Raw genomic sequence first — 55990 nt, forward strand, 5'->3', positions numbered from 1 at the left:
GCACGACGGCGTACCAAGCCTTTCATAACTTTACCACCACCTTTATTCCATTGGGGAAACTGATCTGCTGCACCCATAAAATCACCGGCATTTAATTTTTTCAACAAAGTTGAATCCTTAAATGCCCCCTCGCCAATGTTGTAAGTCAAACTGACTAGCGCATCAAACTGATTTTGAGTAATCGTTACCTTTACAACTTGATTCACGGTAGCTTCAAAGCGTCTCAAATCATGTTGAAAAAAGGACATTGCTTGCGCTTTGGTACAGCTATCACCTCTTTTCACTTTAATGCCGTTTGGATAAATCGTAGTGCCAAATCCAATGGTCCAAACTCCCACACCATCGTCATAAGCTGTAAGTACCAGATCTTCAAAACTGGTGATTAAGTTGATACCTACTTGACTGGTTTTCATCCCACTAGATTGGTATTCATCCAGAATTTCACTAAATCGATTAACTTGGCTTTGTGTGAGCTTGCCACCTAATAGTTCACGGGCAATGTCAAAGAATGCTTTGCGGTTCATGTTACTTTCCTTTTGAAAATAAAAAAGCGCCGAAAGGCGCTATGGGAAATGAGATTAAAAAAAGCCCCTAAAGGCTTTTTTCATACTGATTAAGTATTTACATTTTTCTAGTTTGCTTAAGGTTCTCTAAAGCAACCTTGACATCATTGTTTTCATTGTTTGACTTGAAAACATACATTAAGAATTCTTCAAGTATTACAATTTGTTGTTCAACAAAAAATTGTAATACTTTTTTAATCAAATCGGGATTGTTAGCTCTTCTTAATCGGGTAAGCCACCATGTGAAGCTATTACTATATAAAGAGTCTGCGTCACTTAAGTAATGCTTCATAATGGCAGGAGTGTAAAATAAATATGCCTGAGGAGCTAAATAACTGAAACCTGTAAAGTGCATATTTAGATATAAAGATGGTATTTCTAAAGGGTTGCTAAATCTATTAGCCATCTTCCTTTTTTCTTTAATTGCTTGAATTGCCTCTTCCTTATCCGCTGCAAGCCAAGCACATGTTTCAAAAAAACCAAGTTCCTGACTCGCCCATTCCTCTGCCGTTAAATTAGAGTCTGGATGTTGTTTATCAAAATACCAATAACTTGTATCCGCATAGTCTTCTTCGGCAAGCGTATAATTATCACCTAAAGTAACATCCTTAAACTCTTGCTCAATTAGCTGTAATAAATTTTCATTTTTCATTCTATTGTCCAAGTACACCTAAAAATGTATTGCATTCAGCAGCAGTAGCTTTAGCTTTTATTGCCTCATCCAAATGCTCTGGATCTTGAGGAGACCAACAAGCATTCTCTTTATCACGTGCTGCTCCAAGCTCTGAATATGCTTTATATCTTGTTAATAATTGGCTGGAATTCATTGCAACTGAACACTTATTCAAGCCAAAAACTATTTCTTTTGCAAGAACAACTCGGCTTCTTATGGGTGACCAAGACTCTCTAGAACAAATCCAACAACTTCCATTATTGGTTATCCCGCTAGGGCAGTTATTTTTATAATTATTATCTAAATCCTGAACAACCGGCTCAGCTTGTTCAACATCATTAAGAATATTTTGTGCAGCAATATTTGTCGCTACTTGTGCATCTAAACTACCTGAATCAGCGTTTGTAATGACTTGTTCTGCCACGGTTTCTAGAGGGAGTGACTTTTCTTCACTTGGCAATATTTTTTCTTTGATCACAGCATAGTCGCCAACAAGTTCTCTAGTTTTTGTTCTAAAACTAATTGCCGTGCATGTAAATCTTCTGAAATCTGCCCATGCCCAATTTGTTAATACACAATTGTAATCACTCCAGTTTGAATTACCTATTTTTGCATCATTATTAAGTTTATTTTCTAAACACTTCGTAAAGTTTCCATCCAGAACTCCAATACATGCTCCGCTAAAATAGTTATATACAACTTGTGCTGACGATTTATATTTAATACGGCTGTTCTCTGGATCCATTACCCAATCAATTGCCCCAAGCAACTGATCTACCGCAACACTTAAAGCAATACCAGCCAAACCACCCTTTAATACATTAGCGACTTGCTTTGCATTAGGCGTAATTAAAGCTGCAGAAACAGTAGAACCTCTTGAAGCCTCGATTAATGTTGAAGCCCCAACAGTTGTAGAGTTAGTAACTGTCCAACCAGCTAATGGTGCAATTGCTCCCATAGTCTGCGGTGGAGCTGCAAATCGATAATTCGTAGCTGTTAGTACTGCTTCTTGAGTATTTTGTGATGTACTTACTTGTGTATTAGTTTGAGTTGTATCGCTTTGGTTATTATCACCACACCCCGCCAGCCCTAACAACATTGCTAATAAAAATAGTTTTTTCATTTATTCCCCCTTATTTTCAAATAGTTTATTTTACTTTTTAGTTAAAAACCATGAGAAATTATAGTTAAAAGCCGTCCTAAGACGGCTGTTTATAGATTGTGTATTTAACTATCCTTATCTTTCTTCTTTTCCTGTTCTGAACTACCGAAGTAGAAACCGCAAGCCGTGGTCATTGCTCCAGCAATAAAACCTAAGGCCGTGTTGATCAAGTTGCTGTTTTCACGTGGCATATCGACAAAAAATAATGCGATTACCAGAACAAACATTAAAGCAACCAAGGCAAAGGCCAGATAAGCCCGAGTTTGTTCACTTGTCATCAAATTCCCCTTTTAATCGTTCTTTAGTTTGCTCATATTGCTTCTTACGCAACTGGTGGATTTCATCGGCACGCTGGTTCTCTTTACGTTTGTAATAGAGATTTAAAATGAATGTTGCCACGGCCACTACAACACCAAGTACCGCCATCCAATCAATTGAAGCCCACCAAGACACCACGCTCACCCCTGCACTTGTGTATGTTGTATAACTAAATTTGGTTGCTGTTGCTGCTGCATTTGCTGCAGCCTCAACAGCCCCCTGCTTTTCTGTCATGTCGTTCTCCAGAATTTTGACAATAAAAAAGCACCCATATGGGTGCTCTGAGTAAATTAGACTGTTAAAGCGTTTGTAAAATCCGCCCTCCATTTATCAATTGAATTGTTTGTGGTTCTATACCAATTATTGCCGGGCCTCCAGGTCCTGGTTGACCTTCAAGTGTTCCGTGATATCTCCAGTTCCATTCACCACTATTGGATGATTTGGTACCACGTTGCCCCCAACCTCCGCCATTGCCTGACAACGGGGAGCCTTCATCTTTCGTTTGCTTGCGATAACCTTGACCAGGAATTTCAGCCTGTGCATCCGAGACTTTATCGGTCTGATAGTTATTATTGAAATAACCTCTGAACTGTGGAACTTCACTTGAAATTGGAACTTTAGTCAGTGCCATCCCAAATGGTGCTCCACCACCTCCAGGCACACCTTGAATCGCATAGTTATACCTTGTACTAACACCGCTTGGTGTAGCACCACCACCTGAACCGCCACGAGCCAGCGCTCCATTATCAATGATAAGATTTAGCTTGCCATGGCGATTCAATAATCCTGGTGCACCTTGACCACCATCACGGCGCGTTTTAGTAAAAGCATTCTCGTAATCACTCTCACCAAAATAAGCCGCATGGGCAATACCTCCTTCACCTCCACGCCCCACGACCGCACCTTTAATCGTTAGATTCACAATCAAATCAGAAGGAAACTCCCCCGTATCAATAGCTGGGATTTCAGGCAACCCGTTCACAACATATTTAGTTGAAGGTCGATCCATCCAATGCCTGTAAATTAGCTCTGTTAATGGCCGATACGCACTTGAACTACACACCAGTACGCCAGATTCGACTACAAAGTTAATGACTCCAGTCGTTGGTAAATCACCTCTTTGCATTTGATATAACCGAGCTAAATTGAGATCTAGCTGGTCATAACGAATATAAATTGGTGTATCGTCAACTGGTGTATCAGTGTAGTCCTTGTCATTGAGGTAATAGCGCTCATCATAATTAATCGCTGTAAGCGTATTGGTCATTTGATCAACTGGTTCCTTCTTGGCCACCAAATAAGGCAAAGATCCTTTGGTATCATCATTGACTACGATATAAGTGGTATTCACAAAATCATCAGGACTGAGCTTTAGCGGACTATTCGGCAATCGCCCTAAAATCACTTTGTATTTTAAGTTAGTCGCAGTCACAGGAATTAGATCAACGCTTCCATCACTCATCTGCAGATAGATCACGTAGCTTTTACCTGCAATAAAATCGACTTCATGACTCAAGGTCAGGATTAAACCCTCTTGCTGTACCACATCACCACTCTGGTGAATGCCATTGCGATAATCAGCCACGGCAATACGATCTCGTAAAACCAACAACTCAGATTCAGAAGCAGCGTCAAAGGTGATGGATTTACGCTGGAAGCGCATCTTGTTCCAAAGCCGGTACGCATTGAAATGAGCTTGCCACTTGTTACGTACACCAACCGATTTGACCTCTTTAGGCTTTTTTATACTCTTGTCTGGTAAATAGATATTGATACGGCTGTCATCAGCTGGATCTGTGTATTCATAGATCAAGCCATCATAGTCATCCATCACGCCAAAACTCAGATCCTTTTGATACGTGTCGGGATAAATATTTCTAAAGTTAAATAACAGGACCGAGTTATCTGTTGGCTTCTCGAAATACAACTTGAGTTTGTTGTTTTGACGATACGCCGTACAACATACCGCATCACAAAGATTGGTTACCAACTCTTCAAATGATATGTTTGTATCATCAATAGTAGTACAGAACTCAGCTGCCAACGGTGTACCAAAATAATCCACTACCTCATAGTAAGTGCGATAGATATTTTCAAGATCGATCTCATCTACTGTGCGTCGACCAATCTTGTCATCCAGCGCCATCGCCACTAAAGCATCGGCAAAACTTGATGTCGGATACAACTCTATGGTCATTGCGCCATCTTTATATGTTGGCAACATACGCTGCAGATCAAAATTGATCTTCCGTGTCTTAACAGATAAAGCGCCTGTGGTTGCATATGTTCTGGCACGAAAAATCGTTTCTGATTCATAACGAGTACTCTGCAGAGGAAACGCACCGTATAACGCTTGCCATTTCACTTCATCTACGACATTCGGCGCTGAAATCGCTCCAGTTACACGGCGAGCACGAACACTACAACGACCCTGAAAAGTGGTCATATCTAGCGTGACACCCACTGTCTGACGCGATTTTGAAGAGCCTTTCATTGTGATCCGCTGCAGCATTGGGTTGCCCTGCGCTTCACCCGCTTCATTGACGGGTGTTACCTCTACTTCAAGGGTAATATTCACAACACCTTGAATATTACCGTTATAGACTGCATACAAGCCATTCGATGCTACAAAGTTACATAACACACGACTACGTTCAACATTATCCAGGATAAACGGACCAATCCACTTTTCTCCGTTTGAAATGATCTTTGGTGAGAGTGCATCAGTTTTCTGATTGCTCAGTTCTTTTAGCTTTAACCAATTTGGATTAACTGCAGCTGGATTCGATAGCGCCATGCGATCATCCGCAACCGACAAAACGCTATAGGTACCATTTAAGTCATAGCTTTGGCCATTAAGAGAAAAAGATGCATTACTAATCTGGATATGGTCATTACTGACAAACTTGGCTGTAAAATCCGTTAAGTCTGAGGTGGCTCTTAACAACTCATTTGGATAACCAAAGTGCAGATAATTATTGCCTTCCATTGACTGAGTATCTGCAGAACGAAGAATCTGACCATTCACCGAGTTTTGTTGCTGAACTGATAGCGGCGGAGTTGTAATTTCACTCCCTAAAGAGAAGTAAGGTTCACCCGCGACAATGTCGACATCTGGGCGATATACTTCAATTGATGCACCAGCAATATCAACAATGTTAGTTTCACCGTCATACGCGCCATTGATGTGATAGTGGCCACGGCCAATACACCCCACAATATGCTCAACCTCAACATTGTTCTCGTACACCTTGTAAGGCACAGCAATCAAGTCTGGCGTATCCCAAGCTTTACCCAAAACATCAGCCACACGACCATTTACCCGCATTTTGTTCTCACGGTTGGAAAGCTCGTTATTTGCAGATGAGGACTGGTTGTTATTCTGGGTAGTCTGGGCAATTGACGGCGTTGGCATCAATAAAGCCACAGCAACGCCAATCACCAAAGAAACCACCGCAGCAACAATGGCTGCAACTCCTTTTGGATTCTCAATCACAATGAATGTGCCAGGAAGAAAATCAAGTTGCTTCAGATCATGTTGATTTTTAGGTGTAACTTCGTTGGCCACCGAAATTTCAGCATGCTCCATATCACTCGGATTGTGAAAGATACGGACGTACTCAGGCATGTAATCATATTTAGTGGTGAGCCATTGGCCAATTGTGGCCGCGTGCTCAATCATGTTCTTTTCAGATAAAGGATCTTGTTTATAAATAATCTTAATCATAGTAACTGACCCGATTAAACCCCATTGCCATAACGACTGGTTCAGATAAATAAGAGACGCCACTTTCCATCAGGTGTAAAACCTTACCCCCACGAAAAAGCCCCACATGCGGGGGCTTGTTTCTTTGTCTTGGATGGAAGGCGACAATGCAACCTTCCTTGGGCATGGGCAGCGGATTTAATAGCTTTATTCTGGATGGCTTAAACTCAATGCTGCCCTTAGGCTGCATGAAAAGTTCTAAAGCTTCACGGCGATCTATTTCATAGAGATCCATAGCAGCCTCGTGGACAAAGTGGACACAGTTATAGCGTTCCTGATCATATTGCCGATCGAGTAAATGATCATGACCTTTCATAAAGCCCCCTTAAGACCAGTGAAGCGATCCAGTGAAAAGATGTCGCCAGTCTTGGCCGTATTCAATCGCGGTGATTCAGCCTTGAATGTCACTGCTTTATGGTCCATGGCCACGCCCGAAAGTTGCAGGCCAAGCAAGTAATACATGGGTAAGTTGAGATTGTCCGAGCTATATAGACGATAATTTACTGTTGGCTTAATGTCAGGATACTGCCCCTCCATCACCCGTTCAAACTCATCAGGAAGTATGTCACCAAGCCCTGAAATTGAAACAGTTAAAGACTGATCCAGATCACCCAACATGCCAGAACGTTGAATCTTGGCTGGCAGATATTCATAGAACAACTGACTGCCATCAGATTGATGGCGCACATAAACGCCTTGATCATCATTACGCACAACACGATAAGTATTGATGAATGAAGGGTGTGTCAGCTCTATACACTCCAGCTGATAGATATCGACCGTACGATTGAGAAAGAACTTTGCATATTCCTGATCCATTACACCACCCAATCCCTAATAAGTGCTTGATCTGCTGCCAAGTCTTTCTGGTTTTGAACAACTTCAAGCTGAGCATTAACACGAAACAGATTGCCGTTGACCTCATTGTTCTTGAGTGAATTGGGGATAAAGTTGCATAGGTATTGCTGACGTGTACCCTGATCGATCACCAGATCCACATAGAATGATGCAGGCATGCTTTGATAAACCCGCCAGAATGCCATCATCTTATTGAAATCGACTTTGCTGAGGCTCCAGTTCACATCGACAATATGGCTATTGCGTTTAACATCGATGTAGTAGCGGCCTTTACCACCATCAAACTGTTGGCGCTTCACATCATCACCTGGTGTCACGCCATAGCCATTGGTTTGGGGATTCAGTTTTAACTTGTACATTACTTTCCTCCAGGCAATAAAAAAACCGACTTACTTAAAGTCGGCTTCGTTTTAAAAAATAGATTATGTTCATTTTAGCAAATAAGACTTAAAAGGTTTTACATTATAGATACTTATTAAAATATCTGATTGTTAACGCAACGAATTAGGGTTTTCGACTCTATTAATTGAACTAATTTTTTTATCAATTGCATTCTCAATAACTACATTTAAATACCTTACACAATTTACTTTAAGCTCCTTATCATCAGATGACGTATACATATTTCCCTGAAGGACATCAGAACATATATCTATAAAGTCTTGATCTACTAAGGTATTAATTGTTAAATCTTTTATGGCAGTGACCACTGTGGAGAACTTCTCATCAGAAAGTTCTGGACGATCATTTTTAGCCTTGGTATCAAAAGTAACCTTTCCTGAGACAGATAAACCTTTTATAGAGTTAATACGTTCTTCAATCTCAATCAACTCAATTGATTTCTGTTCTTTAGAAGACTTTAATTGATTTATTGTATTCTGATCTTTACTTTCTCCTTTGGTATTTTCATCAAGAATCTTTTGATCCAAATTTTTTATTTCATCATTTAATGTTTTTCGTTTCATTTGTAGTTCAATTAACAAACTATCTGTTTGGGCTGAACTTTGAGAAACTAAAGCAACTGTTGGCACATTGAAAGGAATGGTTAATTGTTCAATTGTATAAAGTGTTACGATATTTTTTTGATATCTTTTTAAAAGACTTTCATAACTTTTTGTTGAAATTGCATTTGATAAATATGCCTCACATAAACGATAGCTATAATCACGAAGTAATTGAATACTTGGAGTTCTCATTCCAACAAATGCTGCACTATCTTGCATCGCAGCAGATAGCTCTCCACTCGCTTTAGCTGCTGACCCACCTTTTGCCGCAAATTCTGCTGCATAAGCAGCCATTACATCTGGACTTGGCTCAGCACACGCGACCTTATTTTTAATTTCAGAATACTCCCCCTCTTTAGTTTGAGCATAAATCGCTCTCTCACCAACCAAAATTGCTCTTTGCCTAGCATCTATGAGTTGGCTTTTATTACTATTAAGATTAAAACTTCGGTGAATACTGTTGAAATTTGCACACCCAGAAAATAAAGCAACCCCAAACAGTATTGGTATAAATCTGATCATAATGATTTCTCTTTTTTAATAATTGTTCTTTTAATAAACAGTCATCTACAAGTTAAGTCAATCAAAAGACGATAAATGCCACCCCGAAAGGTGGCTTTATCTAATTAACGATTACGTCGTGCAGTCGTATTCTTAGAAAGCGATCGACTGATTGGTGAACTTGGATTATCTATCTGTTCACTAACAATCCTTGGTACCGCGCGTGGAAGATTGTTCTCCAGCTCATCTTTGACAATAAGCCGGACAGTATTTTCATCCAGTTGCTCTGCTTCGACTGCTACGCCTTTCACTTGGTTCACCACCTCAATCTTAAAATTGATCGAATGTGCACTTGGTTGTACTGATGCAATCGTCTCAACCTGAGGGCGTGCAGATCTTCCCAAAGTAAAGTCATATACATCCTCAAGATTTGAACGATCCTGAACCAGTCCATTAGGCGAGAAATACACTTTGCCATCGTGGACCAAATCTGAACCTGTAGAGATCTTTGAAGTATCCTCTATCTTGTTAGGTTTATAGAGAATCTGATTATCTTTATTCCTTTGGGCATCCATAAACACCTGTGAGCTCATCATCGCACGGCGCATAACATCAGATGAGGCATTGTTTTTGAGAAATGCTTCAGGGTTTGCACTCTTACGCATACTCTCAACTAAATTAACACCACCCCAACGTTTAATATCTGCCTGCGACCAAACTACTTCGCCTTTGTGAACAGATCCGGCAAGCTCGTATTTACCACCTTTACCCGTATAACCACCATCAGCAAAGCCCTGGTCTTTAATTGCTCGTATGTTGGCAATAATGCTGGCACCTTGTGCAATTGCTCCAGCTATTAAAGGAATGTTGTAAGGGAAACCAGCTTTAGAAGCTGCCGCAATGTTTTGCTGAATGGCAATACCGGCGGCGGCAATTGCATAAGCCTTATCAGCAGCAAACATGATCTTGTAAGCTTTAGATTGCTCACCGAACATAGAGCCAAACATTGAAGTAAGTGAGCCCATCATTTGTCCACCAAGTGCGATTTGAGTGTTCAAACGATCTTGCTGATACTTGTCCTCAATATCTTTGGCATTTTGAGCATACTCTGCAGCAATAATATTTCGCTGATCTTGTGCGGCCTGTAGGATTGCCGTTTTCTGATCTTCAAACTCTTGCTGACTAATTAATTGCTGTTCCATTTGTACTTTGATCGCATCCAAACCTCCTTGCTCGTTATAGTCAACCGCTGCAGACTTGCTATCAAAGAGATCCTGGGCAGTACCAAGACGGCTAAAACGATCTTGATCCTGTCTATAGAAATCTCCATAACCATTCATATCCGCCTGAATGCCACCCCAGTTCTGAACAGCGCCAACAATCTTATTACGCATCTCATTTTCCTGTGCGGCTTTAGAGAACGTAATCATTTTTTGGCGCTCATCAACACTGAGCTTGGTGTTCTTCTGGATCTCTTCACGTTCAAGTCGATAGCGTTCTTGCATAGCTTCAGTTTCTGACATCAACACTAATTTAGCCTGAAACAAGCGTTGCTCTTGAGCGAGCTTTAACAGGCCCAATTCTTGTTGCTGTTGTTGATTAAGTAACTCAACAGCTTTTTGTTGATCAGCTTTACTTAACTCAATGTCATGTGCAGCATTAAACTTTCTACGATCGAAGTTATCTTTTAATAGTTTCTCCTCAGTTTTTTCGAAATCCTTGTAATCATCAAGTTTGGTACGTAAAGCCTGTTGCGCGATCGCAATATCATTATCAGCACGACGTTGGAGTTCAGCTTTAATTTCCGCAGAGCGTTCTGGAGTGAAGCCTGCCTTATCAACATCCTCCAACCGGACTGTTAAGTTGTTCTTGATTCGCTGCACTTCGCCAGCAACTTCATTTTCAAGAGCTCTCTGTGAATCAAGTTGGCGCTCAATCTGCGATTGAATATCAACACCGGCTTTATCACTTCCCTTACTTGCACCTCCTTTCACTTTGCCTTGCATGCTTGGTGATTGATGTAGAAGTTTTAGAACCACACCATCCTCAAATGTCACAGTACTGTAATACCCACCGCCTTTAGGATCATACGCAGTTTGAACATCCTTCACGGCCACATTGGTTGTGATTGGGGTTCCCACTGGCATTGCAAAATCAATTCCCTTATGAAAAGAAGAAGCCCCTTTGGTAGGGGCTTTTCGTGGTCCATAATCTGAACTGACTCTATATGCTGATAAGGGCTTATCTGCAGCTTTTAATCGAGCTAAGTGTTCATTACTGACTCGTTGCCCTGACATGGAACCGCCGTAACGGACATCAAGATGTGCACCAGTGCCAATACCTGAATTACCAGAAATACCGACTAAGCGTTTAGTTAGTTTCTCTTGCTTTTCAAGTTCTTTCGTCCTTTCCTTATCTTTATCAATTAACTTATCAATTGCATTTTCTTGATTGAGAATTTGATCAATCAATTTCTCTTGTTGAATAGTTACACCTTCAAAACCTTTCTCCTGGTTCTTACGATAAGTTTGTAATAACAGTTCAGCCTTTTGTTCTGTTGCACCAAATTTTTCAATTAAAGATTTTTTAAACTCATTGTCCCATAAGCGGTCAGTAAGCATTTTGTTTACATCCTTTAATTTTTCGGCAAATTTAGCAATATCTTTTGCCGCATCAATAGCTCCTTTACCTGCATCATTAAAACCTAGTTTTGCATTTGCTCCAGCCGATTTAGCTAAATTCAACTGTTCATTTGCCTTTACTACAGCCTCTTTCTGGTCATCGACTTTTTTCTTGCTATCCACCAATTGATTGATCTGTTCGCTACTAATAAAGTCAAGTTGATTTAAACGATCAAACGCTTGCTCAACTTCAATTGTGCCCGATTTAAGCTCAGCCCAGATTCGATATGCCTCCTTATTTTCTCTATTACTATCTAAAACTTTTTCAGTTAATTCTTCAAAATCATTTTTAACCTTCTGAAGCCTCAATGATTGAACATTTAACTCTTTAGATAATTCCGATTCGGCCGCACGTAATTGAGCACCACTTAAATTATTTAATTCTTCAGCGGCCATTCCAGCGTAATTGGTTTGGTCTTTTAGCATTTCATTTGCTTTGTCACCATTGTTACGCATCAGAAGGTAAGTTGCTGCAACACCTGCAACAGTAAGCCCCAAACCCACTGGTCCGCCTAATACCCCCAATAAAGCCCTTCCTGCTCCTATTGATGCAGCACCTGCTGCTGCCGTGCGCGTCTGAGCTGCAGCCAAAGCGGTTTCCGTTGCTGTTAATTCAGCATTAATAACTGCTTGTTGGCGGCGTAACAATCCCAAGCGGATTTCCGAGTTGATTGCTCCTTGAGTTGAAATTTGACTTTTTTTACGCTGGAGCTCCAGTTTCAACTCTTCAATTAATTGAACTCTGATTGCTTGTAAACTTGCTAACTTAGTCTGAGCATTTACAACTTCCTGTGCTGCAGCTGCTCGTTCAGCTTGAATAGCGGCATACTGCACGGTAATTTGCGTTGCTAAAGTTTTGGTTTTAACTCCCATTGCAACGACCGATTTATACATAACTGGGATAAGAGTACCTAACCAGTAAGCACCCCCAACCATTGCAACATTGGTTAAGGTTTCCAGATTAAAAGCTAAGTACTGAATAGACTTAGCTATTGCTTGAGCTGCACCACTACCTTTCCCCGCTTCACCAACAAACTTAGTAATTTCATTGTTAAGTTGAGCAATCGTTTGACCGATGGATGTATCCGTTTTTGCATAAAGTTGATCAACACTGTCTCCAGCCTTCAGCAAAGCCTGCGTAATAACTTCGCCTGTTAATTTTCCATCCAACATCATTTCACGCAATTCGCCACGTGTTACGTGCAAGCCCTTTGCCATAGCATTTAAAAGCCCACCTGCGCCATCGACCAGACTATTATATTCTTGAGCCCTGAGAATATTCCCATCGATTGACTGGCCGTATTGGAACAAAGCCCCTGCGGCTGCCTGAGCTGTAGACCCACTCATAGCCACGGCTTTGGTGGTAATTTCTGTTAATCTTGCTAATTGCTCTTGATTCAAATTTAACGTTTTACTGTTGGCTACATACTTAGAGTACACATCATTAACAGATTCCCACTGAGCACCAACCCTTTGTGCGATATCAAATGTATCCTTCATCGCACCATTTAGTTGCACTTGAGTGTCAGTAACCACTTTGAGTTTATTGTATAGGTTGGTATATGCATCCATTTTAGAAACCGCAGCCCCAACGGTTACCAATCCAGCCATGTAACCTGCCAACTGTCGTGTTGCTACGCTAAGTCTATCTGTAGAACGAGTTGCGAACTCTCCATTTCTTTCAATATTATTTAGCTCATCACTTAAATTGCGGGCATTTCTTGCTGCGTTTCTTGAGTCAATCACAATGACTAAACGGGATTCTTGGGTCATCTTACTTTCCTTTATGCAATAAAAAACCCGCATAAGCGGGCTTCTATATTTTAGAACATTCAAAGTACATATTTTATTTACACATTTTTGACCAAACTTCGTTAAATGTTGCCTGATCTACTTGGGAGCTCTCACCTTCAATAATGGTTAACTCTGGAGTTCCTATAAACCGGACATATCCTGAATAAACACCAAATCCATTTTTTGAGTTAACTTCTCCACACAGTCCTTTCATATTTTGAAATTTTGCTGAATCTGGATCTTTTAGAATTTTTTTAACTGATTCCTGAGCTACCATTTCTCTATTAATATTTAATTCTTTTTCAGTTGGTTCTTTTTTCCCACAACCCGACAATCCAATTAATAAGCCAAACATACCGAATAATATAATCTTTTTCATAAAACTACCCTCTTAAATCAGAGCATAATTTAACAAATGGATTAAATTAAGTCATTAAAAAACCACCCTAAGGTGGCATTTGCTTATCTAACACTTATTTTGGATTTAGAAAGTAAAAATAAAAAATAAGCGATGCTAGCAAGATGCTGGCCACGGTTAGATAAAACCCCACTGTATTAAAGCTCTTTAAAAACTTATATATTTCCATAATTCACGCACTTTAAATACACCATAAAGTTATAGCAGTTACTTCAACAACTTAATTAACAAAGGAGGTCAAATTATTATCACATAACTCACCCACTTTTACTTTTAGCCTTAGACTTTTTATGAACCTCATCTAAAAACAAATCATCCAAAGCAAAAATGCAATCGTTAAAGATATGTGGACCAACAGGCAAATCATTATGCTCAGCATAAACATTAATGGCCTGCTGATCTATAGATAACGGCGTACCCTGTTCATATCGTCTGGATCTGCAAATCGTGCCAAATGCCAGCAAGATAGACTCAGCGGCATAAGATGATTCGGGTGGCTCAGGAATATGACCACCTAAGAATTTGATTTGCTCAATTTCGTGCGACGTTTTCGATGCGTAGGTTTTTTGGTACTTGTAGAGTTCAATGACTTTCCCAAGATATCAGCCTTATCTTTATCCGCATCCTCTTGGATCTTCTGAGCCTCAGTTTTGATGAACAACCAGATCGAAATACCAATATCACCGAGATTAAACAATTTAGATGCGTTCTCTGCAGTGTAAGGTTGATCAGTCTCAACTGTTTTTCCTTCGACGACTTCTGCAAACACTACACCTTTCCAGTCCTCAATCAGATGCGCTGCACAGGCATCCATCAATAATTCATGGTAAAGCTTGTCACCTGGATTAATGTCCATCACATCATAGCCTTTCGATGAAATCTGATTACCTGCTCGCTCGATCGCGACCTGAAACGGTTTATATGCAATCCCACGAATCTTGAATTCGGCTACTACGTTATCTGTAGCATCTCTAAACTCGCACCATTTAGACACAACCGAACTTTTCACAATACCGACTTTTAACGCCATAACGACCTCTAAAATTTAAGCAATAAAAAAGCCCATGGCATCCCATAGGCTTTGTTAATCAATATGTTTATTACACCAATGCACGCACAATGGTCGGACTGGTTCGCACCTGGGTAAAGTTGATATCAACAGTGATGATGTCATCACCACCGCCGTCTGGGTGATTGGCTTCCATTACTTCAAGCTGCGGGAAATTCAACGAGTATTTACTGCCTTTGCTATCAGTAATATCAAACGTCAGCGTAAACACATCACGGGATTTGATCGCATCGATCCAAGCCGCAGATGTAGCAGAGAACATGAATGAAGCATTCGCCTCAATATCCATCATCTTCTCTAAATAAAACTCAGGTGTATATTTACCTGAGCCAATACAGCGAATGGCTTCTAAATTGTTGTTGAATGACAATGTGAGTGACTGCAGACAAGCTTTTCCTTGAATTGACTGACCATTAATCAGCAGCTTATCAACATTTGGCATACTGACCACTGGACGGCTTGACGCTGCAACAGGATTCACTACAGGATTAACTTGTTGACGAGTAAATGAACTACCAACTAGACCAAAGTTACCTGTGATCTTTCCTGTAGTTTGAATCGTAATTTCACCTGTATTAACTTGCACACCACGATAGATAAAGACTTGGCCAATATCTTCAAAGACTTTTACCAAGGTCAGCGATTTACGTACACCACCACCAAAACTGATTGCATTTGCAGCCCAGTTATTGAATGCCAAGACACTCAAGAATAAATCAAAAGTACCGATCGACAATTCAAACTCTAACTGGCCAGTAACTTCTGCCTCAGTTACTGCCGCACCCTGACGAAAGCGTGAATCCACCACTTCATTACTTTGTTCTGTTGAAACGTTTTCAGATAACCCATCTGAAACACGGCGGACGGTATACCAAATTGGATTTGCTGGAGTTGTTCCCAACACTGCTTCTTCACAAGCATATAAACGGATTTTTGCGCCTGAACTCATTTATAGTTCTCCCAAATTTAGGCATTAAAAAACCCGCTGATTAAGCGGGCTATTAAAAAGTTCATTAAATTGGCTCGTCTGTGACTTCAGATTGTTCGTCTGTGACTTCTGGTGGTTCAACACCTGCCATTGCTGCAGCTACTGCCTCAGTTAAGTTTGTAAGCTGGAAATCAACAGGCGGTTCAATTGGTGTCTCTAGTTCAGGCGCTGCTTCTTCATGTAGACGAATATCAATCCAACGCCCTACGGGAATATCTAGCGGATTTTCTAGATCTGCTACAACTGCAGCAAGATCGAAATCAAACTTGCGCTTGTAAGTTTTAACTGAGATATCGCCGTTTCCTAATGTTTCATATACAACTGCGACAATCGTATTCCCATTTGCATCCTTAGGTACTTCGATATACCAACCTTCCTGGGCAAAGCCTAATGATCCTTTAATCAGATAATCACCAACACCATGTTTCTCAAACTTAATCGGCTGCTTTTTAGCATCCATATTGAGATCAATATAATCACTAAATAGCTTAGCAACTGGAGAAGCTGCTTTAAGGAAACCTGAACCATCAACAGTCGTGTTATGTTCACCCCGTAAAGCATACCAAGGCGAATAACTGCCATTGTAGCCTCGGCGTCTAAACCCAAAATAGTTGGAAGATGTGCCGATACAAATGTGAGCTGCATGCTCTACTGTGCTTGCCACGTTTAAACCAATGACATATTGAGCAAAAGTACCAGGATAATCTCCAGCTGCACCGGCATTAGCTGATGTACTTTGCAAGCCTAAAAAACTACCTCTATTATCAAAACTTGCTAACGGTGCGGACGTTAACATGAAGTTCGTGGCAAAACCGTTATTCACTAAGCGCTGATATTCTATTGAACTTGCGTCAACTAGACGACGCCACGCGGACCAAGTTGCTAAATCCGAAGTAGATCGATACCAAATTCGACCACTCGTTGCTGAAATATACACTTGGCTTCGATAACTATTTGAACCCGAAATACTTGTAACGAGTAAAGAGCCGACAACACCAGTTTCAGGAAAATTTAAAGCCACCGTTGCACTAGCAAAAGTATCGTTACCATAGAAACCCACGGCGGTTATGTTGTTTAAGTCTGCACCACCTACATCCGTATTGCGTAATGGTTTTCCAAATCCAAAATCTCCAACACGTAATACGCGACCAACAGTGTCATCAGATACTGATGTTGTTAGCGTTCCACCCGCGGCAGTGCCAGCACCTTGTACCTGAGACAAATTGGGATTTAAATTTGGGATGCCAGAAGCAAAAGGCAATATGAATTGCCGCTTACCTTGAGCAGCATTGTAGGGATATGGACGATGATCCCAATTAAATTTAAAAACTAGATTGGCCATTATGCTGTCACTCCATCAATTACCTGAAACGTTAAAGTCTCAGAATGTTGAGTTACACCACCAACCACAGCCTTAATATCCATTTGACATAAACCCAATGGCCATGCCGAAGTGCTTGCACCTGATTTAATGTTTAACCAGCCCTTTTGATTTGCTTGGTTTAATGCAACGCAGGTTAAAGCCGCAACAGCACTCCCATCAACAAGGGCTTTCACCTGCGATGTAAATGCAAAACCTGTTAAATCAATTGCACGGCGTACATCATCAGGCGGAAATTGCAAAGCCTCATCAGTATCAACAAGCTGTAGATTAAGGTTGAAGGTGTCACCGCGCTTAAAAACAAAATTGCTCATAAGTGATTCCTATAGTCATAAAAAAACCACCGAAGAGGTGGCAGATAAAATATTTAGGCAATAAAAAACCGCCTTTCGGCGGTGTAGATTGTAATGACGCTCATTTAGACTTCTTTTGCTCATTTTTAGCTTCCAAACATTCCTCCTCCACTTGGCGTGGAAAATTCACCATAGCAAGCATGCTATTTTCATCTTTTTCGTTTACTTCTGGAAAATCATAGACCTTATCTACCGCATCACTCACGTCATCTCTATAATCGTCACCTAAAAAACTTGTAAATACTAATTTTATTGCATCTTTACTAACATCAGCCCACTTGGCGTTAAAAGTAGAAAAAGTAACTTTACCAATGTTCTCACAATATATTCCATTAGATATTTGGGTAGGCGTAGGTGCAGTTTCTGCAATAGCAAACGCATTGCTCGATAAACATAATAATAGTGCAATAAATAGGCTTTTACTTTTCATGATTTTTAATTAACTCTAAATTGTACTGATATATTGTACTGGATAAAATCGCTATCCTTGCCTGCATTGATGGCTTGCCCCTGCAGACATTCCAAATGCTCAATATTGAAATACTCGAAATGGGCCAGTAATGCATCGCTGAGCTCAGTGATAGTTTTCTCTCCAGTATGAAGTCGGTCAAAGCATTGGATGATGATATTGCCGGTTCGCCGTGTACAAGGTTGATCAGCAATACCTGAGATAAAGCTTGATCCACCCGCTATCGTTAAACGACACCACAAGCCTGTTTTAGGCACGTTAAAGTTAGGGGCATTCGGATATTGGATTCGTTCTTGATCAATACCAGTGAAGCCCTGCATGCGTGCAATGATGGCTTGTCTCGTCTGTTCTAATGTCATTGCCATGTTAGCCACCGTACTTATGTTTGATTGTATTTATTGTTGTTGAGACCATACCCAATGGTGCCTGATCTGACCATCCATTCTCCAAGCGCTCAATATAAGGCAAATTATTTTGAATGTAGATCAGTGAGCCAAGCTTGGCATTCTGTGCAAAGAAAACAAATGATCTATTGATTGTGCCTTGCCCTGTTTTATCTGTAGCACTTTCATCATAGGTCTTAATTGGTGTCTTAGAAGCAATCCAATTACCTCGTGCTGCACCTGTATCAACTGGTGTAGCAGTGATGACACCTTGAACTAAATCTAGTCCAATATCTTTCATTAATTTTTCGGCATCCGACTTGACTTGGATTGAAAAACTAGTTGGTCTCGTTCCTTTCCAAGTCATTTGATCACACCTATAAAATCACCGACAAGTGAATTGAATTTATGACAGACTCTTAACTTTGCTTTTTAAGCCGGTTAAATCGATAATATACTCTGATGCTAAATCTAGATTATCATATACACCACTAAACAAATTCTCTTGAAAAGAATCTATTTTTTGTACATATTCTCCAGTTTGAATATTCTTTTCCAATCCTAATATTAAATTACGTTCAGATCCAGCTGCATCTTTCAATTTCCTATATACACTTTTAGATTTTGAATAAAAATCATCACCAGAAATACTTTTATACTCAGCTTGCCCATAAAAACTGACTATTCTTCTGTAAAACTCCTCTTCAGAAGCTCTTAATTTTTCTCGATTTTCAATCAAATTAAGATACTCTTGATTATCCAACTGTTTTTTTTGAACAAAACGTTCAATTTTCGAGATAATTGCATAATATTCAACAGCACTTTCATAAATTTTTTGAGAATCTATCTCAATTTTTGATTGGTAGTGCTGCCCCTTCCAATCACTAAATAATACAAATGCTGCGACAGGCGCTAGGAATGTAGCAACAAGTGTTAAAGTATCTTTAAAAAGCTCGTATCCTTTTTGAGGATCAAAACTAGAAATTGATGATTTGTTTACAAGCAAATATAAACCTATTGTCATATATAAAGCTGCAAAAAAAACAAAAAATGCAATTAAAGCCCTAATTTTATTTTTCAATTCAATGTTTGCCATATATCCCCCTAATTTGAAAGGATATTAGATCAAGTAATCAAACCATTCTCAACTGACAAATCCAAATACTTTGACTCGGGTCTTGTGAAACATGAATCACCTTGAATTTACCCTGTGGTGTTACCCATTCATCATTGATCAGCGGTATCATGGTTACTTCATTCTGCAGAACAACAGCCTTTTTATCGGTGGCCAAGACTCCAAGCGTTTGGATCTCATACTGACTATATGAGCCAAACAAGACACCACTGCCAGAATAATTCTCTTTAATCGCCGTATGAGTTTCAGTCAAAGGATTCCAATCAGTTTTTATGATCCGCTCACACGAAAACGATTGAACGGCATCAGCCAGATCTTCATTAAATGCCTCAGCAATATCCGCCTGCAGCTCGTCACGTAGTGTCATTAGATCTTCCTTGTAAAGAATACTGAAGAACGTTTAGTGAATGGCTTAATCAGATCCAGAATGTATTGCTCAGTGGCATTGATCTTTACTGATCCATCCTGATATTCCTTTTCTGACTCCACCGTATCTGCCTTTACACGCTTACGTTTTAAGGATTGTTCCTGCCCTTGGTAGAGCTCACCCTTCATAATGCCCTTAATGATCTCGTATGAAGCTGACTTTAACGCCTTAGGCACCAGTGTCACATCTTCATAAGATTTCACATTACGGGCAATCAGATAGGCTTCTGCCTTTTGCAAATAATCAGCCTTATCACTGGCAGATAAAGCATCAAAGCCTACAACATGATCAATTGCTTCTTGTTCAGTGATAAAGCTCATGGATTATTCCTTAGGCTCTAAAGGGATAAGTGCAAGTAAGTCGTCTTTACGGGTAACGCCGTCAAATGAAATACCTTTTTCGGTCAATACCGCTTTGATTTCATCAACCTTGAGAGATGAATAATCAACAGGATTTGATTTATCTTCGTTCTGAAGCTGATTGACACCTTCAGGCTTTTGATCACCCGTACCAGATTCTAGTTCAGCAATACGTGCTTTCATTGCTTCAGTATCATTTTTGAATGCAATAAATTCACCTTTCACACCTGCCAACTGCTCTTCAAGTTCATTCACTTTTTCTTGTGTCATTTGTCGTTCCCGTGCTCGGTTAAATGATGAAAGTCCCATTTCTGGATCTCCAAAAAAATTAAGGCGGGATTACCCGCCTTTTCGTTATTTGATCTTGTGCTTGAATGCCACGATACGGATTTGCTTAGGATCGTATACGCGCTCCCAGTTTGTGCCCAACGCAAGACCAGCATTATTTGGTGCAATACCTGTAGCACCTGCCCATTTGATTCCACGTGGATGCAATACAAAGTGACGGCGGTTAATCAGAATGTCGGTACCCGCCAAGCTATCACGATCTGTTTCCACTCCAACTGGTGCACCTACGTCTTGAAAGCCAATTGCACCTTGGCCAAACAGGAATGATGTAAATACATCACCATCAACAGGCATACCATCATCAACAATGACACGGCGATCCATAAAAGTTTTATAGAGCAACACACCATCTGCATCACGAACCGTTTCAATCAAACCTTGCTTAGACAGTGCTGCCATTGTTGCCGAGTGCATAGAAATCGCCGTCAGCTTGTCGACAGCATCGCCAAGTTTGTATGACGCATCAACAAATGAAGATCCATCGATCACCGCTGCTGCACCAGCTCCTGCCGAGATGTCATGAACGTTATCTGCCATGCTTGCAGCACCAAATACGCCCTTAAGTGTATTTACCGTGAAGCCTTGGAACTCTCGCGCCCAGTAATCTGCTACAAGATCACCAACAGCACCTAATGGATCATCACCAGACAATGCTTTAGCTAGATCATTGGCACCCCATGCCTTACCACGTGCATGAAGGATTGCAATATCTTGGCCTGCGGTAATGTTGTTTACAGTGAGTGCCTTGGTATCTGTAAGTACTTCGGACTCACCGCTTAAATCATTCCAGAATGGAATATTTACCGTGGTACCGCCGTTTGTTCCAAAAGCAATTTCGACATCAGGCTCACCCACAATACCGGATTGCCATAATGCAGATTTCTCTGCAGTCTTATTTAAAACGTATGGGGTGAATAATTCTGGAACGATTACATCAGCAATTTTTGTTTCAGACATTTGGCCTTCTCCTTAAAGATTAATACCGTGTTTTGCAGCAAGTTCTTTAGCCAGCTGCGGATTTTCATTTCGTAATTGCGCAAGTTTGGTGAGATTCACTGAACCATCTGCTTTGAGGATGTCGACCTGACCTTTGGTATTGGTACTACCTGGTGCACCAGTCCCGTTTGCTTTTGGCCAGAAGTAAGGCTTTTGCTCGCGCAGGGATTCAACCCATTCTTTTGGTGATAATGGCGTCTTGCCATCTTTACCAATGACCACTTCACCTAACTCATCAACAGCTACCGCTTTGCCGTCCTCATCTAAAGCGAATTTAGATTGAGCAAGGAATGCAATGTCTGCAGTCGCTTCTGGTAGTGCTTCAAGCTCGACAGCAGCCTGGACAATCTGACCCTGTACCACTGATTGCTTAAACTTATTCGCATAAGCTTCCGCGTTATTTGCTCGCGTAGTTTCAGCATTCAGCAACTTGGCATGTTCTTCACGCATCTTCTCGGTGCGCTTCTGAATCACTTCATTTACTTTGCCTTCAGCAATAAGTTTGGCTTCTTCGTCCTGATCAATTTGGGCAAACACCTTTTTCACAATTTCAGGATCAATGCCCTCAAATTGTTTCTGTAAACGTTGCAGTTCCTGTTTTGCAGTCTTAGCGGCATCACGCTCGCTCTGTAAAGCAGACTTCAAACCTTTAGGATCTTCATAGCCGTCTAGGTCAAGGCGGAACTTTCCGTTCTCCTCAACATATAAAGCACGGTGCTCTTCTTTGATTTGGTCTAGTGAATCCACAATGAATGGCAATGACATGTTCAAACCTCTCGATTGATTTAGCTAAGCCTTATCTCAAGGCGTAAAAAAAGCGCCTTAAAGGCGCTTTGGGTGATTAAAATTATTTGATTTTGAAGGAGGGATTATTAGTAAAATGATTTGAAATTTTTTGCTTATCAATTCTTACTAAGGTTTTAGGCGGAGCAGATTCAACGTCTAGTTTAAACCCTTTTTTCAATTTATCTTCCAAAATATCTATCAATAAATCTGTAACAACAATTTTATCTTGATCACAAAGAATATTATTGGTTCCGTCAGCAAGGTGAATTTTATGAATGTTTGATTTAACAAATTTTTTCAAATTAATTGAAATTGGCTTATCGTTGACAATCTCAGAATATAAAACAATCCATTTCGTTGCATCTTCTTTATGAACTCGTACTTCAAGCTCTAATGTTTCTTTTTTACTATTTTTTTCCGCTCTAATTTTTAGAGATTCAATATTCATATTTAATTTAACCTTTTATTAATTTTGACTTAAGATAATATCATGATTTTAAATATATTTTGATCTAATTAAATAAATTTAAAATCTTTTAATATTTGCTCATCTAAGTTTTTTAAATATTCCAAGGAATACAAACGCCCCTCAGGATCAAAGAACTTGTCAAAATCAAATTTACCTTCCTTATAGAGCTTAAAGCGCTTGGGCCCTAACCACTCTTTCTGAAAGAAATCATCTGTTTTCTTAAAGAACTCTTTAAAGGTGGTGTTCGCATCGATCTGGCCAATGAGCTGATCACGCTCATCGTTTGGTATGTCCTTAACTCGTCGTTCATCCATCACAAATGGACGTTGACCAACCAACAAACCATCTTTATCGACGGGTACTAAAATACTCCGACAATTAGGATGCAACGGCGGTACGCGCTTTGCAGGATCGTGGATCTCCCAAACAGTTCCATCCAATGATGCACAGAGTTTTGAAGTTCTCCCGTCCAGTGTTGCAACCAACCTGACATATTCAAACCCCAACTGATTGAAGCTATTTAAATATGCTTGATTTGCGACATGGCTGCGTACTGTCCTCACCGTGCGCTCGATGTCAGCCTTACTGGTATTTAGGATGCCGTCCTCATAATTCTGGCGTTTGGTACCACGAATGCGTTGGATAATTTCCTGATTAGTCTTTCCGCTGCTGATGCCGTCCCGAATTGTATATTCAACTTTCTGCCGAGCACTTGTAGCAATTTTGGAAAGTAAGTCATCAACCAAAGCACCGCCTACTAACGGTGTTTTCTTCGCTGAAGAGTAAAGCTTATTTCCATTAGGCTTCCTGGTCTTGCCGCCGTACAGCTTAGCAGTGTAATTTGCTTCATATACCGCCAAAGCTGTAGCAGAAACGGCGAAAACCTCAGGAATGGAAGTACTTAAACTGGCGAACCACTGTGAAATGAGATCTCGAATCTCTTTAAGGTTGGTTGTGGTATATAGCCCACCAGCCAAAGCAATCTTTTCTGCATCATTTAACTCATCTAGCAAATCCCGAAGCTTTGAAAGCATTTGGTCTGATTCAGAGTTAAATAATCTGGTTAATTCATTCACCGATTGAGATGAGACCCGATACAAATAAGCCTGGTGCTGAGTGAGCACCTCAATCAGATTCTTAATTTCATCTGAAACCATTTAACACCTCTACAATGGCAGACTATCCCGCTCTGCTTCCACACGTATCAATTCATCTTGATATTCATGTGATGGCAATTTACCTGTAGCGATATATTCCCAATATGTTCTAAATGAGTTTTTACCTTGTAATGCACCTTCATAAAGTTGCTTGGCCAGATTGATATCGTATTGCTGAACAATAAACTCAGGCTTCACGGTAAAAGAATATTTAGATGGATCTAACTTGAGCCACTGAGCCGCATACTTAATAGCTTGTTCAATGGCCTCGGCAGCACACATCACAATGCTGTGTAAGCTGGCATGCTGATCATCCTGACGTGCACGGCGGGCTTCGCCTGATTCCTGAGTATTGGTATCAATGACCTTGGCGCCAGCTTCCAGTGCAGCATTCTTTTGGGCATCCATTTCCTTTTTGGTCATATCAATCCCATCACCTGAGATTTCCAAGTAACCACAGGTTGATTCCTTAGGTAAATCCCATACGGCCATTACACCTGTGACACTGATATCTGAATTATCATCCAAGCCACTGATCCATGGTTGAGGGTGCGCCGTATGGTGCAAAGACTGAAAATAATCTGCACTCAACTGGTAATACTTCAATGCCGCTTTGGCCATCGTCAGCAATGGTACCGAACCCACATGTGGTGAATTGTCCGTGGTACCGCAGAAGACAAACGGCGTAAAAGAAAGTTGGTTACCACCCAGATCAGGGGTTTTATCTTCTGGTATTGAACCATCGAATAAACGTACAGTTAAAGCGCCGTCTTTCATAGATAAAACACGGTGCACGGTTTTAGTATCATGGCCAAATTCATCAGCACTGTTATCAAACTGCTCCTCGAGCACCAACAGCTTAAGATCCTTACGCCCTCCGATGCTATTTTCTTTCCAGTTGATAATCGAAAGCGCATCATACATAGCGAAATAAGGTACGCCGTCTGCATCCACGTCTACCAATAAACCACAGCGACCGCATTCGAGCAGTTCAAGGCAAATACGGATAAATAACTGCTTAAGCCCAAACCCATCATTGGTCGCGTTATTAATCAAACCAACCAGCAAAGAGCTTTCAATAACAATGTCTGGCTCAAGCTTTGATACCAAGCCGATCATGGTTCGTAATGAATCTTGAACCCATAGCGGATATTGAGCACGGTTCACATAAGCCTTATAGATCTCACCTGCAGTATCACCTTGCTTCTCTGCTTCGATCATGCCAGCGGATTTAGGTAAATAACGAACAGCAGCTTGTTTAATCTCTTCTTCACCAGCAACAGCATCTCGCATCAGCTGCCAGCTTTTTTGTGCAGCAATATACTGCGGATGTTTATCAGTAACTGCCATAAAAACACCGTAAAAAAAGCACCTGTAAAAGGTGCGTTGGTTAAGACATACCTCGGATCCTTCGCATTCCCACTGACTTTTTGTCGATCGGGAATAAATACGCGATTGGATAAGTACCTGCATCATTCATATGGTCAAAACCTGACTTCTTATCAGGCTGGCCATAATCATCATAGATCTGACGTTCCAGGCACTTCGCAAAGTGCGGACACTTGGTTACGTTTACGAATAATCGACGCTCCGACAAGGTATTGCAGAGCATGCCATTCATTGAGTTAATACGATCCTTCACAGCAGGGTTTCTGCTGTTGACGTGAACCTTAAAGCCAGCCTTTCTAAGTAGCGCCAGATCTGTTTCACTGGCGTTGCTAGACTTGCGGTTTTCACCTGAAGCATCAGGATAAATACCAATCTCATGATCAGGATAACGTTCCTGAATTGCCTCAATCATTGCAGGGGTATCAAACAGATTCACAAACTCATCTACAGCATGCATCTGCTCTCCACGGCGAACATAAACCACTGCTGCCATCTTGGTGACGTTAAAGTCCATGCCTATATGTAAAACGTCATTCGGCTGAACTATCTCATTTGATGCGCTTAGCGTTCGATTAAAGCAATAGAAAATAACGCCCTGGTAACTCTCAAAACTTGCCTCGTATTCCTGGCTGAAGGTTTTAGGATCCATCTTGCGTTTTGCAACAATGATCTCTGACTCAGGAATATTCCCACCCTGTAAGGATGTATAAGAGAAGCTTCTACAATCAGGCTCATGCCCAGGCTGGCCATCCATGAAAGTGTCATAGCAATGGTTAAAGCCTTTCGGTGTCCCGATCCTTAATACATGTCCACCGACACGCTGTTCGCCGTTTACCACATACTTACAGGTTGAAAGCATTGGGCGAAGTACTTCTTCCCAAGCTGCCCATTTACAGTCGGCCCATTCATCAATAATCAAAAAGAATAAGCCAGATCCGCGTAGGTCATCATAATTATCAAGACCGACAACTCGGATAACGTGGCCACTTCTTAAAGTAATTGAACATTCAGTTTCATTTGGCTTGCCTGCACGCCATGATGCTGGGATGGCTTGTTTTAACCGTTTCCAGAAAACCCGCTTAGCTTGTTTAAATGTGGGTGCTGCATACCAGATTTCATCCTCAACGGATACTTTCCATTGAGCCGCTAGTCTTGCTGCTCTACGCATCTCGGCTTTGGCCAAAAAGGTTTTACCAAAACGGCGACCACAAACTGCGTCCCGAAAACGTGCTTCTTTCTGCCAGCCCCATAAATAGATATTGGCCTGTTTCGGAGTTAATTGAACTGAACCCTCAGGAGGATTAAAGAATTGGCTCATTCGGTATCTCCTCATCAGGATTCAAAACAATTTTGTAATCCTCATCAGGTGGTCGATGCTCCGGTGGATTCACTTCACGCTGCAGCTTTTGCAGTTCTAGCTTTTTAATCTCAAGCTCTACATCGGCTTTGGTCTGGCCTGCCTCATCACCGCTGCCTTTAGTAGGCTGCCCACCTTTCTTGTCATAAAACCCCTTCATGATCTTTTGCATCTGTTCAACAATCTGGAGTGTAAATTTGACGTTGTTCTTTTTAGACCAGAGCAGATCATTCAGGATCTTCAACTGAACGATGTCATTTGCTCCACTGATTTTACTCAGTGGCTGTTCGAGATACTCTTTCCGTGTTGCTTCAAAAACATCCCTGAATTCCTTCCTTAAATCCCGACCAGCAACCTTATTGGGGTCATAGGCTTCAACTTGCTGCGGTGACACATCGATGTTGAATTTTTCCTTGATGTCCTTAACAACTTCGGTGGGTGTCATGAATTGCGCAAGTGACCGAACTATATAGAGTTGCTCGGCTTTTTTTAGCTTTGCCATAATTCAAAATCCATCAAGGCCCATCAAGGAAACAGGCCAAAAAAATGAGCCTTATGGCTCAAGTAATAGCGCATGTCCCGCAGCACTTAGTAATGCTTAGATCAGATACAAACGGCGGTTGCTTCGCGACCTCAACAAGACGCTTAACGTTCTCGCTTGCCCCATGTCGTTTGACTACGCCTATAAACTCTTCAACGTCATGCCCCGCTAAATAGTGCTTAGGTAAACCAGTATTGTCGCTATAGACAATCTCACCGTCTTCATCTCGCTCAACTCCTATGTGATACAGCTCATGCTCAATCAAAGCACAAAAGTTTCGATCAGTGGTTTGCTCACAAAAGCTTGCATCTATAGTAATTAAATAGATCGGTACAAATCCAAACCAGTCTCGCATCTGTTGCTCTTGCCTTGCTTTGCGCCATCCACCAACGTTAAACATGACTTTTTCACATTGACCTAAAACCATTTGCTTTTTAACGGTACAAGCCTGTGATGCCCATGCAAATGCTAGAAATTCTTCATTGTCATGTAGCAACTCGGCTATGTGGTCATGATCAGGGTTATAAAGCTCAGCTTCAGCAGTGAGATAATTGGCTATTACCCATTCTTTTAAATCTGGTGCTGGTGCCAGCCGAATTGCTTCTTCTTCCTCAGCTTGATCCAAGAGTTCAGTCGGCGGAAATGGTCGAATCTGATTCATTTTTTAGTCTCTCAAGCTCACCTTTAATCCAGTGAATGACATAGCCCGATAATATTGAATCAGGATGAAAACGCTCAATCTTATATCCCAATTCTTCAGCTTGATAATACCGATCCATACTCCAAGCCTTATTTGCTAGCTTTCCACCGCGACCGCCTGACCATGGCCCGCCTTCTATTTCAATCAGAAAACGTAATTTCACGATGTGGAAATCGAACCGCCAATGCTTTGTGTGGATAGGTTGGAATTTACTTTCAAAGCCAATGGCATGATCTGTCAGTTCTTCTTTTAGGGTTTCATAGGCTTCTAAATAGTTTTGTTTAGCTTTCGGCAACGGCGTGTTGCGTGGCTTTGATTTATGCTCGTGCTTTTTCGTGAGTTGAAAATATTGATCAACTTTCATATTTCACCCAATAAAAAAGCCCCTTTAGTAGGGGCTTTAGAAAGCAAGTAAATCAAATGAATTAAGGAAGACCTAATTCGGAATGAAAATATTGTAATGTACAAAACTTAAAACGATTATCTGTTGTGCTAGTTCCCTTACCAACGCATTCGATGTAACTTGACACATACTCTTCAAATTCAGATGTAATCTTCTCTTTATGCACCTGAATTTTGTCAAACTCTTTCTGATTTCTAAGTCTAAATGTGGTTGTATCAATATCTTCTTGTTTTACGACCAAGGCTTTGGAATAATCCAAACCATTCCAAAAAAGTTGCTTCCCTTTTTTGATAGGAATTGTTTTAAACCCATTACTATGATTCAAATTACTGCGTAAAGGGATAGCATAAGTTATCCCCCCCACGGTTAATGAGATAATTCCATACCCTCTATTTTTTTCCAATACCTGAGCACGATCTTTAGCTATTTCGTTATAAGCATCTTGTTTTAATGATCTGATATCCATACTTTACCTTTGCGCACAAAAAAACCCCTAACGGGGCTTTCTTGTGTAGAATAATCCAAGGAGGTTAATACTATTTAATGTGGGGATGCCTCTACCGCCACTCATCCATTGAGGTTGATGCTATTTAACAAGGGGATACCTCTACCGCCTTTCATCTACAAAATAATAATAACCCATATCAAAATTGCTTGCAAGTAATTTTGATAAAAACCATGTGACATCTGATTGTTTCAATTGTCTCCCCCTCTTCTCTGTTAAGAAAGGTATGAATATTTATGAGCCAAATGTTTATTGGCAATTGCTATTGTCTCGGCATAAGGGAGCTCAGCACAAAGCCAAAATCGATATGTATTACCTTCAACAATATAGGATAGACGGTTATACGATATAGGATTGGCGGTTATACGATGATTGCTTGGTAGCATCAATTTCGCTTGCTTCAAAATAGGTCCCTTCTCGGTCAGTCACAACCACACCGTCCAGATCACCACCAATACAAATATTCATCATAATTATCCGTTAAATTATGAATAACAGCTTAACACATAAAGTAAAAAGCCCTACCGAAGGAGGTATTTGAATAGAAATTACACTAATTTGGCACTAAGGCTTTTCTATCGCGTATTTGATAAATGAGTACACCAATTTGTAAAGCTACGAATAATCCAATATTTCTAAATAAATCAAATATAAAGTCTGAGCTTCCAAATGTTAAATCTGTCAAAAACATGAAAAATACCAATGTAGCATGCAGAATTAAGCTCTTTCTCCATTTAATATCAGAAGCTGTCGCAGTGTTTAAATAGCCTATTGTTACAGCACCAACAATCATAACTATTACGCCCAAAATCAAACCAAGTACTTCATATTGATTTGTAGTGAAGTAAAAAATGGATTTTACAATTCCTGCTAAAATGAAAAAACCAAAAAATGATCCAATTGAATTTCTTATATAGTAGTAATTGTTATCCATACACACCCTAATAATATTGCAACATTAAAAAACCATATTTAAATTTCATTTTTATATTTAAGCCTAAGCTTTATTTTAACTTTTTGTAAGCAGAAAAAAGCCCACCTTTCGATGAGCTTGTTTTTTTAACCTCTAGCCTCTCGGCCAGATTCATCTTCAGGAACCCTATAGCGCCAATAACGATCAGGCTTAACCCAAACTACGTTGTGCTCAGTTTGTTTTTTGAAGCCGCTATTTACATTCAGTTTTAAAACAAGATTACCTTCCGCATTTTCCTTAAGATATTGCGTTTGATCATTTTTAATCAGGTAATCAACTACATCTTCTTGATATAAACAACCATCTTTCTCAAGATTGGTAAGCATCCATTGAATTACATCTTCAATTGACAATCTATTCCCCTTGTTTCTTAACTAAGATTAAACTCACTTCTTGAAACTTCCCAGATTCTAGTTTTTTTCCAGCAAACCATTGGCATTCATATATTCCTGAAAATTGCGACTCACCATTTAAAGGTGTTGTTCTAATCCTTTTTAAAATAGTCATGTCAGGGCCTCCAGCATTCAATTTAACAATATCGCCAAGGTTATATTTTGCTACTCTTAACTCGCTCATAATATTCTCATAAATTATTATAGAAATTATTATTTTGGTACAAGTTATTAATTTTCAATCCATCTTTAAAAAAAATTTAAAGCCCCGCCAATAACATATATGTCAGCGGGGCTTCATATGCCGTAATCCCTTCAGCAAATATTCATGTCAAAAATCGTCCTTGGTTCGGGGGGCACTACCCGTTAAATTAATGTTTTCATCTTCATTCTCCTGACTGATCGCTTATGCATGTCAAAAGTACCTATGATAAATTTTTAGGTAATAAAAAACCTCCCTAAGGAGGTCTAGATTAGATTACAATTTAGAAATCAACCTAACTTCTAAGCCATTTCTAGAAAAAAATTGCTCATTTCTTCTTTTATAGACAACATCATAAAGTATTACCGAATTTATATAAATTGTACCAACTAATTGAGTATCGCTTTTTCTTTCCAACTTCCTCTCAACTTCCATAACAGCTGGATGTAATTGTTGACTGTCATCTTTTATTAAAACTGATTCATACCAAAATTTTTGGTAGATCACATTATTGATTATTTTCATTTGAAACTCTCTTATTACCTGAAAGCATCAAACTAACATTAATGGTTAAACTAAATCTCACTATCTGTTGACAGCACAAATTACAAGATCAGAAAAAAGCCCACCTTCAGGTGAGCTTTTTTCTTTTATTTAGGTAATGTTACAGACTCTTCAATCTTCACAATAGGTGGAGTCTCTATATCAGGTGGCGTAGGTCTCGAAGGAGGCTGATTTGAATGGTTATTTGTCATTTCTTAATTACCTTATCCTTATCTAGACTTCTCTCAATCACAACTACTGGAGGAGTTGGTATGTCTGGCGGTGTCGGTCTATTGTAATATATTGAAGTCATTATCATTCATCATATTGAATCAATTATGATCAATATTACAGTTAAAATAAACATAATTCCACAAAACTTTATTTCACTAAATGCTCTTTTTAGATAATCAACTTTAATTAGGCAACCCGCCTCGTATAAGTCTATTACTTCAACAATTTTTTTAGACAAATTGTAATACACATGAGAAATTTCATGCTCAACAAATAATTTTACAGTCTCAATACCTGTATCTAATTTTGCTACCGACTCCACTCTCAAAGCCTGAAACAAAAATCTTGCAATACTGCACAAAGAAAAAAAAGTTAAGACTATTAATACAACAATGAAGCAATACAATCCTCCTTTTGAAGAGTTATCAAAAAGATATTGCTTAGAGAAAATGCTTAGAGCAGCAATAATCAGAGAAATGAAAGTTAAATATTTAGACGCTTTATTCTCCAAGCCAGCATAACGAGCCTTAATTAAGTCAAGTTGCTTAGTTTGATATTCAAATAATGCTTTATAACTATCTTTATCTAATTCATTGTTATTTGACATAATAACATTCACCCTCAAGGGATAAAACAAAAGCTCGCAAACGCGAGCTTTTCATATTGGCGTTAAATAAAAATTCGCCAACGTAACACAAATATGCCATAACTTGTGTACACAATCAAGTACCTGCCCTATCTTTCACAATTATCTAGATTTAAATTATAAAATATTACTGTAATTTCTTTGGTTAAATAATCTAGAAATTGAAACTTTGCAGTTGGTTCAGGGGTCTCAACCAACCAAAAAGTATATTTTTCATCATCCAATGAATATTCAATCGTTTGATTGAAGAAGGATACACAACCAGCAAGCATCTTTAGATCATTCAACTGAATTACACATTCAAATAAAAAATTTGCCTTTTCTAAAGGCTGATTAGCTTTATCAAAGTTAATTTTTGTGAGCTTGTAAATTGCATTACTAAAATCATAAATAGCTTGATCAGGTGTAGATTTCATTTCGTTAATACCAATGTTCTTTATTGAGATAAAGATTAATACTTTCATGAATAAATATGTTTATTTTTCAAGCAAATCAACTTTAAAATTCGGATAACGTCCTGAAATAAATGCTAACCCGCACTTCATATCTTGGCGAATCTGAATAGTTGATGTTTCAAAAATTTCAGCAGCCTTTCTTAACTTGGTATTATCTACACAAACACACCAGATAACATCAAGCCAAGCTTGTAATACATCACTTTCATGCTGCCTTAAATCTAACACTAATTTTTGAAATGCACGTGCTTCATTATCATTTATGTCGCATAACATTCCTTTGTTAAAGAAAGGCTCCTGAAAGCTCTCATCTCGCAAATACTTTACAAGCAATTCTTCTCTCTGTTTTTGGCTTAATTTCTTTTTAGGCAGAGATTTATAAAATTTCTGCTTTCTCTGTGTATCGCCATTAATCCATGCCCCAAATTGACGGAACCAGCCCTCTAGACTAAATCTCGACCAATCTGTTGTTTGCATAATAGTTAATTTTGCATTCATTGTTCATACCTCTTTAATATCAATGCCGTGAACCGTTTTCATTAAGTGTTTTTTAGTGCGATAACTTGGTAGCTTTCTGGTTGCAGCAGACTTCACATCCTCAACAATGTATGTACCTTCGCCATTGTAGTAAGTGAAATCCGCAAAGTATCTAACAGCTGGCTTTGCTCTCATTTCCCCTTCTAATTTAGTCTTAGGTGCTAGTTCAAATTTAGTGTGATGTTCTAGCCTGATAATCTCCCCACGCTGCTGCATCGCTTTGAGCTCAATGTACCGTTTGTATTCTTTTTTGCTGTCAAAGGTCATACCGTCAAGCTCAACCTTCTGAGCATTGAACTTATTACGTTTAGCGACCTTAGGCTTATCACACTGTTTAAGAATTTCACGGCGGTACTGATCGATGCTCATTGAGCTCATGCAAGTACCCCGAATAAGTCATGCCCCTGAGCAGCAGGATTAAGCCACAAACATTCTGTGCGTAGTGCAGTCCCACGACCAGCAGAAATGCGGGCGCTCATATCTAAACGTTTCCAATCAACTAAGAATTCGTCATATAGATCGCTTGCATAACCTGAAAGCATTACCATTCCATTTAGGTTGACCATTGTTTCAAGTAATTCTTGATGATCTTGATCACTCATTTCATGCCGATAGATCCGACCAGTTTGAGCACCGTCATAGCGGGTATCCATGACATATGGGGGATCTACATAGTGAAGAGTTGATTCTGAATCATGATCTTTGAGCACTTGAACAGCAGGACGATTTTCAATTAATACACCACTTAAACGCTGCCCTATAAGGCTCAAGTGTTCAGGATAATTTACCCATAATGATTGCGCTGTTCCGTATTGGCGCTTTGTATCTATACGGAAACCAGTTATGCCTTTTGTTGCACCAGCTGACCCAAATCCCATCTGTGCACGGATACAAACACGGCGTGCACGTTCAACTTTATTTTCTGTTTGTTCCCAAGCATTTTCGAAATCTGCCCGGCTATAGGGAGTTAAAACCAATTGCTCAACAAGTTGCTCTCTCGAGTTAGAATCTCTTAACACTTCGAAAAGGTTTACGATATCGCCATCAAGATCATTGTAAACGTCTGCATATGAACGCGGTTTTTGGAGTAAAACACCTGCCGCACCTCCAAATGCTTCTGTATAACAAACATGATTTGGCATATTAGAAATTATCCAATGTGCTAAACGAAATTTGCCTCCGTGGTACCGAATCAAAGGGTGTTTCATGCCGCATTCCCCTTTTGCTCAAATCCAACTTGGGTTAAGTACTCAGCCCATTTTTGGATATTCCTCGGATCTTTCAGCATGGTTTCTAAACGCACTGCAAGCTGCTCGTGAGATTCATTACCTACGGCGTATTTCCCGAAATCTGGAATACGAGATAACTTCCCTGCTAAAAATTTGATTTGTTTTTCAGTGAGGTTGTTTTCAGATTTTGATTCCTGTTTCTTGCTTGGTTGAGCAGATCGATTCATGCGGTCGAGTTTTGCCTTTGCCTCAAGTAACCAGTTTGCAAAGTGGTAAATCATGAGTTCATCACACATAGATTTTTCAGCATTGAATTTCTCGAATGCTCTAAATTCACGATTGAACCAACTTGCTGAGATGATCTCATTCGGATTGATCTCAGGATTTGCTTGAGCAATTTCATCACTCAATTTTTTTGAACAGAGCCAGTGTTTTTTATTTTTAGATTCTATTGATAGATTCTTTGATAGATTCCGTGTACCAATATTGGTACTGTTTAATGGAAATGTTGGTACTCTTTCAGGGAAATGTTGGTACTGTTCCAATGTTGGTACTGTTTCAGAATTTAAGCCTTGCGTATCAATGCTTTCATCTTCTAAGTGTTCCATTGTTGGAACTGTTTGCTCACGACCTTGTACACCAATTAATCGGTACACAATTACTTGCTTAGTTCTGCCCTTTCTTTCGCCTGTATCAAAAATTACGCCGTCCAAAATCAGCTCTTCTAAAATCTTAAAAAGCGTCTTTTTATTGATTTGACAATCTTCTGCTAATCGACCAGTACTTGGATAACAACAATGCTGTTCATCTGCCCGGTCAGCCATAGATAACAAAACTAATTTCTTTAATGCTGGGGAAGATCCACCCTTCACTGCTGTGAATTGTTTTTTCCATGCCCAGACTGTTGCATCTAAACTCATGATTCACCAACCTTGGGTCTTACATATCCGCCCATGTACTCAATCTTTCGAGCGTTATACAAACTCGTTTCAATCTCTCCCGCCGTATGCAATGAAATACGGCCAAGGTGAGCAAGTTGTTGTCTAAACTCTTCACGGGTTATTGCCGCATTTTCTTCGGTGTATCCACGCCTACGGAGATTTGCTTTATTGCGTTCAAGCAATTTATTAAGAAGATCCAATGCAGGTTCATACCAAGATTGAATCGCTTGAATCTGCTTGTAATCTGGAAGTCTTGTATTCATGAAACCTCCGCTAATGCTTGTGCTGACTTGGTGATACGGCGTTGAGCTGATAATTCAGAAACGGATGCATGGCGGATCTCATTGATCGCAAGAAAATATATGAATCCTGTTTTACATCCAAGTGGCTTGCACTTGATAAACTCGTCATATGAACCGTGCTCTTCTTCCACAACTTCAAATATGTTTGGAATTACTCCTTCGCAAACTGACACCACCATGTCCCCCACAACAAAGTCGCTGTTGTGGGTTGTTACTTCGTTTGTTATATTTATTTCATTCATTTGATTTACCTCGATTGAATATGACCGTCTGACCTGTTACAGCAGGAAAGCGGTTTTTTATTTGTCCTGAATACAGGCGTTAATTTGTTGCTCGAGAGTGGCAAGCAGTACATGCATTTCGTGTATAACCTTTGCCATGTCGATTGCCTCGCCTTGTGTTATTCGTCCATCAGCAAGCATTTCTCTAAATTGCTTGCTTACATTGCCTTTCTTGATGCCGATATTTAGAAAGGTATCCATCAGGCAACTGTCCCTTTTGCACTCAGGTATATCTGGTAAGTCGATGGCTGCTTTGCCATGTTCTGCACAGATCGCCTGAAGTATTCGAAAATCCCCTGTTATGCCCATCAGCTTTGAAGCTTCAAGTAAAGTCAGGTGATGTGTTTCCGTGTTGGGGTTGACTTTACTGTTGAGTACCGCAGGGCTTTTGATACCCATGCGTGCTGCAAGCGCATTTGCTCCGCCTTTAAAGTCGTGAACCGTGTGATAAGCCGCATCTAATATGTTCATTGCGAGTCCTTTTGAACGTGTTTATTAGATGGCGAGTTGACTACTATTTTGAGTAGAACGAATGTATACCCAATTAATGTCTGGTCTAAGTTCTTCAGCTTTTACCTGACCATTCGTAAATTTTTCAATTGGCAGGCAACGATCTTCAGGGATTCTCTCGAAATTCCACTTACTTAAAGCCCATGGAGTAATTTCTATTCCCCTGGCTAATGCCGATTTACTACCAGCAATTTTTATAGCTTTTATCAATGCTTCTTTTGGAGTGCTCATAATGCAACCGAACCCACTACTTAAAGTAGAAGATAATATACAACTTAAAATAGAATTGGTGCAACCTAAAATTCAAGATAAAATTCTACCTTATGTAGAAAATGGACAAGTTTCGATGCCACAGCCTAAATACTTGGATTTTGCTAATCGCTTAAAAGAGCTGATGGAAAAAGAAGGCTCGACAATCAAAACTGTTAACCAATTAAAAGACACTATTGGCGTTACTTATGAGATGGCTCGCCGCTACACATTAGGTACAGCAAAGCCAAGAGAAGAAAAACTACAAACCTTAGCTAATAGTTTTAATATTGATATTAGTTATTTGGATCATGGAACTAGTTTAGAAACAAATATCTCAAATCCTTTTCCAGTAGCAGGTCGATTAGTGCCAGTTATTTCATGGGTACAAGCTGGTACTTGGACTTGTACTGAGGGTGTGCCAGCCGGAACGCAATTTGAAGAGTGGTTACCACCCAATCCTAAATGTGGAAAAAATGGCTACGGTTTAGAGGTTGTAGGTGAATCCATGCTTCCAGACTTCCGCCCTAGTGATAAAATTTATGTAAATCCTGACTTTCAAATAAGTGATTTAAAAACAGGTGATTTGGTTATCGTTGCATGCGATGGGGAAACAGAAGCAACCTTCAAGAAATTGATTGTAGAAAGCAATGGTATGTATTTAGAACCCTTAAACCCGAAATGGCTTGAGAAAATCATGGAGCTTCGTGAAGGATGCAAATTGGTTGGTAAGGTTGTGGGGTTATATAGGGATGTCTGAACATATTACTCCTCAAATAAAGTTATTCTTTAATTAATATAAGGTTTAATTACTCATGGAATTAGAAATAAATACCGTCAGACATTTACCAATTAGTGAACTCCTTTTAGACCCATTAAATCCGAGACTTGGGGAGTCAGCTAATGAAAAAATTACGCAAGATCAGATAGTTTCATTAATTATTAATAACTTTGGTATTGACGATTTACTTAGCTCAATGTCATACAATGGTTATTTTGAAGCTGAACCTCTAGTTTGCCAAAAAAGAAACGGTCAATATTATATAATTGAAGGTAATAGACGACTAGTTACCTGTTTAATTTTAGGTCAAGATCCTCGAGCAAGAAACCATATTAAAGATTTCAAACACTTCATAGATTTACATAATGAAAGAGGAAGTCCAAATGTCATAAATCTTCCTATTGTCATTTTTAAGGAGGATGAAGACCCTAAAAAAATAAGTGCTTATCTAGGAATACGCCATATTGTTTCAACTAAAGATTGGGATTCTTTTGCTAAAGCAAGATGGATCAATGAAACCATTACAAATCAAAAAATTTCTATAAAAGATATCTCAATTATGACTGGTGATAAAAGCGGAACTATTAAAAGCTTACTATCTGGTTATAATTTCATGAATCAATTAGAAAATGACCGAAAATTCAACAGAGATGCGACTGTTCGCAAAGGCAGAGGTAGCAATGTGAGTTACCCATTCTCTTGGGTATACACTTTATTTAATTATCCAAATGCTCGAAATTTTTTAGGTCTTGAGTTTTTTACTGATGAAGACAAACCAAATTTAAATCCAATTCCTGAAAATAAACTAGATGATGCTGTTTTCGTAATTGATGCTTTATTTGGTAATAGTAATAAAGGGCAAGATTCTTTATTAAAAGATTCTCGTGAAATTCCTAAATTCGCAGAAGCTCTTGGGAATCCAGAAAAAGTATATTTCCTTAAAAAAGGAAAAAGCTTATTAGAAGTTAATAATTTAACTACAAATATCAATGAACGCTTAGAAACCATTTTCTTTGAATGTATTGAATCACTAGAGGATGCTCGAGATCGTATTACGAAAGAACCTCAAAATATTATTCAGCAAACTATTGCAGATAGCGATGATAAAATTATTCATATCAATAAATTATTAAAATCCATCAGGCAGCAACTTTCAGAAATTCAATCTAATTCTAAAGATGATCTGGAACTGTAAGGCGAACTAAATGTCAAATCAAAAAGTTGTCATAGATGCCGATCAAACTGAATTAGAGGCTCTTCTAAACTCATCTGCTCCATTAGATGCTGGTGTAATGGATGATCGCCATGCTAGTGCTTTGGACTCGATAGATACTGAAGAATTAAGTAATTGGGCTGCTAGAGATGCTGAATTAGATGATTTAGGGTCTGATGTTTCTACTGAAATAATTTATAGAGCAAAATTATTAGACGATGCTTATCCTTTTAAAATTGAGGATGGAAGTCTAAAAATTAAAGAATCATCAATAAATTTATTTTATATATTTTGCTTAATCTTATCTCAATCAAAATTAAAAGCTCAAAAGGGAGAAGCTGCATATAATCAAATGATGGCTCGATTCTTTGAGAGATCAACTTTAGGAATTATTCGTTGCTCATTGGGGCACTTAAGTAGTGGACATCATTTTGGCTTCCCAAGAGATAATGGAAGTAATATTAAACAAGCTATAAACTCATTGCCGAAAGATTTAAATATTTCAAAAGAATGGAAATATAATCCTATAGATTATGTTGAAAATGAGGTTTCGAATCAAAAAGATTTAGGAATCGATCAGATTATTTGGATCAAAAGACCAGATAATCGTACTTTCTCTCATCTTTTCTTTTTAGGTCAATGTGCTTGTGGTGATGATTACATAAATAAGTTTAATGATATTGATATTAATAAGCTCAATCAATATTTTCGACCATTTACTCACACTCAACCAGTAAAAATGATGAGTATTCCATTCATCCTTACAGATGATGATTTTCAGAAAGTTTCAAATAGAGCAGGTTGGCTTTTTGATAGAATTAGCTTAGCAGGTATTTATAATAAACATCCTGAATTGAATAAAGATTACGATGAAAAACTTATTGAACTTATATGTAATTCGACACCATACGGCGAACGATTTAAAAAGTCGTCACTCTATAAGAAATTAGCACCAGTTGAAAAAAGTGAAATTTAAATAAATGGTAAGTGTTAAGCTTACCATCAAAAATAATTTTTTAGTTTTTTTGCAATAACTTCGAATAATGGTGGTGGGACAGCATTTCCCACTACTTTATATTTGTTCTCAAGATTAACTTCTTGCTCACGCGGAAAAATTAGATCTCGAAAACCTTGAAGTCTGGCTGCTTCTTTATACGTAAAACGACGAGCTGGTTCCGAAGTTGAAAATTCCCATTGATCAGTACCAACTTTTACCATATCAGGGCTAACAGGGTGAAGAAGCATATGTCTTGCGCTGCTTACCATTGTCCGTGAAGTTTCGTCCCACCCTCTTTTACGGTTTCGTGACATATAATACCAATGAAAATCATAGTTATAGTATTCACTTACATTTGGCCAAAGAGGCAAATTCTTGAGAGCTTCCCGAATTGAAATTTTTGGCATTAATCCAATACCATGAGTAGGTTCTGGAAATTGAAACTCAAGACCATAATCATTTCGAATACCTACAATAAAGATTCTTTTACGCTCTTGAGCCACACCATAATCGGAAGCATTTAGTACTTTAAATTGGACATTGTAACCAGCTTCTGAAAAGACTTTAATTTGGTCTTGCAATAGATGCTGGAACGTTGCACTGGTCATCCCAGAAACATTCTCAACAATAAATCCTTTAGGCTTAATGTAATTTAAAGCCCGAGCAAACTCTTTATACAAATAATTTAATTTATTGTCTGCTTGGCGCTTACCACCTTGGCTAAATCCTTGGCAAGGATAGCATCCAGCTAGTATGTCTGCTGAAGGAAAATGTTCCAACTCAGTGATGCTTTGCAAAATGTAATCTGTTTCAGGATGATTAGCCTCATAGACCTCTTTAGCATATGGTAAAATATCATTGGCCATAATGACGTCAAATCCGGCATTTATTAATCCTGCGTCAGACCCACCGCAGCCCGAAAAGAGTGAAACAGCTTTCATTTTTTTCCTTTAGAACACTACCTTCATAGGCATGAAATCCTACGAATAGTACATTAAGATTTAATATATCACTAGCAACTTCTTTTGATATACAACCTAATTCATAGTGAATTGCTCACTTAAAAAGCTATATTCGTAATAAAAATGTGGAAACTCATCAATTTGCTTTTAGAGATAGGTTTTCTTTGCTAACTACAGAATAAAAAAGCAATCAAAAGTAGAAGACAGGAGATTTAATATTGACAAATTTTCTACTTTTAGTAGTATTTATCTCGTAATCAACAAAAAGCCCCGTGCTCTTGGCGGATGAACGGGGCTTTGCAATTAAGCGAGATAAGTATGAAACAAAAGTCTACACCTAGTCAAACGTCCCAACGTTTACATCAACACCCTTCTGCTACTGATTATCAGGTCAGTACACTCGATTTCATCAAAGTTAATCTAAAAGATGCGCTTAAGCTATTCCCTATTCTAGTTGTAGTTTTCCTAATTTGTATCGTTCAAATCTTTGTTGTTTACAGCATCTTTGGAGGATAAGCAAATGGGACAATTACATACAGCTTCCAACCCAAAAACCAAGCGATTAAACTCGTCATTATTGAACAAAATACAACCGACAAGCTATGACGCACAGAGACTTGTAAGCCCTGTAAATACTAGGGTTTCAGCATCATATACACAGGGTAAGACCAAGAATTTGGACCCTGTCATGCAAAAGAAACGCTATACCACACCTTTCGCGCAGTTCATCTGTAAAGACGTGAACGGCTACTACAACGTACGCCTTGGCCCAAAAATTTATCTGGTCAACGTATCGTTAAATTACACCCCTGATTTTGACGGTGAATTCTTTGGTGGTGCACAAGCTGCACGCTTTGAATGGCATTCTATTCTGGTTAAAGAATCAGTAGAAAGCGAAGTACGCCCCATCACTGATGAAGAATTAGCTGTTTATTGGCTAAAAGGTAATATCAAGAAAATCGTAAATTACCAACGTGCCATAGAACGCATAGCTCGAAGCCAAACACCACGCTATAGCAAAGAACAACGGATTGATTACCGCAACGCGCAATATAACGGTGCCTAAGGAGATTTATGATGAATGCAGCCGTGAATCAACAAATGGCATCAACCAGTACACTAGATGCCTTACAACTTATTCAGCTTGAGTTAAAAGCACCAAAGAGCAAATACAACAGCTTTGGTAAATTCCATTATCGTAGCCTTGAAGACATTCTTGAAGGTGTTAAGCCACTGTTGCAAAAGTACGGCGCTACCCTTGTTGTTAGTGATGAAGTACAAGAGATTGGACCAGTCGTGGTGATTACAGCCAAAGCAGTCTTTACTGATCCTCAAGGCAAACAAACCATGACTACCGCACATGCTGGTGTGGAGATCAATAAAAAAGGAATGGATGTCGCTCAGACTTTTGGCTCGTCCAGTTCCTATGCGCGTAAATACGCATTGAATGGTCTGTTCCTGATTGATGATACCCAAGATGCCGATACTGATGCATACCATCAACAAAGCAATACGCAGACTCAGAACAATCAACAGAATGCCCCTGCTCAAAATCAGCAGCGCAATCAGAACCAACAACCTGCACAGCAACAACGGCAGCAGCAAAACCAAAATGCTCAACCAAATGCAGCACAACAACTGACCAATGATTTTCAGCAGGCGTTAAACGCAATTCATCACACCGACAAAGAAGCAGATCTAGGTGCGATCTATAAGCAGTTTAAAGGCACACGCTATGAAGCTCAGATTGTGCAGGCCTGTAAGGCAAAAAAGGACATGGAGGGTTGGAGTGCGTAAAAACCTACATTTTTAAGTATGTGGCCAAGCTTCACGGCAAAGGCAGCTTACGAGGACGTGTAGAGGCTACGACAGCTCTCCAGGCTAAACAACAGATATTGCAAGGCAATGAATTGATCAAGGATGTCTCAGTATCGCTATTAACCAATCAAAAGGCTGCACGCACGCAGTCTTTTGAAAAGCTTAGTAATTAGAAATGAAATTTGGAGTAAAAATGCAAAAAGTCCAATTAAAACCAGAAGAAAAACTGCAACAGTTAATAGAATCAGGCGCAAGCCTAGTGAACTCAATAGATGCTGCAACAATCCTTGGCTATAAGCCAAATACACTTCGAGTTTGGGCAAGTACAGGAAAAGGTGACCTTAAACCTGTACTAACAAAAAATGGTGCTAGATGGCGTTTAACCGATATTCGCAATCTTATAGGGGCTTAGGCCCCGTTTATCTTTTCTAAAATCACTAAAATTGCTTTTACCTTTTCTTTTATAGCTTCTCTATTTTTATATAAATCTGTATCTGAGACATCCTCATCTACGGGATTAGGGAAATCAAAAATACCCATTCTTTTTTCTTCTTCAACTAGACGAATATGTTCTTTAATTAAATTTTTATAATCAGATAATAATTTTTGTATTTGATTTGGATATTGATTATAAATATTAGGATATTTCTCAAGAAATTCTTTTAATTGAGAAACATCTATTCCTTTTAGCTTATCGGAATTAGGATCAAACTTACGAAATTGTTCTTCAAAGAAATCACGTAATTCTTTAGTTAAATTATTTGCATGTTTCCTACGTTTCCACCCAAGTAGTGAAACACTCTTTTTAAAAATTTGCTTAAGCCTAACTAATATCATTTCTATTTCCCCGTATTGTTGTTTATTAAAATTGATTACATAGTGATTACATGGATTTTAATATTAAAAAAGCACTTACAATTAATGCATGTAAGTGCTTGATATATATGGTGGGCCCACCGTGACTTGAACACGGGACCAACGGATTATGAGTCCGCTGCTCTAACCAACTGAGCTATAGGCCCTAAACTTGAATCATATTATGTATATGATGAATGCTGCCTGATCTTAGTAAAATTTAACTTAAATTACAAGCAGATGATTTTATCAAATTACTAAAATAATGTTAAAAATCATAAACTGCGCTGATTCTATATGATCTTTACAGCTTGAGTAAAGATGATATTGCACTATTTTGATCATTAATAAGACATCTAAATTTATTTTGATCTGGTATTTTCAGATATGTATTTTCCTGAAAAGTCGTATTACACTGCTGCGACTCAAAGCCTATGATGATAAACATGAAAAAATTTTTAGGAAAATCTATTTTTAAAGCAACAGGTTGGGAATACAAGGTTGATCCAGCCATTTTAGAAAAGAAACAAGTCATTATCGGCTTCGAGCATACCTCCAACTTAGATACCATCCTCTCCCTCGCTTTATTCGAAATTTTAGAGTTAAAAATTCATACCTTAATCAAAAAAGAATTATTTAAAGGACCATTAAAACCGATTTTGGAACGCTTGGGAGGCATCCCTGTGGATCGCAAAGCCAATAAAGATATCGTGACGCAAATGGTTGAACTATTTAACCAAAATGCCAGCTTTAATCTGGTGATTGCACCTGAAGCAACACGCGCCAAAGATGGTGAAGAACGCAAAGCAATTCGTACGGGGTTTTGGCATATTGCCAAAGCAGCCAATGTGCCAATCATTTTGATGTATGCTAATGCCCGTACCAAACAAGGCGGTATTTTAGGGAAAATTTATCCATCCGATCTACAACAAGATCTGGAAAAAATCAAAGCGCTCTATGCGGAATACGATATCGACGTAAAAATTAGCTAAAGCATTTAGTTTATTTGATCAATCTTTGATGCTTGATCAAGATTTTACAGTTTGAATATGAGTGATGCTAGTTTTCAACAAAACCATCGCTATGCTAATATTCCTGCACTTTTTTTAAGTTTTATTTTTTGGAGTTACTTCCATGGCGGGTCATTCTAAATGGGCCAATATTAAGCATCGTAAAGCTAAACAAGATGCCAGTCGCGGTAAAGTTTTTACTAAATACATCCGTGAAATCGTAACCGCTGCACGTTTAGGCGGGCCAGATGCTGCAAGCAACCCACGTTTACGTGCTGTTGTTGAAAAAGCACTTTCTGTGAATATGACACGTGACACCATCAACCGTGCAATCCAGCGTGGTGCAGGTGGTGAAGACAATGATGATTTAAAAGAAGTTACCTATGAAGGTTATGGTGTGGGTGGCGTTGCAGTTATCGTTGAAACCATGACCGATAACTTAAACCGTACTGTTCCAGATGTTCGCCATTGCTTCTCTAAAACCAATGGTAATTTGGGAACCAATGGTTCGGTGGCTTACCTATTCACCAAGCGTGGTGAAATTTCTTTTGAAGATGTTTCTTTAGAAGACAAAGTCATGGAAGTTGCTTTAGAAGCGGGTGCTGATGATATCGAGATCGACGAAGATAGTATCTTGGTGATTACCAGCCCAGAAAGCTTTGGTGATGTCCAAGATGCGCTGACAGCTGCAGGTTTAAAATCTGACAATGCTGAAGTTGTGATGAGCCCATCGACTAAAGCTGAAATCAACGATATCGATCAAGCTAAACAAATCATGAAAATGATTGATATGCTTGAAGATCTTGATGATGTTCAAAACGTTTATACCAACGTTGAATTCTCTGAAGATGTATTAACGCAACTTGATGCTTAATTCATTTAGATCAGTAAAAAATGCATCTTTTTAGATGCATTTTTTATAGCTTATTTAAAAGCTTATAGCAGTTAAAGACATTATATTCTTTGATCACGAAGCTTGAATGTAGTGCAACGACACTGTCAATTTTACCAATACGGCGTAATAGAATTTCACTATAGTCATCCATATTGCGTGCCACTAATTCCAAAATAAAATCGGCACTCTGCCCCGTCACAAGAAAGGCATTGGTGACTTCTGGAATATCTTCGATTTCTTGCAGAAATTTATCAAAGGTTTCGCTATCGTGTTTGCTCAATGAAACCTGTAAAAGAATATGTAAGCTAAAACCCAATTTATTAAAATTAATTTCTCGTTTCAGTTGCCCCATCACTTGCGATTCAATCAAGTTTTTAATGCGACGATGTACTGAACTCACTGAAAGATTAATACGCTCTGAAAGCTCATTCAGATTGACATCCTCATGGGTCAAAATTTCCAGAATTTGTTTATCAAAACGATCTAATTCCATTCTACAGTTCTCACTCTGAATTTATGTTTTTATCGGAACTGCGCACTCAGTAATTTTTAAGGGTCAAGGGAAAACATTCGTTTAACTTTTGACGATGCTGCATGGATAACGCAAACATGATTCCGATAAACTTTTGGTTTATCTCTGTCTCAAAGCCGAAACAAGACCTTTTGAGCAACTGTTCAACTGATCTCCCAATTGTTGAACAACTTGTTTCGATCCCCATCACACCCTGAAACATAAGATAGCAAAGCCTTTTTATAATTATTTCCCTCTTTTCAGTTTTTTTAAAGTAAATTTGGCAATAATTTCTAATATTTTCAGCTTAAAACGAATTTTCTTTTAAAAATTAATTTTATTCACCGATAATTTTTTACTTTATCGGTCATTTTTCTGTTTTCTTTCCCATAAAAAAAGCCCCAATTAAGCAATCAGGGCTTTTCTACAACAACTTATTTATAAACCACGCCAATCGACCCGTGCATTTCGTTCAGTGGCGTAAATGCGCTGTACATATTGTCCAATCGGCAGATCAGATAAATAATCATAATATTGTTTTAGTTCGCCGTTAAACTGCTCAATATCATCATTTTCCAATTCCCACGGTGTCCCTTTAATCACTAATAAAGGTGCAAGAATTGCACAGACCGCGATATCGGCCAAACCCAGACGATCACCGACCATATAACGTCCTTGATTATCAATCAAACGCTGGTTCAGATCCGTGATCAACTCAGTCATTCTAAGCTTAGACTCGGTCACTTGCTCAGGATTCAACTTATAGTTGGTCGAAACTAAGCTTTTTAAGATCGGCTTAGAAATTTTTTCAAACTGGCGTAAATAACCTTGCTCACCCATCATGATTTCAAGCGGATGGTCACCCACTGACAATGCATGCGCCAATGACCAACGACGCACATGGACACCAAGTTCATCAGCTAACTTGTCAATTTCTAAGGCTTGCTCACGTAACTGTTCATCACGTCTCAATAAAGCATGCTCTGGATAGGTGCTATCCAGATATAAGGCGATTTGCGTTGAATCGGCAATCCAGTGTTTATCATCTTTCAACATTGGCAATAAGTATTGCCCAGATTTTAGATAGGTAAAAGCACGGTGAAAACCAGGAATTAAATTATGTGCCACATAGTCCAATTCCTTATGATCTAGCAACCAGCGAGCTTTTTCACAATAGTGAGACAAAGGAAATTGGTATAAAACCCGCATAGACTCTCCAAATTTATTTTTCTACTCGATCAAACATAAGGTTTTCCCTACTGTAGAAGTAAAAGTGAATCAATACAATGTCCTTTTTGCTCGATCTTCTATAATTTCGGCGAGTTTGCTTTATAAATATTCGTGGTGAGATTATTCCATTATTTCATAGAAAAAGACTTTTCGCATAGGTTAACAAAGAACCAAGAACTCTAAACTTATGTTTTTTAATTAGTATTTATTATCTACTTTTCTGTTATTTTTCTCATAATAAATGCTTAGAAATTATTGTGATATATAAGGCATAACTGATGGTTTAGTGGAAAAGTAAAACTTTTGTAAAGTGTCTCTTATCTATTAGAGGTGCTCACATGTCCAGTAATCAATCAGTGATCCAAGCTCAAACACAACTGATTTCAAATGATCAGCAGGCCATCAATGCTGCCTATCAAGTTGCTGACTTTGCATTAGAAGATCGCAATCATCGTGATCAAAATCGGATTTTGCCGACAGAACAAATTATTCAGTTTAGCCAAAAAGGCCTTGGCGGAATCCGTATACCACAACAATATGGGGGGGCTTTTGTCTCCAATAAGACCTTGGCACATGTGTTTCGTATTTTAACGAAAGCCGATGCCAATGTCGGACAAATTCCACAAAACCAGTTTGGTCTTTTAAATTTTATTAATATCACCGGTTCAGATGTACAAAAACAGTTTGTCTATGCTGAAATTTTGGCAGGCAAACGTATCGCCAATGGAGGGCCAGAAAAAAATTCCAAAGATACCAAAGCCATTCAAACCACATTAAGGTTAGAAAATGGTCAATACTTTTTAAACGGGGAAAAATTTTACTCAACTGGCACCAGCTTTGCGGATTGGTTAGCGATTCGAGCCTTACATCCAGATGGTTATACCGTATTGACTCTGGTTGAGCGTCATGCCAATGGTGTTGAAGTGATTAATGACTGGAATGGCTTTGGTCAACGTACTACAGCCAGTGGAACAGTAAAACTACACAACGTCGTTGTTGATCCTGCACTATTTTTTGATGAGCGCATTATTGCCGACACCCCAAATGTTCGCGGTGCGTATTCTCAACTTTTACAGGTTGCCATTGATGTTGGCATTGCCGAAGCAGCTTTTGACGACACCTTATCCAGCATTCGTAAAGCACGTCCCATTATTGATGCAGGCGTAGAAAAAGCCAGTGAAGAACATTACACCTTACAAGAAGTTGGCAAACTGAATATCCTGCTCGATGCTGCCATTTTATTGCTGGATGATGCTGCCGAATATCTAGATGAACTTGATCAAATCGCTGAGATTTCTGCCGAGCAAGCCGCGCACGCTTCTATTTTAGTAGCAGAAGCAAAAATTTATGCCAATGATGCTGCCCTGCATATCTCAGAGAAGCTACTCGAACTTGGTGGCAGCCGTGCCAGCCTGAGCCAACATAATCTTGATCAACACTGGCGCAATGCCCGTGTACATACCTTACATGATCCTGTGCGTTGGAAATTCCATGCCATCGGTGACTATTACCTCAATGGTACGCACCCTGCCCGCCATGCTTGGATTTAAGGAGCACATCATGACCTCATACCAAGAATTACAAGGTTTTGCCAAAACCCATATTAAAGCAGCGCATATTATCCAAAGTGATGCAGAAGCACTAGACATTGCCACGCAACTCAGCCAACAGTTTAAACAAGCAGCAGTTGAACGCGATGCCAATCGAAACTTGCCATTTACTGAAATCGAAAGCTATAGCCAGTCTGGTTTATGGGCGATTACCGTACCTAAACAATATGGTGGTGCAGAGGTTTCCAGCCTCACTGTTGCCAAAGTCATTGCGCTGTTTAGCGGTGCGGATGGTTCGATTGGACAAATTCCACAAAATCACTTCTATGCATTGGAAGTATTGCGTAATACAGGCACAGAAGCGCAAAAGAAACGTCTCTATCAAGAAGTCTTACAAGGTGCACGCTTTGGTAATGCGCTGGCTGAATTTAAAACCCGCACATCTGCCCATAAGCAAACAACATTGATTCCAAATGAGAAAGGCTATCTGATTCAAGGAGAAAAGTTTTATTGCACGGGTAGCCTGTTTGCACATCGTATTCCTACTTTAGTGGTTGATGAAACGGGCAATGAGTTTCTGGCTTTTGTACAACGCGACAGCCAAGGCTTAGAACTGATTGATGACTGGTCTGGTTTTGGGCAACGCACCACGGGCAGCGGCACAGTTAAGTTTAATCAGGTCTTTGTTGCCAAAGAGGATGTGATTCCTTTTGATACTGCCTTTAAGCAACTGTCTTTAGTTGGCCCCTTTGCCCAGATCATGCATGCTGCGATTGAAGTCGGCATTGCCCGTGCTGCCTTTGAAGAAACACTGGAACGTGTACGTGTGGCGCGTCCTTGGATTGATGCCAATATTGAATCTGCGACGCAAGACCCCTTAACCCTATCAGAGCTGGGACGTGTCGCAACCGATGTCAAAGCCAGTGAACTTTTACTGAAACAAGCAGCTCGATCTGTAGATATCGCCAAACAGGATCTCAATGCGGAAACTTTAGCCAAAGCCTCAATTGATGTGGCCAAAGTGCGTGCGCATAGTACCGAAACAGCATTAAAAGCCTCATCTAAATTGATTGAGTTGGCGGGTAGTCGTGGCAGTCAACGTGCTGATGGTCTGGATCGACATTGGCGTAATGCGCGGGTTCATACCTTGCATGATGCTGCACGCTGGAAATATTACTTCATTGGTAATTATGTGTTGAATGGCATTCTGCCACCGCGTCGGGGGACATTGTAATGGGTCAAAACCTGCCGAAGAAAATTTTACTGAATGCCTTTGATATGAATTGTGTCGGTCATATCAATCATGGTTTGTGGACGCATCCTCGTGATCAATCACATCGCTTTAATGAACTGAGTTATTGGACTGAGTTAGCCCAAACGCTGGAGCAAGGTCTATTTGATGGTTTATTTTTGGCGGATATTACAGGGGTTTATGATGTCTATCAAAATGGGATTGATCTGACCCTAAAAGAGTCCATTCAACTGCCTAGCCATGACCCTTCTACCCTGATTTCGGCAATGGCCTTGGTCACACAAAATTTAAGCTTTGGTGTCACGGTCAATTTGAGCTATGAACAGCCCTATCAATTTGCACGGCGTTTTGCCAGTTTGGATCATTTAACTCAAGGTCGTTTGGGCTGGAATATTGTCACAGGCTATTTGGACAGTGCTGAACGCTTAATTGGGCAAAAAGGCTTGAAAGATCACGATGCCCGTTACGATCAGGCTGAGGAATTTTTACAGCTTTGCTATAAATATTGGGAAGGTTCTTGGGAAAATGACGCTTTAAAGAAAGATAAGCAACAGCGTATCTTTACCGATCCGAACAAAGTCCATTCGATCAATCACCAAGGCCAATACTATCAAAGCCAAGGTGTGTTTCAAGTTGCGCCGTCGGTTCAACGCACCCCAACACTCTTCCAAGCAGGTGCTTCACCGAAAGGACTACAGTTTGCCACGCGTCATGCCGAATGTATTTTTATTGGTGGTGATCAGCCTGAAAAAATTCGTCAGCACGTTAATAAAATACGACTACAAGCAACACAGCAAGGTCGAGATGAAGATACGATTAAAATCTTTGTCGGCATTACCGTGGTTGTGGCTGAAACACATGAACTTGCCCAACAGAAATTGGCTGAATATCGCCAATATGCCAGCCCTGAAGCAGGTTTAGCGCATTATGCCAGTTCAGTCGGCATTGATCTTGCCAAGTTTGCAGATGATGAAGCGATTCCTTATCAAAAGAGCAATAGCATTGCCTCAGTCAATGAGAAGTTTAAAGAGCAGCGCATCAGCAAAAATGACCTGAAAGCACAGCATGTTCTGGGTGGACGTTATCCGCTGATTGTCGGGAGTGGTGTTGAAGTTGCGGAATATCTGATTGAGTTACTCGATCAAACGGGCATTGATGGTTTTAACCTGACTCGTACCGTTGCACCTGAATCACACCATGATTTCATTCGACTGGTGATTCCAGAGTTACAGCAACGCGGACGTTATAAAACTGAATATTCCACAGGTTCATTACGCAATAAACTGTTTGCCCAAGGGGATCATTTAGCTGCAAGCCATCCTGCCGATCAGTTTCGATGTAGAGCGCAGAACAACACACATGACTTAAAAACAATTGAAGAAATTAGTGCTTAGCATTTAAACATTTAAGAATAGAATTGGAGAAATATATGGCTCAAACAGCCTCTAAAAAATGGTTGGGTATTGGCCTTGTCGTTGTTGTTGCGATTATTGCCTTATTGATTTGGAATAAACAAAGACAGAACCACAGCAGCGAACTGGTAATTGGGATTAGTCCGTCTTTTGCACACCCGCTACAAGTCGCTGCGGATGAAGCCAAACAACAGGGTTTAAATGTCAAATTGGTGGAATTTTCTGATTGGAACACGCCGAACATTACACTAAATCATGGTGATATTGATGCGAACTTTTTCCAGCATCAGCCCTTCTTGGACAATGCCATTAAAGAAACAGGCTTTAAATTAAAATCATTTGCGGCAGGTGCAGCATCGCATGTCGGACTGTATTCAAAAAAATATAAAAGCTTTGAGGAACTGCCAAATGGTGCAACAGTTGCCATTCCGAATGATCCTGTGAATCAAGGTCGTGCTTTATTGCTGTTGCAACAAGCCAAGCTGATTGAACTGAAAGACAGCAATAATCACCTTTCTGCTCTGAAAGACATTACTGCAAATCCGAAGAACCTGAAATTTACCGAAGTTGAAGGCCCACAAACTGCACGTGCCATTGATGATGTTGATCTGGCGTTTGGCTATCCACATTACCTACGTCTAGCCAAAACAGCTGATCCTGAAAGTGCCTTATTGTTTGATGACAATACCAATAAGCGTTATGCGATTTTATTTGTGGTGCGTGATGACTATCAGGATAAAGACAGCAAACTACAGAAGTTTGTCGAAATTTATCAAAACTCACCGAAAGTCAAAGCAGCCTTGGATAGTGATTTTGGTCCAACGTTGTGGTTCCCAGGCTGGAAATAAGGAGAACGATGATGGTGAGTTTTGGTTCACAAGTTGATTTTTCAGTTCCACATCTGAAAATCCGTGGTTTAAATAAGTTTTACGAGGTTCAGGGCCAACGCTTACATGCATTAAAAGACATTAATGTGGATATTCCTAAAGCACAGATTGTCGGGATTATCGGAAAAAGTGGTGCAGGTAAATCCTCCCTGCTGCGTACCTTAAATGGTCTGGAGTCGATTGATACAGGCAGTATTTTGATTCATCAGCAAAATATTGCTGAACTCAGCCATGTCGAGTTGATTAAAACTCGACAGAAGATTGGCATGATTTTTCAGCATTTTAATCTGATGTCTGCAAAAACCGTATGGGAAAATGTGGCGCTACCGCTACGTATTGCTGGTTATGACAAGGCCGAAATAGAGCAACGGGTCAGTGATGTACTGACGCTGGTTGGATTAGCAGCAAAGCGAAATGATTACCCGGCTCAATTGTCTGGTGGGCAGAAACAACGTGTGGGCATTGCCCGTGCCTTGGTTTCTCAACCCGAAATTCTGCTCTGTGATGAGGCGACCTCAGCTCTCGACCCAGAAAGCACGGCCAATATTTTATCGTTGTTAAAGCAGATCAACCGAGACCTCGGCTTAACCATTGTCTTGATCACCCATGAGATGCAAGTCATTCAAGAAATTTGTGATCAGGTGATCGTGATTGATCATGGTGAGATTATCGAGTCTGGGCAAGTCTGGTCGGTATTTTCCGATCCACAACAACAGATCACACGGGAATTACTCAATTTTGAGCAGGTAAATTTACCTTTTGAACTGAGTCAAACCATTCTGCCTCAGAGTACCCATCAGATTTTAAAGCTAAAATATGTCAGTGAATCGCAAGCCGTTCCTGATTTATATCAACTATTGGATGGCTTTAATCGTCCAGTTCAGGTCTACCACAGCCAAATTAATAGCATTCAACAGCGAACCATTGGCTCATTGATTATCGGGGTTCCCTCTTCGGAATTTGATTTAACTCACTCCCACTTTGAAAAACATCCGGCAATAACACAACTTGAGGTGATCGGATATGTACAATCAACTCATTGATCTGTTACTCACAGGTACGACCGATACTTTAATCATGGTCGGTGTCTCTGCGATTTTGGCCTTTTTGATTGGTCTGCCGATTGCCTTGATTTTGGTCAGTACCGCAGATTTTGGGATTTACCCATCCAAGAAAATTAATCAGCCTTTGGGCTGGGTGATTAACATCACTCGATCCGTGCCCTTCCTGATTTTAATGGTGGCATTGATTCCATTTACCCGTTGGATCGTTGGCACCAGTTATGGGGTCTTGGCTGCGATTGTGCCCTTAACCATCGCCGCTATTCCATTCTTCGCCCGTATTGCCGAAGTCAGCCTACGTGAAGTCGATCAAGGTCTGATTGAAGCAGCACAAGCGATGGGCTGTAATCGTAAACAGATTCTTTGGCATGTGTTACTCCCTGAAGCCTTGCCAGGGATTGTCGCAGGTTTTACCGTGACCATTGTGACCATGATCAGTTCCTCTGCCATCGCAGGTGCGATTGGTGCAGGTGGTTTGGGCGATATTGCTTACCGTTACGGCTATCAACGTTTTGATATGCAAGTGATGCTGGCGGTAATTTTAGTGCTGATTGTTTTGGTGATGTTGGTACAAGTCACAGGCGATAATATTGCCAAACAACTGGATAAACGCAAAGTTTAAGCTCGAAATAAAAATCCATACTCGCCATGACCTGACTTTGTCATGGCTTTCATGTAAAATCAGCAGCAATTTTTAAATAACACATTTGTGAGTGGTTTCATGGGTTTTAATTGCGGTATTGTTGGTCTGCCAAACGTAGGTAAATCTACATTATTTAATGCATTAACAAAGGCAGCGATTGCGGCTGAAAACTTTCCGTTTTGTACCATTGAACCGAATACAGGGATTGTTCCTGTTCCAGATCCACGCCTAGATAAACTTACAGCAATTGTTAAACCACAACGTGTTATCCCGACCACAATGGAATTTGTTGATATCGCAGGTCTAGTTGCTGGTGCATCAAAAGGTGAAGGCTTGGGTAACCAATTCCTTGCCAACATCCGTGAAACGGATGCAATTGCACACGTTGTTCGTTGTTTCGAAGATGAAAACGTGATTCACGTAAATGGTAAAATTGATCCTTTAGATGATATCGCGACCATCAACACCGAACTTGCACTTGCTGACCTTGATACCGTTGCCAAAGCATTGTTACGTTTGACTAAAGCGGCGAAAGGCGGTGACAAAGAAGCACTTGCAACCAAAGCTGTATTAGAAAAAATCCAACCTTTGCTTGATGAAGGTAAACCAGCACGTGCGGCTGACCTTTCTGATGACGAACGTAAAGCGGTTCGCGGTTTTGGTTTAATGACACTTAAACCAACCATGTATATTGCGAACGTTGCAGAAGATGGTTTTGAAAATAACCCGCATCTTGAAGCGGTTAAAAAACTTGCTGCTGAAGAAAATGCGATTGTTGTACCGCTTTGTAACCAGATCGAAGCTGAGATTTCATTGTTAGAAGATGAAGACCGTGCTGAATTCTTGGAAGCGATGGGCATGGAAGAACCAGGCTTAAATGTCGTGATTCGTGCAGGTTATAGCTTACTTGGCTTACAAACTTACTTCACTGCGGGCGTACAAGAAGTTCGTGCTTGGACTGTTAAGGTCGGTGCGACTGCGCCACAAGCGGCTGGTGTGATTCATACTGACTTCGAAAAAGGCTTTATCCGTGCTGAATGTGTTGCTTATGATGACTTCATTCAATACAACGGTGAAAGCGGTGCCAAAGAAGCAGGTAAATGGCGTTTAGAAGGTAAAACCTATGTCGTTCAAGACGGCGATGTATTACACTTCCGTTTTAATGTATAAATCAGTTTTTTGATTTCCAAACCGTCAATGAGGATCTTATTGGCGGTTTTTTATTTAAAATATTCATCGAAAATAAAAACTTTATGAATACCGATGCGTATAGATAACAATCCAACAAAAACGCTCATTTATAATTTTTATCCAGCCATTTTTTAATCGAAGCAATGTCTTTGAATTTATAATAAACCCGCCCCTCTACCTGTCCTTCAAAACCTTCTGAATCATCACCTAGTAGACTTGTTAATTCTGTTAACTTCATATTTTTATCTATCTGATAAAGATTAACTTCATAAGAATTACCTTCTACTTGAGGGGTACAACAATAATATGATGTATGCAGAGTTATAATTAAAGGCAATTTTTCCATTTTTGGTCTATAAACACTAACGGCTAAAAGTTTAGGCCTTTCTTTAGCAGCAAAATCAAAATATTCATTTACAAAAACCTTGTTTTTTAGAATTTCCAATATAATTTTTTAAAGTCTCACCTTGTTCCGATGAGCACGTATAATTAAATAATTTATAGTCATTTTTCTTAAAAATACTTAACGCTATCTCTTCATGAAGATGACAGTGCTCTTTTGCCCACGCATTCTTATAACAGAATAAAAATATTAAAATAAACAGAAAATGCATAAATTTCTTTTTCATTTCACAATTCCATATTATTCACATATTAATTGTAACTTTAATAGAAAATTCAATATCTTTTTAGAAAAGAAATACGCTCTTTTGTCATTTCAGTTTGGCATGCTATAGCTTCAAAATGACTTTCTCGTCCAAATTCATCTTCATTTGCAATACATAGCTTTTCTTTCTTCTTAACCCAGTTTCTTTGAGATGTTCTTAACTTTTCTTTTTCATCTTGGGAAAGTTTAGATATTTTATTTTTATAAACTGAGTTTAGCTCTTTGTCATTTTCTTGTTATTCAATTAAATAACAATTCAATATATCATTAAAAACAGTACTTTCAGGTTTACAAATCAGAATATTTTTATCTGCATAGACATACATAGTTAACCATATAAAATACAACCCAATAAATACTCTCATTTATAATTCTTATCCAGCCATTTTTTAATAGTAGCAATGTCTTTGAATTTAAAATGCATATAATCATCAGATACTCCCTCCAACCCACTCTGAGAGTTCCCAAGAATATTACTTATATCAACCAACCTAACTCTTTTCTCAGTTAAATAAATTTCATATAAGTTAACATTATAAAGAATACCATTGACTGTTGGAGAATCCCATACTTGTGTATGAAGTGTAATTAACAATGGTCTCTGATTA

General features: G+C 39.4%; 68 protein-coding genes, 1 tRNA gene and 3 pseudogenes (1 of these 72 cut by a window edge). 15 read left to right on the forward strand and 57 right to left on the reverse strand.

Annotation, left to right across the window (positions count from 1 at the left end; translation table 11 throughout):
• The 49 genes and pseudogenes from F957_RS02580 to F957_RS02350 form a co-directional block, all read right to left on the reverse strand.
• Window positions 1-524 (reverse strand): lysozyme (locus tag F957_RS02580; RefSeq protein ID WP_016660598.1); only part of this gene is annotated, 524 nt, incomplete at its 3' end.
• A 97-nt stretch (window positions 525-621) separates the two neighbouring features.
• On the reverse strand, window positions 622-1215 hold the full coding sequence (locus tag F957_RS02575) for a DUF6714 family protein (protein WP_016542973.1): 594 nt from the start codon (window positions 1213-1215) through the stop codon (window positions 622-624).
• A 1-nt stretch (window position 1216) separates the two neighbouring features.
• Window positions 1217-2359: a hypothetical protein gene (locus F957_RS02570; protein ID WP_016542974.1), complete on the reverse strand. Its 1143-nt coding sequence runs from the start codon at window positions 2357-2359 to the stop codon at window positions 1217-1219.
• Between the two features lie 104 nt (window positions 2360-2463).
• Complete coding sequence (locus tag F957_RS02565; protein WP_005202208.1) at window positions 2464-2676, reverse strand: hypothetical protein; 213 nt, start codon at window positions 2674-2676, stop codon at window positions 2464-2466.
• Window positions 2666-2950, reverse strand: a complete 285-nt coding sequence (locus F957_RS02560; RefSeq protein ID WP_016542975.1) for a holin — start codon at window positions 2948-2950, stop codon at window positions 2666-2668. The genes F957_RS02565 and F957_RS02560 overlap by 11 nt, the downstream gene beginning before the upstream one ends.
• A 393-nt stretch (window positions 2951-3343) precedes the next feature.
• Window positions 3344-6443 (reverse strand): annotated as a pseudogene (locus F957_RS02555) (host specificity factor TipJ family phage tail protein); the annotation flags it as partial.
• Window positions 6436-6798 (reverse strand): hypothetical protein, encoded by a 363-nt coding sequence (locus tag F957_RS02550; RefSeq protein WP_016660599.1) that lies wholly within the window; start codon window positions 6796-6798, stop codon window positions 6436-6438. The pseudogene F957_RS02555 and the gene F957_RS02550, both read right to left, overlap by 8 nt.
• Window positions 6795-7301, reverse strand: coding sequence for a DUF1833 family protein (locus F957_RS02545; protein WP_016542978.1), 507 nt, complete (start codon window positions 7299-7301; stop codon window positions 6795-6797). The genes F957_RS02550 and F957_RS02545 overlap by 4 nt, the downstream gene beginning before the upstream one ends.
• The gene (locus F957_RS02540) at window positions 7301-7699 is read right to left on the reverse strand and encodes a hypothetical protein (RefSeq protein ID WP_016542979.1); all 399 of its coding nucleotides are present in this window, start codon (window positions 7697-7699) and stop codon (window positions 7301-7303) included. Before F957_RS02540 ends, F957_RS02545 begins: the two co-directional genes overlap by 1 nt.
• A gap of 132 nt (window positions 7700-7831) precedes the next feature.
• Complete coding sequence (locus F957_RS02535) at window positions 7832-8866, reverse strand: hypothetical protein (protein ID WP_016542980.1); 1035 nt, start codon at window positions 8864-8866, stop codon at window positions 7832-7834.
• A gap of 104 nt (window positions 8867-8970) precedes the next feature.
• Complete coding sequence (locus tag F957_RS02530; RefSeq protein WP_016542981.1) at window positions 8971-13299, reverse strand: tape measure protein; 4329 nt, start codon at window positions 13297-13299, stop codon at window positions 8971-8973.
• Window positions 13300-13372: 73 nt separating this feature from the next.
• Window positions 13373-13699: a hypothetical protein gene (locus F957_RS02525; RefSeq protein ID WP_016542982.1), complete on the reverse strand. Its 327-nt coding sequence runs from the start codon at window positions 13697-13699 to the stop codon at window positions 13373-13375.
• Between the two features lie 94 nt (window positions 13700-13793).
• Window positions 13794-13907 carry a hypothetical protein gene (locus F957_RS21960; protein ID WP_228129660.1) on the reverse strand — a complete coding sequence of 38 codons (114 nt, stop codon included), beginning with the start codon at window positions 13905-13907 and terminating at the stop codon, window positions 13794-13796.
• Window positions 13908-14252: 345 nt separating this feature from the next.
• On the reverse strand, window positions 14253-14768 hold the full coding sequence (locus F957_RS02520) for a hypothetical protein (RefSeq protein WP_016542983.1): 516 nt from the start codon (window positions 14766-14768) through the stop codon (window positions 14253-14255).
• 70 nt (window positions 14769-14838) lie between these two features.
• Entirely contained in the window at window positions 14839-15756 is a 918-nt protein-coding gene (locus F957_RS02515) for a phage tail tube protein (protein WP_016542984.1), read from the reverse strand.
• 64 nt (window positions 15757-15820) lie between these two features.
• A complete protein-coding gene (locus tag F957_RS02510; protein ID WP_016542985.1) occupies window positions 15821-17137 on the reverse strand; it encodes a pyocin knob domain-containing protein in 1317 nt (438 codons plus the stop codon).
• Complete coding sequence (locus F957_RS02505; protein WP_016542986.1) at window positions 17137-17490, reverse strand: hypothetical protein; 354 nt, start codon at window positions 17488-17490, stop codon at window positions 17137-17139. The genes F957_RS02510 and F957_RS02505 overlap by 1 nt, the downstream gene beginning before the upstream one ends.
• Before the next feature lie 100 nt (window positions 17491-17590).
• Entirely contained in the window at window positions 17591-17959 is a 369-nt protein-coding gene (locus tag F957_RS02500) for a hypothetical protein (protein ID WP_016660600.1), read from the reverse strand.
• Window positions 17960-17964: 5 nt separating this feature from the next.
• The gene (locus F957_RS02495) at window positions 17965-18363 is read right to left on the reverse strand and encodes a phage tail terminator-like protein (protein WP_016542988.1); all 399 of its coding nucleotides are present in this window, start codon (window positions 18361-18363) and stop codon (window positions 17965-17967) included.
• Window position 18364: 1 nt separating this feature from the next.
• Complete coding sequence (locus F957_RS02490) at window positions 18365-18748, reverse strand: hypothetical protein (RefSeq protein WP_016660601.1); 384 nt, start codon at window positions 18746-18748, stop codon at window positions 18365-18367.
• Between the two features lie 39 nt (window positions 18749-18787).
• The gene (locus tag F957_RS02485; RefSeq protein WP_016542990.1) at window positions 18788-19477 is read right to left on the reverse strand and encodes a hypothetical protein; all 690 of its coding nucleotides are present in this window, start codon (window positions 19475-19477) and stop codon (window positions 18788-18790) included.
• Window positions 19478-19514: 37 nt separating this feature from the next.
• The gene (locus F957_RS02480) at window positions 19515-19883 is read right to left on the reverse strand and encodes a hypothetical protein (RefSeq protein WP_016542991.1); all 369 of its coding nucleotides are present in this window, start codon (window positions 19881-19883) and stop codon (window positions 19515-19517) included.
• Entirely contained in the window at window positions 19883-20263 is a 381-nt protein-coding gene (locus tag F957_RS02475; RefSeq protein ID WP_016542992.1) for a hypothetical protein, read from the reverse strand. The genes F957_RS02480 and F957_RS02475 overlap by 1 nt, the downstream gene beginning before the upstream one ends.
• 3 nt (window positions 20264-20266) lie before the next feature.
• On the reverse strand, window positions 20267-20611 hold the full coding sequence (locus F957_RS02470) for a HeH/LEM domain-containing protein (protein WP_016542993.1): 345 nt from the start codon (window positions 20609-20611) through the stop codon (window positions 20267-20269).
• Between the two features lie 45 nt (window positions 20612-20656).
• Window positions 20657-21607: a major capsid protein gene (locus F957_RS02465; RefSeq protein ID WP_016542994.1), complete on the reverse strand. Its 951-nt coding sequence runs from the start codon at window positions 21605-21607 to the stop codon at window positions 20657-20659.
• Window positions 21608-21619: 12 nt separating this feature from the next.
• The gene (locus tag F957_RS02460; RefSeq protein WP_016542995.1) at window positions 21620-22411 is read right to left on the reverse strand and encodes a hypothetical protein; all 792 of its coding nucleotides are present in this window, start codon (window positions 22409-22411) and stop codon (window positions 21620-21622) included.
• A gap of 82 nt (window positions 22412-22493) precedes the next feature.
• Complete coding sequence (locus F957_RS02455) at window positions 22494-22880, reverse strand: hypothetical protein (protein ID WP_016542996.1); 387 nt, start codon at window positions 22878-22880, stop codon at window positions 22494-22496.
• Window positions 22881-22948: 68 nt separating this feature from the next.
• Entirely contained in the window at window positions 22949-24058 is a 1110-nt protein-coding gene (locus tag F957_RS02450; protein WP_016542997.1) for a minor capsid protein, read from the reverse strand.
• A 9-nt stretch (window positions 24059-24067) separates the two neighbouring features.
• Window positions 24068-25408: a DUF4055 domain-containing protein gene (locus F957_RS02445; protein WP_016542998.1), complete on the reverse strand. Its 1341-nt coding sequence runs from the start codon at window positions 25406-25408 to the stop codon at window positions 24068-24070.
• A 40-nt stretch (window positions 25409-25448) separates the two neighbouring features.
• Window positions 25449-26765, reverse strand: a complete 1317-nt coding sequence (locus tag F957_RS02440) for a phage terminase large subunit family protein (RefSeq protein ID WP_016542999.1) — start codon at window positions 26763-26765, stop codon at window positions 25449-25451.
• Entirely contained in the window at window positions 26749-27306 is a 558-nt protein-coding gene (locus F957_RS02435) for a DUF2280 domain-containing protein (RefSeq protein WP_016543000.1), read from the reverse strand. Before F957_RS02435 ends, F957_RS02440 begins: the two co-directional genes overlap by 17 nt.
• Window positions 27307-27364: 58 nt before the next feature.
• Window positions 27365-28006 carry a putative metallopeptidase gene (locus F957_RS02430; RefSeq protein WP_016543001.1) on the reverse strand — a complete coding sequence of 214 codons (642 nt, stop codon included), beginning with the start codon at window positions 28004-28006 and terminating at the stop codon, window positions 27365-27367.
• A complete protein-coding gene (locus F957_RS02425; protein ID WP_016543002.1) occupies window positions 27975-28409 on the reverse strand; it encodes a hypothetical protein in 435 nt (144 codons plus the stop codon). The genes F957_RS02430 and F957_RS02425 overlap by 32 nt, the downstream gene beginning before the upstream one ends.
• Before the next feature lie 61 nt (window positions 28410-28470).
• A complete protein-coding gene (gene tenpIN / locus F957_RS02420; protein ID WP_016660602.1) occupies window positions 28471-28914 on the reverse strand; it encodes a type III toxin-antitoxin system TenpIN family toxin in 444 nt (147 codons plus the stop codon).
• A gap of 254 nt (window positions 28915-29168) precedes the next feature.
• Window positions 29169-29421: pseudogene (locus tag F957_RS20890) on the reverse strand (hypothetical protein).
• An 85-nt stretch (window positions 29422-29506) separates the two neighbouring features.
• Window positions 29507-29887, reverse strand: coding sequence for a hypothetical protein (locus tag F957_RS02415; protein ID WP_016660603.1), 381 nt, complete (start codon window positions 29885-29887; stop codon window positions 29507-29509).
• Window positions 29888-30012: 125 nt separating this feature from the next.
• Window positions 30013-30279, reverse strand: coding sequence for a DUF6953 family protein (locus F957_RS02410; protein WP_016543005.1), 267 nt, complete (start codon window positions 30277-30279; stop codon window positions 30013-30015).
• A 1-nt stretch (window position 30280) separates the two neighbouring features.
• Window positions 30281-30502: a YodC family protein gene (locus tag F957_RS02405; RefSeq protein WP_016543006.1), complete on the reverse strand. Its 222-nt coding sequence runs from the start codon at window positions 30500-30502 to the stop codon at window positions 30281-30283.
• Between the two features lie 294 nt (window positions 30503-30796).
• On the reverse strand, window positions 30797-31045 hold the full coding sequence (locus F957_RS02400; RefSeq protein ID WP_016660604.1) for a hypothetical protein: 249 nt from the start codon (window positions 31043-31045) through the stop codon (window positions 30797-30799).
• Window positions 31046-31385: 340 nt separating this feature from the next.
• On the reverse strand, window positions 31386-31904 hold the full coding sequence (locus F957_RS02395; RefSeq protein ID WP_016660605.1) for a hypothetical protein: 519 nt from the start codon (window positions 31902-31904) through the stop codon (window positions 31386-31388).
• Window positions 31905-32032: 128 nt separating this feature from the next.
• A complete protein-coding gene (locus F957_RS02390; protein ID WP_016543007.1) occupies window positions 32033-32359 on the reverse strand; it encodes a hypothetical protein in 327 nt (108 codons plus the stop codon).
• Between the two features lie 60 nt (window positions 32360-32419).
• Window positions 32420-32896: a hypothetical protein gene (locus tag F957_RS02385; protein WP_016543008.1), complete on the reverse strand. Its 477-nt coding sequence runs from the start codon at window positions 32894-32896 to the stop codon at window positions 32420-32422.
• 3 nt (window positions 32897-32899) lie between these two features.
• Complete coding sequence (locus tag F957_RS02380) at window positions 32900-33313, reverse strand: DUF1064 domain-containing protein (protein ID WP_016660607.1); 414 nt, start codon at window positions 33311-33313, stop codon at window positions 32900-32902.
• Window positions 33310-34143: a DNA adenine methylase gene (locus F957_RS02375; protein ID WP_016543010.1), complete on the reverse strand. Its 834-nt coding sequence runs from the start codon at window positions 34141-34143 to the stop codon at window positions 33310-33312. Before F957_RS02375 ends, F957_RS02380 begins: the two co-directional genes overlap by 4 nt.
• Complete coding sequence (locus F957_RS02370; protein WP_016543011.1) at window positions 34140-35084, reverse strand: helix-turn-helix domain-containing protein; 945 nt, start codon at window positions 35082-35084, stop codon at window positions 34140-34142. Before F957_RS02370 ends, F957_RS02375 begins: the two co-directional genes overlap by 4 nt.
• Complete coding sequence (locus F957_RS02365) at window positions 35081-35368, reverse strand: hypothetical protein (protein ID WP_016543012.1); 288 nt, start codon at window positions 35366-35368, stop codon at window positions 35081-35083. The genes F957_RS02370 and F957_RS02365 overlap by 4 nt, the downstream gene beginning before the upstream one ends.
• Entirely contained in the window at window positions 35365-35649 is a 285-nt protein-coding gene (locus F957_RS02360) for an S-ribosylhomocysteine lyase (RefSeq protein WP_016660608.1), read from the reverse strand. Before F957_RS02360 ends, F957_RS02365 begins: the two co-directional genes overlap by 4 nt.
• Window positions 35650-35706: 57 nt before the next feature.
• Entirely contained in the window at window positions 35707-36159 is a 453-nt protein-coding gene (locus F957_RS02355) for a phage regulatory CII family protein (protein WP_016543014.1), read from the reverse strand.
• Window positions 36160-36183: 24 nt separating this feature from the next.
• Window positions 36184-36429, reverse strand: coding sequence for a transcriptional regulator (locus F957_RS02350; RefSeq protein WP_016660609.1), 246 nt, complete (start codon window positions 36427-36429; stop codon window positions 36184-36186).
• 1 nt (window position 36430) lies between these two features.
• Here F957_RS02350 and F957_RS02345 point away from each other — a divergent pair, with 1 nt between their 5' ends.
• The 3 genes from F957_RS02345 to F957_RS02335 are packed head-to-tail and all read left to right on the forward strand — an operon-like array spanning window position 36431 to window position 39417.
• Window positions 36431-37207, forward strand: coding sequence for a LexA family protein (locus F957_RS02345; protein ID WP_016543015.1), 777 nt, complete (start codon window positions 36431-36433; stop codon window positions 37205-37207).
• Window positions 37208-37262: 55 nt separating this feature from the next.
• Window positions 37263-38423 carry a ParB N-terminal domain-containing protein gene (locus tag F957_RS02340; protein WP_016543016.1) on the forward strand — a complete coding sequence of 387 codons (1161 nt, stop codon included), beginning with the start codon at window positions 37263-37265 and terminating at the stop codon, window positions 38421-38423.
• Between the two features lie 10 nt (window positions 38424-38433).
• A complete protein-coding gene (locus tag F957_RS02335) occupies window positions 38434-39417 on the forward strand; it encodes a hypothetical protein (protein WP_016543017.1) in 984 nt (327 codons plus the stop codon).
• Window positions 39418-39443: 26 nt separating this feature from the next.
• Here the strand turns inward: F957_RS02335 and F957_RS02330 are convergent, their stop codons facing one another.
• A complete protein-coding gene (locus F957_RS02330; protein ID WP_016543018.1) occupies window positions 39444-40379 on the reverse strand; it encodes a DNA cytosine methyltransferase in 936 nt (311 codons plus the stop codon).
• 709 nt (window positions 40380-41088) lie between these two features.
• On the opposite strand from F957_RS02330, the gene F957_RS02320 reads away from it, so the two are divergent.
• From F957_RS02320 to F957_RS02310, 3 genes are all read left to right on the forward strand, one after another.
• A complete protein-coding gene (locus tag F957_RS02320) occupies window positions 41089-41466 on the forward strand; it encodes a hypothetical protein (protein WP_016543019.1) in 378 nt (125 codons plus the stop codon).
• An 11-nt stretch (window positions 41467-41477) separates the two neighbouring features.
• Window positions 41478-42197 (forward strand): ERF family protein, encoded by a 720-nt coding sequence (locus F957_RS02315; RefSeq protein ID WP_016660612.1) that lies wholly within the window; start codon window positions 41478-41480, stop codon window positions 42195-42197.
• Between the two features lie 214 nt (window positions 42198-42411).
• On the forward strand, window positions 42412-42630 hold the full coding sequence (locus F957_RS02310; RefSeq protein ID WP_016543022.1) for a hypothetical protein: 219 nt from the start codon (window positions 42412-42414) through the stop codon (window positions 42628-42630).
• Here the strand turns inward: F957_RS02310 and F957_RS02305 are convergent.
• Together F957_RS02305 and F957_RS02300 are read right to left on the reverse strand one after the other, a co-directional pair.
• Window positions 42627-43055: a hypothetical protein gene (locus F957_RS02305; protein WP_016543023.1), complete on the reverse strand. Its 429-nt coding sequence runs from the start codon at window positions 43053-43055 to the stop codon at window positions 42627-42629. The two genes, F957_RS02310 and F957_RS02305, sit on opposite strands and share 4 nt — an antisense overlap.
• 108 nt (window positions 43056-43163) lie before the next feature.
• Window positions 43164-43240: transfer RNA gene (locus F957_RS02300), tRNA-Ile, on the reverse strand.
• Window positions 43241-43519: 279 nt separating this feature from the next.
• Here F957_RS02300 and F957_RS02295 point away from each other — a divergent pair.
• Together F957_RS02295 and F957_RS02290 are read left to right on the forward strand one after the other, a co-directional pair.
• Window positions 43520-44065: a 1-acyl-sn-glycerol-3-phosphate acyltransferase gene (locus F957_RS02295; protein WP_016543291.1), complete on the forward strand. Its 546-nt coding sequence runs from the start codon at window positions 43520-43522 to the stop codon at window positions 44063-44065.
• A 142-nt stretch (window positions 44066-44207) separates the two neighbouring features.
• The gene (locus tag F957_RS02290; RefSeq protein WP_004653079.1) at window positions 44208-44957 is read left to right on the forward strand and encodes a YebC/PmpR family DNA-binding transcriptional regulator; all 750 of its coding nucleotides are present in this window, start codon (window positions 44208-44210) and stop codon (window positions 44955-44957) included.
• A gap of 43 nt (window positions 44958-45000) precedes the next feature.
• Here F957_RS02290 and F957_RS02285 read toward each other — a convergent pair whose 3' ends face one another.
• Together F957_RS02285 and F957_RS02280 are read right to left on the reverse strand one after the other, a co-directional pair.
• Window positions 45001-45471 (reverse strand): Lrp/AsnC family transcriptional regulator, encoded by a 471-nt coding sequence (locus F957_RS02285; protein WP_004661600.1) that lies wholly within the window; start codon window positions 45469-45471, stop codon window positions 45001-45003.
• Between the two features lie 456 nt (window positions 45472-45927).
• A complete protein-coding gene (locus F957_RS02280) occupies window positions 45928-46698 on the reverse strand; it encodes a glutathione S-transferase family protein (RefSeq protein WP_016543290.1) in 771 nt (256 codons plus the stop codon).
• Between the two features lie 359 nt (window positions 46699-47057).
• On the opposite strand from F957_RS02280, the gene F957_RS02275 reads away from it, so the two are divergent.
• The 7 genes from F957_RS02275 (at window position 47058) to ychF (ending at window position 54694) form a co-directional block, all read left to right on the forward strand.
• Window positions 47058-48269: an SfnB family sulfur acquisition oxidoreductase gene (locus F957_RS02275; protein ID WP_016543289.1), complete on the forward strand. Its 1212-nt coding sequence runs from the start codon at window positions 47058-47060 to the stop codon at window positions 48267-48269.
• Between the two features lie 10 nt (window positions 48270-48279).
• The gene (locus F957_RS02270) at window positions 48280-49503 is read left to right on the forward strand and encodes an SfnB family sulfur acquisition oxidoreductase (RefSeq protein ID WP_016543288.1); all 1224 of its coding nucleotides are present in this window, start codon (window positions 48280-48282) and stop codon (window positions 49501-49503) included.
• Window positions 49503-50915, forward strand: a complete 1413-nt coding sequence (locus tag F957_RS02265; RefSeq protein WP_016543287.1) for an LLM class flavin-dependent oxidoreductase — start codon at window positions 49503-49505, stop codon at window positions 50913-50915. Before F957_RS02270 ends, F957_RS02265 begins: the two co-directional genes overlap by 1 nt.
• Window positions 50916-50950: 35 nt before the next feature.
• Complete coding sequence (locus tag F957_RS02260; RefSeq protein ID WP_016543286.1) at window positions 50951-51781, forward strand: MetQ/NlpA family ABC transporter substrate-binding protein; 831 nt, start codon at window positions 50951-50953, stop codon at window positions 51779-51781.
• A gap of 11 nt (window positions 51782-51792) precedes the next feature.
• Entirely contained in the window at window positions 51793-52863 is a 1071-nt protein-coding gene (locus F957_RS02255) for a methionine ABC transporter ATP-binding protein (protein ID WP_016543285.1), read from the forward strand.
• Complete coding sequence (locus F957_RS02250; RefSeq protein ID WP_005062303.1) at window positions 52844-53503, forward strand: methionine ABC transporter permease; 660 nt, start codon at window positions 52844-52846, stop codon at window positions 53501-53503. The genes F957_RS02255 and F957_RS02250 overlap by 20 nt, the downstream gene beginning before the upstream one ends.
• Before the next feature lie 99 nt (window positions 53504-53602).
• Window positions 53603-54694, forward strand: a complete 1092-nt coding sequence (gene ychF, locus F957_RS02245; RefSeq protein WP_004653068.1) for a redox-regulated ATPase YchF — start codon at window positions 53603-53605, stop codon at window positions 54692-54694.
• A 124-nt stretch (window positions 54695-54818) separates the two neighbouring features.
• Here the strand turns inward: ychF and F957_RS21530 are convergent, their stop codons facing one another.
• From F957_RS21530 to F957_RS02240, 3 genes and pseudogenes are all read right to left on the reverse strand, one after another.
• Window positions 54819-55160 (reverse strand): hypothetical protein, encoded by a 342-nt coding sequence (locus F957_RS21530; protein ID WP_322783562.1) that lies wholly within the window; start codon window positions 55158-55160, stop codon window positions 54819-54821.
• A 233-nt stretch (window positions 55161-55393) separates the two neighbouring features.
• Window positions 55394-55606: pseudogene (locus F957_RS21965) on the reverse strand (lysozyme inhibitor LprI family protein); the annotation flags it as partial.
• 137 nt (window positions 55607-55743) lie between these two features.
• Window positions 55744-55990, reverse strand: the final stretch of a protein-coding gene (locus F957_RS02240; protein ID WP_016660616.1) for a hypothetical protein. 275 nt of this gene lie beyond the right edge of the window; only the last 247 of its 522 coding nucleotides appear in the window; the start codon falls outside the window, past its right edge; the stop codon is at window positions 55744-55746.

The sequence above is a fragment of the Acinetobacter gyllenbergii CIP 110306 = MTCC 11365 genome (assembly GCF_000413855.1).
Classification (GTDB): domain Bacteria; phylum Pseudomonadota; class Gammaproteobacteria; order Pseudomonadales; family Moraxellaceae; genus Acinetobacter; species Acinetobacter gyllenbergii.

What these genes read in the sequence shown, in the direction of transcription:
- F957_RS02575 (WP_016542973.1), bottom strand. Translation starts at nt 1,215, where the DNA reads ATGAAAAATGAAAATTTATTACAGCTAATTGAGCAAGAGTTTAAGGAT.
- F957_RS02570 (WP_016542974.1), bottom strand. Translation starts at nt 2,359, where the DNA reads ATGAAAAAACTATTTTTATTAGCAATGTTGTTAGGGCTGGCGGGGTGT.
- F957_RS02565 (WP_005202208.1), bottom strand. Translation starts at nt 2,676, where the DNA reads ATGACAAGTGAACAAACTCGGGCTTATCTGGCCTTTGCCTTGGTTGCT.
- F957_RS02560 (WP_016542975.1), bottom strand. Translation starts at nt 2,950, where the DNA reads ATGACAGAAAAGCAGGGGGCTGTTGAGGCTGCAGCAAATGCAGCAGCA.
- F957_RS02550 (WP_016660599.1), bottom strand. Translation starts at nt 6,798, where the DNA reads ATGAAAGGTCATGATCATTTACTCGATCGGCAATATGATCAGGAACGC.
- F957_RS02545 (WP_016542978.1), bottom strand. Translation starts at nt 7,301, where the DNA reads ATGGATCAGGAATATGCAAAGTTCTTTCTCAATCGTACGGTCGATATC.
- F957_RS02540 (WP_016542979.1), bottom strand. Translation starts at nt 7,699, where the DNA reads ATGTACAAGTTAAAACTGAATCCCCAAACCAATGGCTATGGCGTGACA.
- F957_RS02535 (WP_016542980.1), bottom strand. Translation starts at nt 8,866, where the DNA reads ATGATCAGATTTATACCAATACTGTTTGGGGTTGCTTTATTTTCTGGG.
- F957_RS02530 (WP_016542981.1), bottom strand. Translation starts at nt 13,299, where the DNA reads ATGACCCAAGAATCCCGTTTAGTCATTGTGATTGACTCAAGAAACGCA.
- F957_RS02525 (WP_016542982.1), bottom strand. Translation starts at nt 13,699, where the DNA reads ATGAAAAAGATTATATTATTCGGTATGTTTGGCTTATTAATTGGATTG.
- F957_RS21960 (WP_228129660.1), bottom strand. Translation starts at nt 13,907, where the DNA reads ATGGAAATATATAAGTTTTTAAAGAGCTTTAATACAGTGGGGTTTTAT.
- F957_RS02520 (WP_016542983.1), bottom strand. Translation starts at nt 14,768, where the DNA reads ATGGCGTTAAAAGTCGGTATTGTGAAAAGTTCGGTTGTGTCTAAATGG.
- F957_RS02515 (WP_016542984.1), bottom strand. Translation starts at nt 15,756, where the DNA reads ATGAGTTCAGGCGCAAAAATCCGTTTATATGCTTGTGAAGAAGCAGTG.
- F957_RS02510 (WP_016542985.1), bottom strand. Translation starts at nt 17,137, where the DNA reads ATGGCCAATCTAGTTTTTAAATTTAATTGGGATCATCGTCCATATCCC.
- F957_RS02505 (WP_016542986.1), bottom strand. Translation starts at nt 17,490, where the DNA reads ATGAGCAATTTTGTTTTTAAGCGCGGTGACACCTTCAACCTTAATCTA.
- F957_RS02500 (WP_016660600.1), bottom strand. Translation starts at nt 17,959, where the DNA reads ATGAAAAGTAAAAGCCTATTTATTGCACTATTATTATGTTTATCGAGC.
- F957_RS02495 (WP_016542988.1), bottom strand. Translation starts at nt 18,363, where the DNA reads ATGGCAATGACATTAGAACAGACGAGACAAGCCATCATTGCACGCATG.
- F957_RS02490 (WP_016660601.1), bottom strand. Translation starts at nt 18,748, where the DNA reads ATGACTTGGAAAGGAACGAGACCAACTAGTTTTTCAATCCAAGTCAAG.
- F957_RS02485 (WP_016542990.1), bottom strand. Translation starts at nt 19,477, where the DNA reads ATGGCAAACATTGAATTGAAAAATAAAATTAGGGCTTTAATTGCATTT.
- F957_RS02480 (WP_016542991.1), bottom strand. Translation starts at nt 19,883, where the DNA reads ATGACACTACGTGACGAGCTGCAGGCGGATATTGCTGAGGCATTTAAT.
- F957_RS02475 (WP_016542992.1), bottom strand. Translation starts at nt 20,263, where the DNA reads ATGAGCTTTATCACTGAACAAGAAGCAATTGATCATGTTGTAGGCTTT.
- F957_RS02470 (WP_016542993.1), bottom strand. Translation starts at nt 20,611, where the DNA reads ATGGGACTTTCATCATTTAACCGAGCACGGGAACGACAAATGACACAA.
- F957_RS02465 (WP_016542994.1), bottom strand. Translation starts at nt 21,607, where the DNA reads ATGTCTGAAACAAAAATTGCTGATGTAATCGTTCCAGAATTATTCACC.
- F957_RS02460 (WP_016542995.1), bottom strand. Translation starts at nt 22,411, where the DNA reads ATGTCATTGCCATTCATTGTGGATTCACTAGACCAAATCAAAGAAGAG.
- F957_RS02455 (WP_016542996.1), bottom strand. Translation starts at nt 22,880, where the DNA reads ATGAATATTGAATCTCTAAAAATTAGAGCGGAAAAAAATAGTAAAAAA.
- F957_RS02450 (WP_016542997.1), bottom strand. Translation starts at nt 24,058, where the DNA reads ATGGTTTCAGATGAAATTAAGAATCTGATTGAGGTGCTCACTCAGCAC.
- F957_RS02445 (WP_016542998.1), bottom strand. Translation starts at nt 25,408, where the DNA reads ATGGCAGTTACTGATAAACATCCGCAGTATATTGCTGCACAAAAAAGC.
- F957_RS02440 (WP_016542999.1), bottom strand. Translation starts at nt 26,765, where the DNA reads ATGAGCCAATTCTTTAATCCTCCTGAGGGTTCAGTTCAATTAACTCCG.
- F957_RS02435 (WP_016543000.1), bottom strand. Translation starts at nt 27,306, where the DNA reads ATGGCAAAGCTAAAAAAAGCCGAGCAACTCTATATAGTTCGGTCACTT.
- F957_RS02430 (WP_016543001.1), bottom strand. Translation starts at nt 28,006, where the DNA reads ATGAATCAGATTCGACCATTTCCGCCGACTGAACTCTTGGATCAAGCT.
- F957_RS02425 (WP_016543002.1), bottom strand. Translation starts at nt 28,409, where the DNA reads ATGAAAGTTGATCAATATTTTCAACTCACGAAAAAGCACGAGCATAAA.
- tenpIN (WP_016660602.1), bottom strand. Translation starts at nt 28,914, where the DNA reads ATGGATATCAGATCATTAAAACAAGATGCTTATAACGAAATAGCTAAA.
- F957_RS02415 (WP_016660603.1), bottom strand. Translation starts at nt 29,887, where the DNA reads ATGGATAACAATTACTACTATATAAGAAATTCAATTGGATCATTTTTT.
- F957_RS02405 (WP_016543006.1), bottom strand. Translation starts at nt 30,502, where the DNA reads ATGAGCGAGTTAAGAGTAGCAAAATATAACCTTGGCGATATTGTTAAA.
- F957_RS02400 (WP_016660604.1), bottom strand. Translation starts at nt 31,045, where the DNA reads ATGAAAATAATCAATAATGTGATCTACCAAAAATTTTGGTATGAATCA.
- F957_RS02395 (WP_016660605.1), bottom strand. Translation starts at nt 31,904, where the DNA reads ATGTCAAATAACAATGAATTAGATAAAGATAGTTATAAAGCATTATTT.
- F957_RS02390 (WP_016543007.1), bottom strand. Translation starts at nt 32,359, where the DNA reads ATGAAATCTACACCTGATCAAGCTATTTATGATTTTAGTAATGCAATT.
- F957_RS02385 (WP_016543008.1), bottom strand. Translation starts at nt 32,896, where the DNA reads ATGAATGCAAAATTAACTATTATGCAAACAACAGATTGGTCGAGATTT.
- F957_RS02380 (WP_016660607.1), bottom strand. Translation starts at nt 33,313, where the DNA reads ATGAGCTCAATGAGCATCGATCAGTACCGCCGTGAAATTCTTAAACAG.
- F957_RS02375 (WP_016543010.1), bottom strand. Translation starts at nt 34,143, where the DNA reads ATGAAACACCCTTTGATTCGGTACCACGGAGGCAAATTTCGTTTAGCA.
- F957_RS02370 (WP_016543011.1), bottom strand. Translation starts at nt 35,084, where the DNA reads ATGAGTTTAGATGCAACAGTCTGGGCATGGAAAAAACAATTCACAGCA.
- F957_RS02365 (WP_016543012.1), bottom strand. Translation starts at nt 35,368, where the DNA reads ATGAATACAAGACTTCCAGATTACAAGCAGATTCAAGCGATTCAATCT.
- F957_RS02360 (WP_016660608.1), bottom strand. Translation starts at nt 35,649, where the DNA reads ATGAATGAAATAAATATAACAAACGAAGTAACAACCCACAACAGCGAC.
- F957_RS02355 (WP_016543014.1), bottom strand. Translation starts at nt 36,159, where the DNA reads ATGAACATATTAGATGCGGCTTATCACACGGTTCACGACTTTAAAGGC.
- F957_RS02350 (WP_016660609.1), bottom strand. Translation starts at nt 36,429, where the DNA reads ATGAGCACTCCAAAAGAAGCATTGATAAAAGCTATAAAAATTGCTGGT.
- F957_RS02345 (WP_016543015.1), top strand. Translation starts at nt 36,431, where the DNA reads ATGCAACCGAACCCACTACTTAAAGTAGAAGATAATATACAACTTAAA.
- F957_RS02340 (WP_016543016.1), top strand. Translation starts at nt 37,263, where the DNA reads ATGGAATTAGAAATAAATACCGTCAGACATTTACCAATTAGTGAACTC.
- F957_RS02335 (WP_016543017.1), top strand. Translation starts at nt 38,434, where the DNA reads ATGTCAAATCAAAAAGTTGTCATAGATGCCGATCAAACTGAATTAGAG.
- F957_RS02330 (WP_016543018.1), bottom strand. Translation starts at nt 40,379, where the DNA reads ATGAAAGCTGTTTCACTCTTTTCGGGCTGCGGTGGGTCTGACGCAGGA.
- F957_RS02320 (WP_016543019.1), top strand. Translation starts at nt 41,089, where the DNA reads ATGCAAAAGAAACGCTATACCACACCTTTCGCGCAGTTCATCTGTAAA.
- F957_RS02315 (WP_016660612.1), top strand. Translation starts at nt 41,478, where the DNA reads ATGAATGCAGCCGTGAATCAACAAATGGCATCAACCAGTACACTAGAT.
- F957_RS02310 (WP_016543022.1), top strand. Translation starts at nt 42,412, where the DNA reads ATGCAAAAAGTCCAATTAAAACCAGAAGAAAAACTGCAACAGTTAATA.
- F957_RS02305 (WP_016543023.1), bottom strand. Translation starts at nt 43,055, where the DNA reads ATGATATTAGTTAGGCTTAAGCAAATTTTTAAAAAGAGTGTTTCACTA.
- F957_RS02295 (WP_016543291.1), top strand. Translation starts at nt 43,520, where the DNA reads ATGAAAAAATTTTTAGGAAAATCTATTTTTAAAGCAACAGGTTGGGAA.
- F957_RS02290 (WP_004653079.1), top strand. Translation starts at nt 44,208, where the DNA reads ATGGCGGGTCATTCTAAATGGGCCAATATTAAGCATCGTAAAGCTAAA.
- F957_RS02285 (WP_004661600.1), bottom strand. Translation starts at nt 45,471, where the DNA reads ATGGAATTAGATCGTTTTGATAAACAAATTCTGGAAATTTTGACCCAT.
- F957_RS02280 (WP_016543290.1), bottom strand. Translation starts at nt 46,698, where the DNA reads ATGCGGGTTTTATACCAATTTCCTTTGTCTCACTATTGTGAAAAAGCT.
- F957_RS02275 (WP_016543289.1), top strand. Translation starts at nt 47,058, where the DNA reads ATGTCCAGTAATCAATCAGTGATCCAAGCTCAAACACAACTGATTTCA.
- F957_RS02270 (WP_016543288.1), top strand. Translation starts at nt 48,280, where the DNA reads ATGACCTCATACCAAGAATTACAAGGTTTTGCCAAAACCCATATTAAA.
- F957_RS02265 (WP_016543287.1), top strand. Translation starts at nt 49,503, where the DNA reads ATGGGTCAAAACCTGCCGAAGAAAATTTTACTGAATGCCTTTGATATG.
- F957_RS02260 (WP_016543286.1), top strand. Translation starts at nt 50,951, where the DNA reads ATGGCTCAAACAGCCTCTAAAAAATGGTTGGGTATTGGCCTTGTCGTT.
- F957_RS02255 (WP_016543285.1), top strand. Translation starts at nt 51,793, where the DNA reads ATGGTGAGTTTTGGTTCACAAGTTGATTTTTCAGTTCCACATCTGAAA.
- F957_RS02250 (WP_005062303.1), top strand. Translation starts at nt 52,844, where the DNA reads ATGTACAATCAACTCATTGATCTGTTACTCACAGGTACGACCGATACT.
- ychF (WP_004653068.1), top strand. Translation starts at nt 53,603, where the DNA reads ATGGGTTTTAATTGCGGTATTGTTGGTCTGCCAAACGTAGGTAAATCT.